Raw genomic sequence first — 56,584 nt, forward strand, 5'->3', positions numbered from 1 at the left:
TCTCTCCTTGGGGCGACTGTAAACTCGCCTGAAATTCCGAAACTTAGCTGTCCTCTGGGGCCGCTAGGGATTGGGATAAAGCCCGCACCCTGCGCGTAGCGCGGGTGTCGGGTAGTTTACTTGGACTGACTCCCTCCACCAAGTTGAGCAGGGATCCCGGCCAAACCGCTTAGACAAGGGGAGCTGGCTTACGCAAAATGGAGGAAGTAGGGGAAAAGCATCTCGTAAATCACTCGGTCGAAGCGTGCCCGTTTACCTGTACTGGGGAGATGACACCTATCGCCTGATGCAGGCGGTGCAGCAGTTGCGCGACCAAGTGCTGGATCCCCACTGGGCAGCTTTTAACTACGATCGCCTGCCGCCGGAATCCACGATTGCCGGGCTCAACCAAGCCATGACCCCGCCGCTGGGATCCACCGCCCGCTTGGTTTGGCTGGAAGAGACAACACTCACCCAACATTGCCCGGAAGATCTGTGGGAAGAAGTGGAGCGAACCTTGGCCCAGTTACCCCCTACCACCCATCTGCTCTTGACCACCAGCAATAAACCCGATGGGCGCCTGAAATCCACCAAAATCCTCAAAAAAACGGCCATTGTCCGCGAGTTTTCGCAACTGGCCCCTTGGGATGAGGAGGGCATTCTCCAGCAGGTGCAGCGGGAAGCTGAACAACGGGATCTGGCCCTCAGCCCGGCAGCCGCCCAGAAATTGGCCGAGGCAGTGGGCAATGACTCCCGTCGCTTGGCGATGGAATTGGAAAAGCTGGCCCTGTTTACGGCAGGTCAACAGGATCCCATTTCTCCTGAACAAGTCGAGGCGTTAGTTCCCGCCAGCGCCTACAACAGCTTTCAATTGGCGGGATCCCTGCGCAAAGGGAATCTGGAACAAGCCCTACGCATCTTGACCCATCTGCTGGATCACAACGAGCCGGCCCTGAGGATTCTGGCGGTGTTGGTAGGCCAATTTCGCACCTGGCTATGGGTGCGGCTGCTGCTGGATCAGGGAGAACGGGATCCCAAAGTCATCGCCCAGAAAGCAGAAATCGGGAATCCCAACCGGGTTTACTTTCTGCAAAAAGAGGTGGGATCCCTGAAGACCACAGCTTTACTGAAAGCAATGCAGCAGCTTTTGCAATTGGAATACAACCTCAAGCAAGGACAGCCGGAACGAGATGCCTTTCAAGAAGCGCTGATCCAAATCGTGGCTATATTGGGTGAAGGCCGAGCTCAGAGCAAGTAGAGCAGAATAAACAACACGATCCAAACCCCATCCACAAAGTGCCAGTAGATCTCGGCAGCTTCGACGCCAAAATGATGTTGAGCGCTGTAGTGGCCGGGTTTAAAGGAGCGCCAGAGCACTGCCAGAATAAACAGCAACCCTGCCATCACGTGGAGACCATGAAACCCCGTTAAAACATAGAAGGTGCTGGCAAACAAATTGGTGGTGAGGCCAAACTCCAGGTTGCTGTACTCATAGAGTTGCCCTGCCAGGAAAACCGCCCCCATCAGCGCTGTGAGGGCAAACCACAGCCGCAGACCCCTGACATCATCGGCCTTGATGGCCGACCCAGCTTTGTGAATGACGAAGCTGCTGGAGAGCAAAATCACCGTGTTGATCCCGGGCAAGAGCAATTCCCGCTCTGGGGTTCCCTCCGGCGGCCACACCGGGGCGGTGAGGCTATAGGCCAGGTAGGCCATGAACAGCCCTAGGAAAAGACAGCCTTCTGCCACCAAAAACATCAAGATGCCAAAGACGCGATGATCTGGGTGCTCAGCATGGGCAGTGTGGGCCCTTGAGTGGCCAACCATCAGCGTTTCAGAGGCAAGGGATCCTTGCATATTCCTTTCCACCTAAATTCCTGAATTCCTGAGACTTCTTGAGGCTGTACAAGCAGCCCAGCCAAGACTGGAATACCCAGTGAGCAGGGGATCAGCCGCCCACCGGGCATCCGGCCTGCTAAGAAGAAGTAGGCTCCGCTTCTGCCAGCGCCAGCTCCCGCAAGGTTTGCAACTGAGCAGCAAAGTAGTCCAGCGTCTCCTTGCTGTGCAAACCGTAGTCATAGGGGCCGGTCAGCAAAATGGGATCCCCATAAAAGTTGTGATGGGGCGGGGGAGAAGAAGTTGTCCACTCCAGTGTCAGGGCCTGCCAAGGATTATCCCCAGCTTTTGGCCCGGCCACCCAGGAGTAGATGGCGTTAACCAAAAAGGGCAGGGTGGAAATGGCCAGAACAAAGGCCCCCACCGAGCTGATCCAGTTGAGGTCGGCAAATTGGGGATCGTACTGGGCCACCCGGCGGGGCATCCCCATCAGGCCCAGCTTGTGCATCGGCAGAAAGCAGATGTTGAAGCCGACGAAGGTCAGCACAAAATGTACCCGCCCCCAAAACTCATTCAACATGCGCCCCGTCATCTTGGGGAACCAGTGGTAGATGCCGGCATAGATCCCAAAGACGCTGCCGCCAAACAACACGTAGTGTAGGTGGGCCACCACAAAGTAGGTGTCGTGAACGTGGATATCCAGAGGCACCGAGGCGAGGATAATCCCGCTCAAGCCGCCGATCACGAACATCGAGACAAAACCCATGCCAAACAGCATGGCCGAGCGGAAGTGGATTTTGCCGCCCCACAAAGTGGCCAGCCAGCTAAACACCTTGATCCCAGTGGGAACGGCAATGGCCATGGTGGCGATCATGAAGAACACCCGCATCCAGTCAGGGGTGCCACTGGTGAACATGTGGTGCGCCCAGACGATCAACCCCAAAAAGCAGATGGCCAAGCTGGAGTAGGCGATGGCCTTGTAGGCAAAGATGGGCTTGCGGGCATGCACCGGCAAAATCTCGGAGATCATGCCAAAGACCGGCAAGATCATGATGTACACCGCCGGGTGGGAGTAGAACCAGAACATGTGCTGGTACACCACCGGATCCCCGCCGCCGCTGGGGTTGAAAAAGGCCGTGCCTGCCAAGAGGTCAAAGCTAAGCAAAATCAATGCACCGGCCAAAACCGGTGTTGCAATGAGGGTAAGAATAGATGCTGCCAGCATGGCCCAGCAAAACAGCGGCATGTCTTCCATCTTCATGCCGGGCATGCGCATCTTCAGAATGGTGGTGATGAAGTTAACCGCCGCCAGGATGGAAGAGGTTCCTGCCAACAAAATGCTCAGGATCCAGAGTTCTTCCCCCACCTTGCCGCTGATCAAGCTGAGGGGGGGGTAGGAAGTCCAGCCGGCAGCCGGAGCCTCTATGAACAGGCTGGCCAAAAGCAGGATCCCTGTGGGCGGAACCAGCCAAAAGGCCACTGCATTCAGCTTGGGGAAGGCCATATCCCGCGCCCCGATCATCAGCGGTACTAGGTAGTTGCCAAAGCCCCCCACCAAAGCAGGCACGATCCACAAAAAGATCATGATCGTGGCGTGCAGGGTAAAGGCACCGTTGTACCGCTCAAAGCCGAGAAAGTCGGCCTCTGGAGTAGCCAGCTCTGCCCGTACTGCCGTCGCCAGCGCCCCTCCCACCAAGTAGAAGAAAAAGGTGGTCACCAAGTACTGGATCCCGATGACCTTGTGATCGGTGGAGAAGGTAAAGAAGCGCCACCAAGGCTCAGCAGGAAGTTCAAGTTCAACCTTCGGTGCAGCAACAAGTCTTGAGCTGTCTTGCAGCTGGGTCATTGCACAAAAGCTCCTATATCGCGTTGGCAGAATGTTGTTCCCACAAGCGCAGGCCAAAGGGGCGTCAGGGATCCCGGCTAGCCTGCGGAAGGAAGGGATCCAGAATGGGACTGGAGAGACTTCAAATCTGAGGGGGAGACGCCCAAACGCTGGTGGTGGACATGGGCAAAGGCAGACTCGGCCTCAGGGGAGCCTGGCCGAGGAGAGGGATGGACTGGCGAGAAATCTGAAACGAGGGCCAAGGTGCTGCCCTCGCCACGGGCGGCCAAAACTTGCTCCTGCTGCCAGCGCTCGAAGTCTTCCGGCGTATCCACAAACAATTGCCCTGCCATCACCCCATGATAGGGGCCGCACAGCTCTGCGCAGATGATAGGGTACTGCCCCAGTTGAGTGGGCACAAACTCCAGGTGGGTCTCTCGGCCCGGGATCACATCCTGCTTGAGGCGAAATTGCGGCACCCAGAAGGCATGGTTCACATCCAGAGCCGTCATATCCAAGCGCACCCGCTTGTTCAGAGGAAGGTGCAGCTCGCTGGCCACCAGGCCGGAATCCGGGTAGGTGAACATCCAAGCATATTGCATGCCCTGCACTTGAACGACCAGATCCGGCTGGCCCATTTCCTTCCCGGGTAGCACCGCAGGCGTGTAGGCGTAGCCGGGATCCCCCGCCTCAGCTTCGTGGGAAGACTCCATCGCCATGGCCGCGTGGATATGGCCGCCGACGTGAGCACCCCCGTAAACAGCTTGATAGACATCTAGGCTGGCCAAGCCCAACCAAAGAATGATCACCGCCGGCACCGCCGTCCACACGATCTCCAGCAGCACATTGCCGTGGCTGGGATCCCCGTCGCCTTTGTCGCCTCGCCGCTTGCGGTAGCGGACAATACAGTAGAGAAGCACTCCCTGTACCACCAAAAAGATCCCTGTGGCAATGGTTATGGTGCTGTTAAAGAGGCTGTCGAACAAGGGGGCTGATTCGGCAGCAGATTCGGGAAGCAGATGGTGGTTTTGCCCGTACCAAAGGCTGGCAAGGGTCAGGAGGATCCCCATACCCACCAAGATGATGTTGCTAATCGCACTCACGACTGCTTTTCCCCAATACAGAGAGCATCTACCCTAGCAGACAATCCGCCCACAGCGTTTGCAGACTACGTTTTCTACTGTTGCCGTTTTTTGTTTTTGTTTACATTGCTTACAGGGCTTACAAAATTTTTGCCTATGGAGCCCGATCCGCTGTGCACGGACTTCCCACCGCTATCAAATACTAGTTTGCGGGGGAAAGAAAGTTGTGTAGACTTATGGATCTCTTCAGGATCTTTCAGGGTGAGCAGTGACGAGGCGGAGCTTTGGTTCCGAGATTTTCGGCAAACCTGTGTAAGGGCGGTACCACATTGAAGGCTGGCTCTGGTTGAGGGTCATCTCTCCAAGCTGAGATTTTTGCTGGCTGTAGACTGAGGTAGGGTGGGATAACCCCGCAATTGGGCTGGTTTGGACAGGTTTTCTCTCTTTAATCTCTGCTTCTGTTTAATCTCTGCTTCGCTTTCCCCAATGTCTTCTCCCCATTCACTGGCGACCTTGCTATCTGATCCAGGGGATCCCTTGCCGATCCAGACTCCATCAACGGTCTCGGAATTGGCCGGAATCTTAAAGGAGTGCCAAGGGCGGAAAGTGCTGCCGCTGGGGCAGGGGAGCAAGTGGGGCTGGGCCCACTCTGTGGAGCCGGTGGATTTGGTTCTCAGCACGCGCGGCTTACGCCGGCTCATCGACCATGCGGCTGCTGATCTCACCGTCACGGTGGAAGCTGGCATGACTTTGGCGGAACTGCAACACATCTTGGCCGAGCGGGGGCAATGGTGGCCGGTGGATCCCCTCTATCCGGAGCGGGCTACCCTGGGGGGCATTATTGCCACTGCCGATACAGGTTCTCTGCGCTGGCGTTACGGTGGGATCCGCGACTTGCTACTGGGCATGACCTGGGTGCGGGCGGATGGGGAGGTGGCCAAAGCGGGCGGGCGGGTTGTTAAGAATGTTGCCGGCTATGACCTGATGAAGCTGTTCACTGGATCCCTGGGCAGCCTAGGAATTTTGACCCAGGTGAGCCTACGGCTTTACCCGTTGCCGGCAGCTCAGTCTGCTTTGCTGGCCATAGGATCTTTGCCGGAGCTGGAGGTCCTGTGTCAGCAGGTGCTGACCGGCCCGGTTAACCCTGTGGGGGTGGATCTCTGGCTAAGGGCAGAGGGATCCCAGGTTTGGCTCAGCTTTCATGGATCGGAGCGAGCAATCGCCCAACAGATGGCCCAAACGCGGCGGCTGGCCCCTGCAGGGCTGACTTTGCAGGAAGTGAATCCCGGCTCTCTGCCCCTGCCTCAACCCGGCTCAGGGGCGGTGCTGGCCAAGTTCGGGTGCCTGCCCAGTCAGAGCTTGGCAACATTGGAGCAGTTTCAAACCCTATTCCCTGGGGCTCAGGTGCAACTGCACCGAGGCTGTGGGCTAGGGCGGGCTTGGCTGGTTCAGCCAGAAGTGGGATCCCTAATGCAACTGCAACGCTACCTCAAGTCCGCAGGCGGATTTCTCCTGCTTCTGGAGGCGCCGCCGGCTCTGAAGAAGGCTCTTGCCCATGACTTTGGCCCGGTTGCCAGCCTAATGCGCAAGCTGAAGCAGCAATTTGACCCTGCCGGCACCTTCAGCCCCAGCTTGATATAAACATCGCCCTCGCCACCGCTGCTTCCTCGGGATCCCTCTGGCCAAACGTCTTGTTCCGGTGCATGATAGATCTATAAGAAATTGAAATATTTCTTAACATCATTTCTCAGTATCTCAGCGTCAAAGCTAAGAGAGGGATCAGCATGAGCATCGAGTGGCAACGGATACTCCGCGTTGGGGTGGGCTTTTGCCTTGGGCTGTTGATTGCGGTGGGTGGGGGATCCCTGACCTGGGCGCAACCTGCCCTGCCGGTGGTGCCGATGGAGCTGCCTCAGCCGCCCGTGCCGGTCTTGGACTTGGCGGATCAGTTGACCAGCAATCAGGAAGCTCAACTGGCCCAGCATCTGAACAAGTTAGAGCAAGACACCGGCTGGAAGCTGCGGGTGCTGACTCAGTTCGACCAAACACCGGGTCGTCAGGTGAAAGAGTACTGGGGCTTGAATGAGCGCAGCGTTCTGATGGTGGCGGATCCCAGGGGGGGCAACTTGCTGGCGTTTAATGTGGGGGATGCTGTGCGCGAGATCTTGCCACGTACCTTTTGGATTGAGCTGCAATCTCGCTTTGGCAATCAATTCTACGTGCGGGAGCACGGCACCCACCGCGCCATCTTAGAGACCGTTGATGTTTTGGATCGCTGCTTTCATCAGGGGGGCTGCCGTGTGGTGCCCGGCCTGCCTCAAGAGCAGTGGATCCTAACGCTGGTGACCTCGATTTTGGGCGGGATTGTCTTCGGGTTTGCCGGCAAGCCCCGCCATGCGGAGGAGCTGTTTAACTGGCGTTGGGCCTTGCTCATTTCTCCCCTGTGGTTCATTCTGTTCGGGGCCTTCGGTATCGGGCCGGTGGTCACACGCACGCAGGATTGGATCCCGGTGTTGCGCAACGTCTTGGGGTTTCTGGCAGGGGCTTTGGTGATCTACCTGGCTCCCATTGCTCGCCCGGCAGTGGATCAGCAGTAGCTGACTCGTGAAGTCGGCTGGGCGTCCTTCCCTGCGAGCCCCAGTTCGCAGGGGACAAATGCTAGAATCGGTGAGCAGAAATTGCTGGTGTAGCTCAGTTGGTAGAGCACTCGACTTGTAATCGAGCGGTCGTCAGTTCGAATCTGACCATCAGCTTCTGGTGCCATGGAACTTGGCTCTGCTGTCTCCTCTCGCTGAAGCCGAACTCAGCTTCTACACTGGTGGTTAGATTGGCATTAGCGGGATCCCTGGGTCTTGTTGACAGGAGGCCAAGGCCGATCCCTGCTCAGTTTGGCATACCTACTCAGCCGATTGGGTTGTTCTGATACATTTACGCTGAACACTGCTGAACATCACTGTTCAACTATGCAGCGATAGCATTCTGTTTGTTTCCAACCAGAATGGCGGTATCCCGCAAAGCTTTGAGTAGAATACCCAAAGCGCAGTTTCCGTGTCGTCTTACTACCAATTTTCTGCTTTGCTTTGGCTACCATGTTGGCAGACTCGAAAGTAAACAGAAAGATCAACTGGTAGTAATCCGTACTGAACATATTATACATTATTTTCAGTATAGTTGAGCTTATTATTGACTAGAGTCATGCTCCTGATTCTCCTTGGATGTCTATGTCCGGTCTCCCAGCCGCTACGGTTCGTCGATTGCAAAAGCTGCCCCAGGTGCCCTCGGTGTGGGAAGGGGATCGCCACAAGCTCTCAGGATCGTCACCCATGGGATCCCAAACGGAGGGGGAGTGCATTCTTTGGGTAGATGGCGTTCAGGGCGTGGTACGGGCCATGGAAGTGGTGCCCGCCGATTCTGGCTTTGAGCCGATGGTGCGAACCTTGATTGTGGCCATGGAGCGGCCCCATGCTGCCTCACCTGCTCGCCCCCAGAAGATCATCGTGCGGGATCGAGAGGTGCAATTTTTCTTGCGCGGCATTCTGCACCAGCTGGACATTAAGGTGGAATGCCAGCCGGAATTGCCTCTGATCGACGAGATCCTGCAGAGCTTTGAAGAGGCCAACGAACGGATCCCTCCCCCTCTGCCGGAACACTATGTTGAGTTGCTGGCCGGCAAAGCCCTCACCCTCTGGCGAGATGCTCCCTGGGATTACCTAGAGGATCACCAAATCTTGGCCATCGACCTAGATCACTGGGACATCCAAACCCTTTATGTCTCGGTGATGGGGCGGTTGGGCATGGAGTATGGGGTACTTTTCTATCGCTCGCTGCCCTCCCTCAAACAGTTTCGCCAGGATGCGGGCCAGCCGGATACTCCCGAAGAGATGGAGGAAGCCTTCCTCAGACAAGATTGTCTCTATCTCACATTCCAAGCTGGTAATCCTGAACTTAACGAACTGCCGGATCTGGACTTGGCAGAGTTGGATCCTGAGGAAGTTGAGCCGAACTTCGGCACCATTCACCCCCTGGAAGGCTTGCGCGTGACTTTGCAGGAGGACGAGGCGGCGGCCTTATCGGTGGCCTTGGAAGCCTTGCATCGCTTCTTCAAGCAGTACCACCGCAAGCTGGAAGATGACTTTCGCTCCTATCAAGGCCGGTACCGCATTCCCAATCCCCAAGAGAAGGGAGCAACCCTTTCGGTGCAGGTGCGCACCCTGCCGGACGTGGCTGAAGAGCTGCTGCAGCTGGAAGGGGAGGCGGAAGAACCTGCCCAAACCCTGCTGCGGGATGATTTGGTGCCCGAGGGCGCGCAGATAGGCCTGGGGGTCTTGCCGTGGACAACGGTGGAAATGCTGCGTCGCACGGGGCAATGGCATCCCCTCCCCCAAAGCAAGCTGGTGAAAAATGGAGAAGGGCTGCCGGTGGTGATTGTGCGCACCTCTCGATCAAAAGCAAAGCAGCTCATCGAGAATTTGCGTGGGGAAGGCGGGCCCCAGGGCGTTTGTTTCAACACAGGGGTGGATCCCTTCGATGGCGATCGCTACGACTTGGAAATTGTGCAAACGGGCAATCGCGATCTGCACCTGTTTGGAGAGTTTCCCGAAGATGATCCCGTTCACTCCATGGCTCGCAAGCGCTGGGAGCGGCGTTGCCGGGATACGGGTGGCTATTGCGGCTTGGTGGTGGCGATGGGGGTGAATTCTACGCGCCCAGAGCTGCAAGTGCGCCACATTCTGGCCTTGTTTGAGATGCAGGCTTTGAACCCAACGGGACTGGGACTGGGGCCGATGGTGCGGATTAGCCGACAATTGCACTTGCCTTGACCGTCCAGATGGAGGCAGGTTAGGTGCTGCTGGTAACCTGAGCAACTTTCTCCCAGCCGGGATCCCTTCTTTCTATCTCTGGCAGGTTTACCGGGCGGTGATTCGGTTTTTCCAGGGATCCACGCTATCTTGGCTCTGGTTCTCTCCTGGGTGCTGACCGGCAAAATAGCTCGACAAAGCATCTCGACAAAGCATACAGTGGCCCTATCATCTGGGGGCTCTGGTATTGACCCTCAGTTTGTGGCAAGTGCTTGGAGTTTAGGGCAAGGGATCCCAAGTATCCTGCCGCCGCAGGGTAGCTTGTCGCAGCCGAGCCAAGTTGGCCGATCCAGTGCAAAAGGCAACAATGCGCAGCTCCTCGATCACGGCGCGAAAGGTGTCCACCACTGCCTGCATCTGTCCTTGGGAGACGGCGTGTAAAGCGGGGGCGGCCATACCCACCACATCGGCTCCCAGACGGATAGCTTTGGCCGCGTCGATGCCATTGCGGATGCCGCCGCTGGCCACCAGGGGTAAGTCCGGCAGCAGGCGACGAATTTCCAGCAGGGACAAAGCCGTTGGGATCCCCCAGTCCCTGAAGCTGTGGGCGATGCGTTTCTTGAGAGCATCTGGTTGGCGATGGGCCTCCACCTCGCTCCAACTGGTGCCGCCCGCCCCCGCCACATCCAGGGCTGCCACGCCGCATTCGGCCAGCTGCTGGGCTACTTTGGCACTGAGGCCATTGCCCACTTCCTTCACCACCACCGGCACCGGTAACTGCGCCACCAACCGTTCGATGCGGCCATACAATCCACGCCAGTCGGGATCCCCTTGGGGTTGAACCGCCTCCTGGAGAGGATTGAGGTGCAGAATCAATGCATCCGCCTCGATCATCTCCACCGCCCGTCGCGCCTGCTCCAACCCATAGCCGTAGTTGAGCTGAACGGCACCCAGGTTGGCCAGCAGCAGAATATTCGGGGCCACTTGGCGCACCTGGTAAGTCCGGGCCAGCTCTGGATGTTCCAAGGCTGCCCGCTGGGATCCCACCCCCATGGCAATGCCCAACTGTTGGGCAGCGGCGGCCAGTTGTCGGTTTAGCTCATGGGCAGCCTCTGTCCCCCCCGTCATGCTGCTGATGAGCAGGGGTCCCTGTAGGCGTTTTCCCAAGAACTCGCAGCTCAGGTCGATCTCCGACAACAGCAGCTCCGGCAACGCCACGTGCTCAAAGAAAAACCGCTCAAAGCCGGTGCGGATCCCTTTGGCAGCCACATCCTGCTGCAGAACAATGTCCAGGTGATCCTGTTTGCGCTCGGAAATGGGGGGGAGAGAATTGGCCATCGCGTCAGCAGTGCAGAGCCCTTTGGTCTTGGTAGAGATTGTCAGTCTATAACGCCGCGCGCTGCCAAAGGCGAACAGCATTGCCCGTTCGCGCTAGCGGGACGGAGTCCAAGGTGACTCGCTATCTACTGGGACAGCAGTGCGGTTCCCGGTAGGGTGCCGGAGGCATAGCACTGTCGCGTCAGCGGTGCGGAGCACTATGATGTGGGCGGGATCCCAACCGGACAGCCATGCAACCCTTGCACATCTTGCTGGCAGAAGGCAACCCTCATCTGCGCAGCTTGCTGTGTTGGCATTTGCAACAGGCCGGACACCAAGTTTGGGCAGCAGAGACCCTTCGCCAGGCAAAGACCCTGCTGCAACACCAGCCCATTCACCTGCTGATTTTGGATGCGGAGCTGTCCAACCGCGGCGGGCTGCAATTGTGCCGGTGGGCCCATCGCCAATGTGATCTGTTAATTCTGCTACTCTCCCACCGGGGATCCGAGGCGGATATCATCGCCGGCCTGGAGGCAGGAGCGGACGATTACCTCACCAAGCCCTTCAGTATGCAACTGCTGGATGCCCACCTTCTAGCCTTGGCTCGGCGACGACAGCGTCATATCCCCCCTACCTTTCTGCAGTACGGGGATCTCAAAATTGACCTGGTGCAACGGCGCGTTGCCCTGGCCGGGGAAGGGATCGACCTCACGCCCCAGGAGTTTAGCCTGCTGATGGTGCTGGTGCAGGCGGATGGGGATCCCGTCTCTCGTCTAGAGCTACTAGAGCGAGCATGGCCGGATTCCACCGATAACCCTCGCACCGTCGATACCCATATCCTCTCGTTGCGCAAAAAGCTGGAACGGGATCCGCGCCAGCCCAGCTTGATCCACACAGTGCGCAATGTCGGCTACTGCTTTGGCCTCAGCCCCCCGCTGCTTCAGGAACAGAAAACTCTGTCAGCCGCTGCAGGCGATTCAGGATCTGGGCCTCAGCGGCAGCGTCGTGGAGTCGCAGCGTCAGGCAAAGCACCTACTAAGGAATAGCTAGTTAACGTCAATTCCGCTAGGCAGAATCGGGATTGCTAAGTTGCAGCAGAGACCGGCGTACCCGCTGCTCCAAGGCCAGGTTGTGATGTCGGCGGCTGACCTGCAAAGCTGCCTGCAAATCCGAAAAAGCTGTTGCTTTATCTCCCATATTCCAGTAGGCCAGCCCTCGTCCGTACAAGCCATACTCGTCGGAGAGGTCAATCCGGTTCATATCCGCTTCCAGGCGAAAGGCCCGCTCGTAGTCGTCCAAAGCAGCTTTGATCTCCCCCAGCGCATAGAGAAGGTTGCCCCTGATGTAGAGAACGTTGGGCTGCTGGGGTTCTCTTTCTAAGCTGCGGCTGAGGTCGGCAATGGCCTCGTCAAAGTAATCACCACAGGCGTAGGTCACCCCCCGCTGGTAGTAGTGGGCTGGGCTGGGATCCCAGTCAATAGCCTGCGACCAATCGGACAAAGCCGCCTCCCAGGTGCCCAGGTAGCTGTGTAAACGGGCCCGCTGGGAATGGGCAAGCGCTGAGGTGGGATCCAGGCGGATGGCTTCATCCAGGTGGGCTAGGGCCAAAGGCAGGGATCCCTGTTGCATGAGCAGGTTGGCCAAGCTGAGGTGGTGGGGGACATTGGGGTGTAGGCGCACCAGCTCAGCAAACTCCGCCGTTGCTCCCTGGAGATCCCCCTGAGATTGACGAATCAGCCCGCGGTAAAAATAGGGTTCTGGACGGCGTGGGGCCAACCGGGTCGCCTGGCCGAAATCCTCCAAGGCTTGGGGAACTTGGCCGAGGGCAAAGTAGGCTTCTCCCCGCAAAATGTAGGCGTTGGCCAGGCAGGGATCCCGCTGCAGAGCCAAGCTGAGCTGTTCAATAGCCCCCGGCAAATCCCGGTTCAGCCACCGTTCTCGACCACGGTTGTAGGCCAAGATGGCCGGACGGGTGAAGGCAGAAATGGCCGCTGCACCTGCCAGACCCATCACTGCCAAAAGGCGATCCTGCCGCCAACTCGCCATGCTCCCCAGCAACAGGGCAACCGCAATCAAAAGGCGCAAACCGGCAGAGTCGTGGGCTCTGAACATACTGCTCTGCACCGCTGTTACGAACGTATCCTGTTTTTTTAATCTGCTCGCGAGCTTCTCTCTGATTCTGCCCGATTTGGCAGCGAAAAACGCCGAACAGCTCAAGCCCAAAAAGCTCCCGTAGCTCACTTGGATCAAGAGTAGAAAGGGGATCCCCGTGCTCCTCCCAACCCTTTAGGTGTGAGCAGTTGCCCTCCCTCCTGGCCTGCTAACGCGAGAGTGCTCTGGATCCCGGCTCCCCCTTAGGCCCAGAGCATCAACCGCAGCTCATAGGGATCGTGCATATCGGGGTGAAAGGGCAGCAAGCGGATGGCCAACCCTTGCAAGCCGCTGGCCTCATAGCAAATCTGGCCGGAAAAGATGGCCCGATCCTCCAGCGTCTCCACATAGCGCAGGGGGGTCGCCTGTCCCTTCTGAATCTGGCCCTCATCATTGACCGGCCCCTGGTAAGCTTGCACGATCACATCCTGAGGTCGCAGGGATCCCAGCCGCACTTCCACCGTCACGGTGAGGGGATCCCTGGCCATCACCACTTGGTCATCCTGTGCCAAGGCAAGGCCGGCAGCGGCAGCTTTCTTCGGGGTTTCGATCTGGACGTTGAGAACCTGGATGTTGTACCAATGCTCCTGCAGGTGGTTTTGCCAACGAACGAACTGGCGGGCCGACTCGAAGTGGTCACGGCGCATGCGGTCGAAGTAGTTGCTGAGAGGAATGTAGGCTCGCTGGACGTACTCCAACACCATGCGCTGCGTGCTGAACTGGGGGCAATTGAGGCGAATCGCCTGCTTCATGCGCTGGATCCACTGATGGGGTAGGCCATCGCTGCCGCGCTGGTAGAAGAGAGGGGCAACCTCTTGTTCCAGCAGGTCGTAGAGGGCATTCGACTCCACCTCATCTTGATAGGCGCGATCCTCATACTCCTCGCCGCGGCCAATGGGCCAGCCGGTCTGGTAATAATCGGCCTCATCCCACCAGCCATCCAAAATACTGAGGTTCTGTCCGCCGTTGGCCGCTGCCTTCATGCCGCTGGTGCCGCTGGCTTCACGGGGGCGCAAGGGGTTGTTCAGCCACACATCCACCCCGGCCACCATCAAGCTGGTGACATACATGTCGTAGTCCTCAATGAAAACCAAGCGCTGGCGAAACTCCGGCTGCCGCGACACCTGCACGATCTGGCGGATCAGCTCTTTGCCGGGTATGTCGCGGGGGTGGGCCTTGCCGGCAAAGATAAACTGCATCGGGTACTGAGGATGGTTGAGCAAAGCCTTGAGCCGTTCCAGGTTGTGGAACAAAAGGGTGGCCCGCTTGTAGGTGGCAAAGCGGCGGGCAAACCCAATGGTAAGCACCTCCGGGTTGAGGGCCTCAGAGGCCCGTTGGATCTCAGCCGCTGAGGCAGCCCGTTTCTGGAGCTGTTCCATCAAGCGCTCGCGGGTAAAGTTAATCAGGCGGGAGCGGCTGCGCTCGTGGGCCCGCCACAGTTCCCCATCCGGAATCCGATCCACCTTTTGCCAGAGGGGATCCGAAGGAGGAGCCTCTGCCCAATCCGGCCCCAGGTAGCGGTCGTAGAGGGCTTGGTTCTCCTCCCCCACCCAGGTGCGGACATGTACCCCGTTGGTGATGGAAGTAATCGGCACTTCTTCCAGCGGGATCCCAGGCCACAGCCGGCTGAACATCTTGCGGGAAACCGCCCCATGCAGCTTGCTCACACCGTTCACAAAAGAGGCCATGTTGATGGCCAGCACTGCCATGCTGAAGGGAGATTGGAAGTCGCCGGTATTTTCCCGTCCCAAAGCCAAAAAGCGCTCCCGGCTCAGGCCCATCTGGCTGTAGTAGAAGCCGAGGTAGTAATCGATCTTGTCGGGCGGGAATAGGTCGATCCCGGCGGGCACCGGCGTGTGGGTGGTAAACATCTGGCTGGACTTGGCCACTTGCCAAGCCTCTTCAAAGCTCAGCCCCTGCTCGACCATCAACAGGCGAATCCGCTCCACCGCCAAAAAGGCCGAGTGCCCTTCGTTCATGTGGTAGACGGTGGGATGGATCCCAAGGGCGCGCAAAGCCCGCACGCCGCCGATCCCCAGCATGATCTCCTGGTGGATGCGCAGATCTTGGTCGCCACCGTACAGCTCATCGGTGATGTCTTGGTCGTACTGGCTGTTGGGCTCGATGTTGGTGTCCAGAAGATAGAGGGGCACCCTCCCCACCGTCACCTTCCAAATGCGGGCGAACACCTTGCGGTTGGGATAATCCACCTCAATCCGAATTTCGCGGCCCTCCGCATCTCTCTGCAGCTCCAGGGGCATGTTAAAGAAATCGTTAACTGGGTAGCGTTCCTGCTGCCAGCCGTCGGGGTTGAGGTACTGGCGGAAATACCCCTTTTGGTAGAGCAAGCCCACACCCACCAGGGGCAAGCCCAGGTCGCTGGCCGCCTTGAGGTGATCCCCGGCCAAAACCCCCAAGCCGCCTGAGTAGAGGGGTAGACAATCCGCCAAACCAAACTCTGCCGAAAAATAGGCGTAGCACTCCCCTTCCACCGCTTGGGCCGAACGATACTTGCGATACCAAGTGTCCTCCTGCAGGTAGCTCTGCAGTTGTTGGCTGGCCCGTTCCAACTGGGCCAAAAAGCCGGGATCCTCCGCCAACTCATCCAGCCGTTCCTGCCGAATCCGGCCCAGAAGAGCCACCGGGTTGTGGGCACAGGCATCCCACAGATCGGGATCCATGCGCCGGAATAGACTGCGGGTTTCTACGTTCCAACTAAAATGCAGGTTGTAAGCCAACAAGCGCAGACTTTCCAGCGGAGTAGGCAGGTAGGGAGTGACCTTAAACGTGCGTAGCGGCTTCATAAAGACTGGGAGGAGCGTTGTTTCCACTGTCAGGCTACCTTGCCCTCAGCCTGAGGGCGTGGCTTTTTAACTTGAATGTCGATTTGTAATCCAGTGGATGCCGAGCTGTAATCCAACGGCTGCTCGAACTCCCTCAGGGCTCTATTTGGGATGGATCCGACTGCGCCCCTGGCCGATACGATCGCTGCCATTGCCACTGCGGTGGTGCCTGAACAGGGCAGCGTGGGGATTGTGCGCCTTTCCGGGTCACGAGCCCTTCCCATTGTCCAAGCCATCTTTACCCCTGCCCGCCGCAACGCAGTCTGGGAGAGCCATCGGCTCCTCTACGGCTGGATCCGCGACGAGAAAGGCCAAATCCTAGACGAAGCGCTGGCCGTTTGGATGCAGGCCCCCCGTTCTTACACCCGCGAAGATGTGGCAGAGCTGCATTGCCACGGTGGCATCATGGTGGTTCAGGCCACGTTGCAACAATGCCTGCGGCAGGGGGCGCGGCTGGCTCAGCCGGGGGAGTTTAGCCTGCGCGCTTTTCTGAATGGCCGCATTGACCTCACCCAGGCCGAGAGTGTGGCCGATCTGGTGGCGGCCCGCTCCCCTCAGGCGGCCCGGATGGCCCTAGCAGGCTTGCAGGGTAAGTTAGGGGGATCCATTCGCGCCCTGCGCCAGGAGCTGCTGGGTTTGTTGGCAGAAATTGAGGCTCGCCTCGACTTTGAAGAGGATCTGCCCCCCTTGGATGTTGCCGCTTGGCAGGCCCGGCTCCAAGCTATACAAACCCAGATCCAAGCTCTGCTGGCCACGGCAGAACGGGGACAACTGCTGCGCACCGGGGTGAAGGTGGCCATTGTCGGGAGGCCCAATGTGGGCAAGTCCAGCCTGCTCAATGCTTGGTCAGGACAGGATCGGGCCATCGTCACCGATCTGCCCGGCACCACCCGCGACGTGGTGGAATCCCACCTGGTGGTAAAAGGGATCCCCGTTCAACTGCTGGACACTGCCGGCATCCGCGCCACCGAAGATCCGGTGGAACGGCTGGGGGTGGAGCGCTCCCAACGCCTAGCCCAGGCTGCCGATGTGCTGGTGCTGGTCATCGACGCCCAAGCGGGCTGGACGGCTGCCGACGCCGCCATCTACGAGTCGATCCGCCATCGCCCCCTCATCCTGGTGATCAACAAAACCGACCTCGCCCCGCCAGAGGGGATCCCTCTCCCCCCCGAGATTGCCCACCGCGTCCCCGCCGTTGCTGCCCAAGGGAAAGGGATCCCGGAGCTGGAAAAAGCCCTGGAGCAGCTTGTCACCCAGGGACGTCCCCAGCCCAATCTGGAGATAAGCCTGAACCAGCGGCAGGCCGCTGCCCTCCAACAAGCCCAAGCCAGCCTGGAACAGGTGGGGCAGGCCATCCAAGCTCAGCTCCCCCTGGACTTTTGGAGCATCGACCTGCGGGGCGCCCTACATGCCCTTGGCCAGATCACCGGCGAGGAGATCTCGGAATCGGTGCTGGATCAGATTTTCAGCCGCTTCTGCATCGGTAAGTAGCCCCCTAACTCATACTCATTTTGAGTTTGTGTTACTATGGGCTCAGTTGGGAAGCCGAAGCGGATCCCCGATAATGGAAACACAGTTAGGAGGTTGGCCATGGTTACCGCCGAGAAAACCCGTCTCTACCCCACCCAGATCGATTTGCCAGCAGAGGCTCGCGCGCAACTGGTGGAGCTGCTCAACCAGTCCTTGGCAGACACGTTGGATCTGAAGACGCAGGTGAAACAGGCCCACTGGAACGTTAAAGGCATGCACTTCATCGCCTTGCACGAGATGTTCGACACTTTTGCCAGCACCCTGGAAAACTACGTGGACATGCTGGCGGAACGGGTTACGGCTTTGGGGGGCATTGCCCGCGGCACGGCTCGCATCGTTGCCCAAACCTCCACCTTGCCGGAGTACGATCTGGCCGCTGAAGAGGGTCGGGATCACCTGCAGGCTTTGGCAGCCCGTTACGCTCAATATGCAGCTTCCGTCCGCCGCAACATTGACCGCACCACCGAACTGGGGGATGCCGACACAGCAGACCTGTTCACCGAGATCTCGCGCCAGATTGACAAAGATCTTTGGTTTATCGAGGCTCACCTGCAGGCGTGACGCCAGCGAGGCCAGTCACAGGCAAGTGGATCAAGCAAAATGGGCGTTAACGTTCCCCTCCTGTATTTGGTGGCTCTGGCCGGTATCCTCGGCGTGGCGGGCTTCTTTGTCCTGCGGGAGGTGCTGCGGGTACGGGCCCAGGAAAAGGTCATCCGTGAGCTGCAGCCCCGCCTGAGCAAAGGCAAGGGATCCCCGCAGGAGCACTACGAGTTGGGCAGCGTCTATTTGCAAAAAGGCCTCTACGACCAGGCGGTTGCCCAGCTCAAAAAAGCCCTAGAAGTGGCCGGGGAGAACATTCCCCCCGTCTGCAACGCCCTCGGTTTTGCCTACTTCAGCCAGGGGCAGTACGACTTGGCCATCCGTTACTACAAGGATGCCGTGGCTGCGGATCCCGGTTATGTAACTGCTTGGAACAATCTGGCCCATGCCTATGAGAAGAAAAATCTCTATGGCCCAAGCTTGGAAGCTTACGAAACTGCCCTGAAGTTGGATCCCCGAAATGCCATTGCTAAGCGGCGCTCGGAGTCTCTGCGCAAACGGTTGCAGCCCAGCCCCTGAGGATCCCATCTGCAATTTCATCCGCAGAAATACTCTTGACCGCAGCACAGTTGTCCATAGGAGTTGGCTCTAAAGACTCCATCCTGCCTGTGCAGGCACTTCCTTATCCTCTCAAAAGAAGATTGATAATATTGAAATCTTGAGTGCAAATGTAAGATCCGGTATCGTGTTGCCTGGGCTGGTATTATGTCTTAAATAAAACGAGAGGCCATTTCATGGATTCGCAATCGGTAGCACCTGTGGTTTTGGTGATCCTGGATGGCTGGGGTTATCGGGATGCTCTCGATGGCAACGCGGTGCTGGCTGCGGAAACCCCTGTCCTGGATAGCCTTTGGGCTGCCTATCCCCACACCCTGCTGCAAGCTTCGGGTCGGGCCGTGGGCCTGCCGGCAGGACAGATGGGCAACTCTGAAGTCGGGCACCTGACCTTGGGGGCAGGGCGGGTGGTGCCGCAGGAATTGGTGCGCATCAGCGACGCGATAGAGACGGGATCCCTTTTCCAGGATCCCTTGTTGATGCAAGTTTGTCGCCAGCTCAGAGAGCGAGGGGGCCGTTTTCACTTCGTTGGCCTTTGCTCCGAGGGGGGGGTTCACTCCCACATCGACCATCTCTATGGGTTGCTCAAGCTGGCGGCCCAGGCTGAGATTCCGGCCTATGTCCACGCCATCACCGATGGCCGCGACACCTTGCCCCGCGATGGTGCCAGGGTTCTGGCCGCCCTGGAAAAAGAGCTGCAATGGCTGGGCAATGGCGTCATCGCCACCCTGAGCGGACGCTACTACGCCATGGATCGGGATCGCCGTTGGGAGCGCACCCAAAAGGCCTACGAGATCATGACCCAAGACGGCCCTGGCCGTGGACAAAGCGCCGCGGAGGTGATGGAAGCTTTCTATGCCCAGGATCTCACAGATGAGTTCATCCCGCCCACCCGCCTGGCTCCGGGGGCTGTGCAGCCGGGAGATGCGGTGCTTTTCTTCAACTTCCGCCCAGATCGCGCCCGCCAACTTACCCAAGCCTTTGTCTGCCCAGATTTCTCAGGCTTTCAGCGCCCCTTGCTGCCGGATCTCACCTTCATCACCATGACTCAGTACGAGGCGGAGCTGCCGGTGCAGGTGCTGTTCAAGCCCCAGAACCTGGATCACCTGCTGGGCCAAGTGGTGAGCGAGGCCGGCCTCAAGCAATTGCGCATTGCCGAGACGGAAAAATACGCCCATGTCACCTACTTCTTCAACGGCGGCATCGAGCAGCCCTTCCCCGGTGAGGATCGCATCCTGGTGCAAAGCCCGCTGGTGACCACCTACGACCAGGCGCCGGAGATGTCGGCAGTGGAAGTGACCGACAAAGCGATAGAGGCCATCGCCCGCCGCGAATACAGCCTGGTGGTGCTCAACTATGCCAATCCCGACATGGTAGGTCACACTGGCAACTACGAAGCCACCATCCGCGCTTTGGAGACGGTAGATCGCTGTTTGGGCAGGTTGCTGGCGGCAGTGGTGGATGCAGGAGGCACCACTTTGATCCTGGCGGATCACGGCAATGCCGAGCTGATGTGGGATGAGAACGGCAACCCCTGGACGGCCCACACCACCAACCCCGTTCCCTGCATTTTGGTGGAGGGGGAAAGGCGCAAAATCCCCGGCTGTGGCGGCGATGTCAAGTTGCGCTCCAACGGCACTTTGGCTGATGTGGCCCCCACCCTGCTGGAGATCTTGGGCCTGCCTCAGCCCCCCGAAATGACAGGACGTTCGCTTTTGCAGCCGGCAGAATACACCATCCTCCAGCGGCAACCCAGTCCTGTGGGGCGGTAGGTGCCAGGGATCCCTTACTCCGTCACTGGGATCCCTTCTTGGGCCAGCCATGCTGTTAGCTCTCCCCAGTTGCGATAGACAGCCAGAACCCGTGAGCGATCGGGGTGATAGGGGGCAGCCAAGCGCTCCAACTGCAAAAAGCGGGCCTGGGGAGGGATCACCGCCGCTTCGGGATCGGGGGGAGTGGGTCGGCGCAAGGAGCTGCTGTAGCCGCGGTAGATCAGCACCAGATCAGACTCTCCCTCGCTTTCCACCTCCACCCGCAGCACCTCCTGCGGGTGGTCTTGGCTATAGCGCTCCAAGGCCAAGGGCCAAGGCAGGGCCCTCATGCTTCCAGTTCCCCCTTATCAGTTCCGGGTCGCAGCCGCCAGACAAAGTAGAGGCTGTAGAGCAGGTAGGCCACCAGCCCCCAGGCCCCCACGCTCCCCAGCAGCTCCGGCGATACATTGGGATGGAAGATCTCCCGAAACCCCAGCGGTGGCCCAAACCAAGCCCGGCACTCCTCTGGCAGAGAAGTGCGGAAAGCACAGGGCACAAAGGCCCCCGAAAAGAGGATCCCGGCCCCCATATAACCAGTCAGGCCCCACCGCCAGAGCAAAAAGGCTCGCGCCGCCCAGGTTCTCGACTGCTCGAGAGCAGCACTCCAGTCCCGCCAAAACCAAAGACAAACCAAGATCAACAGCCGCGCCATTGCTCCACTGAGAAAGCTGACGGGCAGGCCCCCAATCATCAGGTACACCGTCACCGCCAAGAGGCTCGATACCCGCCAATAAACGATCAATAGCTGAATCAAGGGCCGCAACCCCACCGCAAAAGCCCAAATCAGCAGCAGCAATGGCATCACCACCGTCAGCGCCACTGCCAAGCGGTAGTCCAGCCAGATTGCATCCACCAGCCAACTCTGGGGAGTCATCCTCACCCTCTGCCACTCCTGCCCCTTAGTATATGAAACCTGGGGGATCCAGGACGGGACACAGAGAGTTACGGAATGTTAACGCCTGCTGACCATCCCCAGCAAAACTTTACACCAGACAGCTTTCAGAAAGTTTTCCATTTTGCCGCTACCGATCCCCGAAAGTGGTAGATTCTTAGCTAGCTCCTCAGAGGAGCATGACTCTAGTCAATAATAAGCTCAACTATACTGAAAATAATGTATAATATGTTCAGTACAGATTACTACCAGTTGATCTTTCTGTTTACTTTCGAGTCTGCCAACATGGTAGCCAAAGCAAAGCAGAAAATTGGTAGTAAGACGACACGGAAACTGCGCTTTGGGTATTCTACTCAAAGCTTTGCGGGATACCGCCATTCTGTTTGGACTCCGTCCCGCTAACGCGAATGGAAACAAACAGAATGCTATCGCTGCATAGTTGAACAGTGATGTTCAGCAGTGTTCAGCGTAAATGTATCAGTATCCCTGTCGTTCGGAAGGCCAGCTGCCTGTCTGAGCGACCAGCGGAGTCTCCTTCAGACCTTGGCCCAACTTAATCTCATTAAGTATTGTTACTTAATCGTGTTATCTTGGGTTAAGGTCAAACCTTGAGAGGCATGACCTCGAAACCATGGCCCGTTCTTCCAGACTCCTCTCTCACAGTTCTACCCGTTGGAAGGCGACCCAGTGGAAGCCCAGACCACTGCCTCCCTTGGAGAATGCACCTCCTTTTCCGAAGCGGGAGGAAGAGACAGGGGATCCAGTTGCGTCAGAGCCACCCCTTGCCCTGGGGAAGCCCGATTTGGCGAGGAAGGTGAAGGGTGGAGCTAGGGGGGCAGCAGTTGCTGGCAGCGGGAGCTATGAAGCGCTGCAGCTGTGGCTGGTGCTGGTTACCTTGGGGGTAAGTCTGGCCATTGCCGTGGGAGTGGCCCTGGTTTACTCTCTGGGGGTAGCTGCCAACTACTTGCTGGGGGCGGTTGTTGGCGTGGTTTATCTGCGCATGCTGGGCCGCGGCGTAGCGGAGCTGGGCAAAAGCCGCAACCGTTTGGGGGTGACGCGTTTGGCTCTGTTTGTCGGGCTGATCGTTTTAGCCACTCAGGTGAAGTCTTTACAGATATTGCCCATTTTCCTGGGGTTCATGACCTACAAGGTCACCCTGCTCATTCATCTTGTCCAGACCTTGACCCGTTCATCTTCTTCTGTGTGATGCCCATGAACCTGTCCTTCTCCTCTCCTCCTCTTTTGGCAGAACTCGAGGTCGGCCATCACCTTTACTGGCACCTGGGCAAATTCACGGTTCACGGGCAGGTTTTGATCGCCAGCTGGATCGCCATTGCCCTGATCTTGACGGTGGTTATCTTGGGCACCCGTCAACTGCAGCGGGAGCCGGCTGGTCTGCAAAACTTTGTCGAGTATGCCCTGGAATTTGTGCAGAGCATTGCCCGTGCCCAGATTGGCGAGAAAAACTTCCGGCCCTGGGTACCCTATGTCGGCACCTTGTTCCTGTTCATCTTCGTCTCCAACTGGATGGGCAACCTCTTCCCCTGGAAGTTAATTCCCCTGCCGGAAGGGGAGTTGGCCTCCCCCACCAACGACATCAACACCACTGCCGGGTTGGCGCTGCTCACCAGCATCATGTATTTCGTGGCCGGCATCAGCAAGCGGGGGCTGTCTTACTTCAAAAAGTACATCGAGCCTACCCCGATTCTGCTGCCCATCAACGTTTTAGAAGATTTCACCAAGCCCCTCTCCCTGAGTTTCCGTCTATTCGGCAACATCCTGGCAGAAGAGCTGGTGATTGCGGTGTTGGTGTTGCTGGTGCCCTTGTTTATCCCCGTGCCGGTGATGATTTTGTTTCTGTTTACGGGGGCGATTCAGGCTTTGATCTTCTCAACCCTCTCGGCAGCTTACATTGGAGAGGCGCTGGAAGGTCATGGAGGAGGGGATCACCACGATTGAGCCCGCTGTTTGGCCGATCACCTTGGCCTTTTCACGGAGGATCATCTCAAGTGGGCCAGCGCAAGGGATCCCTTCTTTTGGTAAGGTTTGTTGGGGCTGACAGATTGGTTCTGAAAGCCGCCGACAAGGGAGTGATTTGAGGCTGTAGTGTATCAGACCCGATCACCTCTGAAGCTCAAGAGACGTTGTTGTTGTGTCAATCACCAAGGAGCATCTCACTATGGATCCGTTAACCTCTGCTGCTTCTGTTCTGGCTGCTGCTCTGGCCATTGGTCTGGGATCCCTGGGTCCTGGGATCGGACAGGGGAACGCCGCTGCTGCTGCGATGGAAGGGGTGGCCCGCCAACCGGAGGCGGAAGACAAGATCCGCGGCAACCTGCTGGTTAGCCTGGCCTTCATGGAAGCTCTGACCATCTACGGCTTGGTGGTGGCTTTGGTGCTCTTGTTTGCCAACCCCTTCGCCTAGTGTCCTACGGGGGCGGGCCGCAGCGATGGCCGAGGTGAGCCATATCCGCCCCCCAACTCGGCCTGACGGTAGACCTAAGTTTCTGTTGGGGTCATAACACCCATGCTCTTCCAAACTCTATTGGCTGTTGAAGCGGCTGAAAAAGGTGGTCTTTTCGATCTGGATGCCACCCTGCCCCTGATTGCCATTCAGTTTTTGCTGTTGGTGGCAGTGCTCAACTCTCTCTTCTATGAGCCGGTTACGCGGGCTATCGACAGCCGCAGCGACTACATCCGCACCACTCAAGCGGAAGCCCAAGAGCGGTTGGACAAGGCGGTGTCGTTGACCCGACAGTATGAGTCTGAGATCAGCCAGGCCCGCTTGCAAGCCCAGCAGGTGATCGCTGAGGCAGAGGCTGCAGCTGCTCGCATTCGTTCCGAGAAACTGGCTGCTGTGCAGGCAGAGATCCAGCAGAAGCTGGAGGCGGCGCGGCTACAGGTCGAGCAAGAGAAGCAGGCAGCCCTCGAACAGCTGCAGCAGCAGGTGGATGCCATTGCCGCCCAGATTACCCAGAAACTGTTGGGCAGTGCTCGTTAGATCGCTGGTTGGAAGTACTTTTGGAGGAGCTTGCGATGCCTGTGTGGAGTTGGGTGGCCGGTTGGATCTTGGCTGTGGCCGAGACCACGGAGCTACTCCCAGAAGCCAAGGCAGGAGAGGGGGATCTCTTGGCCAAGATTCTCGAGAGCAACCTGATCAACATCGCGATCATTCTCACCTTGCTGTTTATCTTGGGTCGCAAAGTGGTGGGAGAAGCCCTGGCCAAGCGGCGGGAGGGGATCCTAGAAGAACTGCGGCAGGCGGAGCAGCGCAAACAGGAAGCCATCGAGAAGCTGGCGGAGGAGCAGCAAAAGCTGGCCCAGGCTCAGCAGGAGGCTGAACGTATCCGCAAGCAGGCGGAAGCCAACGCCGAAGCCCGTCGGCAAGAGTTGTTGGAGCAGGCGGAGCGGGAAGTGGAGCGGCTGCGGGCCAATGCCGAGAAAGAGTTGTCCAGCGAGCAGGAGCGGATTCTTCAAGAGTTGCGTCGGCAGATCGTTCGCCAAGCCCTGAGCAAGGTGGAGCAGGAGTTGCCGCAGCACCTCAACGAAGAGACCCACCGCAGCCTGATCGAGAGAGGGATCCAAATGATTGCCCGCTAACTCTCAAGGAGGAGAAAGGTATGATCAGCAGCACAATGGCTGAGAAGGTGGTGGATCCCTATGCCGAGGCTCTCATTGCTCTTGGGTCAGGCCAGGGATTGCTGGACACTTTTGCCGCCGATATGCGCTTTATTGCCGAGGTTTTGCGGGCTACGCCGGAGCTGGGCCAGTTTCTCGCCAACCCGGTGATCAAGGCCGAGGCCAAAAAGAACCTGCTGCAGCAAGTATTTGCCGATCAGATCCACCCTCTGCTGCTGAATGCGCTGAAGTTGTTGACCGACCGCCGCCGTATCATGTTTCTCGGGACTGTTTGCCGGCGCTTTTTGGATCTGCAGCGGAAGCTCCAGAACATCGTCCTGGCCGAAGTGACGACGGCGATACCCTTGACGGAAGCTCAGCAGCAATCGATTCGCGAGCGGGTGATGGACTTCACCCAGGCCAGCGGTGTGGAGTTGCAAGCCACTCAGGATCCGGAGCTGCTGGGAGGGGTGGTCATCAGGATTGGATCCCAGGTGATCGACCTCAGCTTGCGTGGACAGTTGCGCCGGCTGGCCTTGCAGTTGGCCTAAGTTGGTTTTTGAGGATCCCTTCCCATTACTTGAGAGGACTGCTATGCCTACCATTCGCCCAGACGAGATTAGCACCATCATCAAACAGCAGATTGAGCAGTACAACCAGGAGATGCAGGTCTCCAACGTGGGGACAGTTCTGCAGGTGGGGGATGGCATTGCCCGCATCTACGGTTTGGATAAGGTGATGGCCAGCGAGCTGCTGGAATTTGAGGATGGCACCACCGGTATTGCCCTCAACCTGGAAGAAGACAACATCGGTGCCGTGCTGATCGGCTCCGGGCGGAATATCCAAGAGGGATCCACTGTCAAATCCACGGGCAAGATTGCCAGCATCCCGGTGGGAGAAGCCCTCTTGGGCCGCGTGGTGGATCCCCTGTGCAACCCCCTCGACGGCAAAGGCCCGATCCAGTGTACGGAGTCCCGCCTGATCGAATCTCCGGCACCTGGCATTGTCGATCGCCGCTCTGTGTACGAGCCCCTGCAAACCGGCATTACCGCCATCGATGCCCTGATCCCCATCGGGCGGGGGCAGCGGGAGCTGATCATCGGCGACCGCCAAACCGGCAAGACCACCGTTGCTGTGGACACAATCCTGAACCAAAAAGGGCAGGATGTGATCTGCATTTACGTGGCCATTGGTCAGAAGCAGAGCACCATCGCCCAGGTGGTGGGCATCCTGACCGAGCGAGGGGCCATGGACTACAGCATTGTGGTGGCTGCCGGCGCCGATAGTCCAGCTCCGTTGCAGTGGCTGGCCCCCTACTGTGGCGCCACCATTGCCGAATACTTCATGTACCAGGGCAAACACACCCTGGTGGTCTATGACGATCTCTCCAAGCAGGCGGTGGCCTATCGGCAAATGTCACTGCTGCTGCGCCGTCCACCCGGTCGAGAAGCCTATCCTGGGGATGTGTTCTACCTGCACTCGCGGCTATTGGAGCGAGCCGCCAAGCTGAGCAGCCAACTGGGAGAGGGATCCATGACGGCACTGCCGATCGTGGAAACCCAGGCCAATGACGTGTCGGCCTACATTCCCACCAATGTTATCTCCATCACCGATGGGCAGATCTTCTTGGAATCGGATCTGTTTAATGCCGGCATCCGCCCGGCCATCAACGTCGGGATTTCCGTCAGCCGCGTCGGCTCGGCAGCTCAGACCAAGGCGATGAAAAAGGTGGCTGGCTCCATCAAGGTGGAACTGGCGCAATACCGCGATCTGGAGGCCTTTGCCCAATTTGCCTCTGACCTGGATGAGGCCACCCAAAAGCAGTTGGCCCGCGGCCAACGGCTGCAGGAGTTGCTGAAGCAGCCACAGTACTCTCCCCTGTCTCTGGATCAGCAGGTGGCCATTATCTATGCGGGGACGCGAGGCTATTTGGATGACATTCCGGTGGAGAAGGTCTCCAGCTTCAAACAGGGCCTTTTGGCTTACCTGGGCACCACCCATCCCAAGTATGGCGAGATTGTCCTCTCCACCAAGCAACTCACCGACGAGGCAGAAGAAATCTTGAAAACGGCCATCACAGAGTTCAAGCAGAGCTTCGTGGCCAAGGCGGCCTAGGGTGACGCGGATCTCTCCTGGCCCGGATCCCTGTCGACCACCAAAATAGAGGGAGTAGGTTATGGCAAACCTCAAGCGCATCCGCGATCGCATCAAGGCGGTGAAAAACACCCGCAAAATCACCGAGGCCATGCGGCTGGTGGCAGCAGCCCGAGTGCGCCGCGCCCAAGAGCAAGTGATGGCCACCCGTCCCTTTGCCGACCGACTGGCCCAGGTTTTCTATCGGCTGCAAACTCGGCTGCGGCTGGAAGATGTCAACTTGCCTCTGCTGAAGCAGCGCCCCATCCAGACGGTGGGGCTGTTGGTGGTGGCCGGGGATCGGGGCTTGTGCGGAGCCTACAACGCCAACGTGATTAAGCGCACCGAGGAGCGGGTTCGCGAGCTGCAGGAGACAGGGCAGCAGGTGCAGCTTTACCTGGTGGGCCGCAAGGCGGTGCAGTATTTCCAGCGGCGCTCCGCTCCCATCGCCAAGACCTACGTGAATTTGTCGCAGATCCCCACGGCGGCTGAGGCTGCCCAGATTGGGGATCAGCTCCTCTCGGCCTTCTTGTCGGAGAAGGTGGACAAGGTAGAGCTGCTCTATACCCGCTTTGTCTCTTTGATCAGCTCCCGTCCGGTGGTGCAATCCCTGTTGCCCCTCGATCCGTCGCGGTTGGCCACTCAAGACGATGAAATTTTTCGTCTTTTGGTGCGGGGCGGAGAGTTTACTGTCGAGCGCAGCAAAGTCATCGCAGCGGTCTCGGCCCCACCTCAGGACATGATCTTTGAGCAGGATCCCGTGCAGATTTTGGATGCACTGCTGCCGCTGTACCTGAACAACCAGTTGCTACGGGCCTTGCAGGAGGCGGCGGCCAGCGAATTGGCAGCTCGCATGACGGCCATGAACAACGCCAGCGACAATGCCAGCGAGCTCATTCGCACGCTGGGTCTTGCCTACAACAAAGCTCGCCAGGCGGCTATTACCCAGGAGATCCTGGAGGTGGTGGCCGGAGCGGAGGCCTTGTAGGGTTCTCAAAGGAGATCCCCTGAGGAGCCGAGGTTGCGTTGCCGCGCCATCTGGGAGTTGAGCAGAACCACCGGCAAAATCCCCACTAAGACAATGGCCAAAGCCGGTGCCCCTGCCTCCGCGAGACGCTCATCGGCTGCCAAGCGGTAGGTTTGCACCGCCAAGGTGTCGAAGTTGAAGGGCCGCAGCACCATCGTGGCCGGCAGCTCCTTCATCACATCCACAAATACCAGCAGCATAGCCCCCAAGAGGCCACCCCTCATCAAGGGCAAATGCACCTGCCACAGGGTGCCCAGGGATCCCTGTCCCAGGCTGCGGGCCGCTTCATCCAAACTGGGGGGAATGCGCAGCAGCGTGGCCTCGACGGTGGCCAAAGCCACGGCCAAAAACCGCACCAGGTAGCCGAACACCAAAGCCGTGAGGGTGCCACTGATCACCAGGCCAGGTGGCTGTTGCAGCACCACCTGCCGCAGGTAGCTCAGCAGTTGATCCAACCACCCTAGGGGAATCAGAACCCCCACTGCAATCACCACCCCAGGCAGCGCATAGCCCAGAGAAGACAACTGCACTGCCAGCCGCAGGCCCCACGGGGATCCCGCCCGTCCTAGCCCCTGCATGCGCAGCCCGTACAGCACCACCACCGACACGGAAACAGCAATGATAGCCGTGATGGTGGATAGCCAAAAGCTGTTCTGGGCGTAGCTCCAAAAGCGGCGACCCAACTCCCCCTGCCGCAGGGTCATGTGGAGCAGGATCAAGGCCGGCACGACGAAGCCCAGCCCAATTGGGATCCCACAGGCTAGCCAAGCCCCCACCGCCCGGATCCCTTGTAGGCGGTAACGGGTTGGGGTGGGTTTGAACCCTTGGCGATAGTAGCGCGCCCGCCGGCGGGAGACCTGCTCCATCGTTATCAGCAGCAACACCAGCAGCAACAGCAGCGCCGAAAGCTGAGCCGCCGCCACCGGATTGCCCAGGGCCGTCCAGGTGCGGTAGATGCCGGTTGTAAAGGTATCTACCCCGAAATAGCTGACGGTGCCGAAATCGTTGAGGGTTTCCATCAAGGCCAGCAGACAGCCGGCCACGATCCCCGGTCGGGCCAGCGGCAAAGCCACCTTGAAAAAGCTGGCCCAAGGCCCGTAGCCCAAGGAGCGGCTTACCTCTAAGCAGGCCACCGATTGCTCCTGAAAGGCCAGCCGGGCCGAGAGGTAAACATAGGGATAGAGGGTGAGGATCAGCAGCAGGATCGCCCCCCACAACGAGCGAATGTTAGGGAACCAGTAGTCGCCGATCCCCCAACCTGTTACCCGCCGCAGCCAGATCTGGAAACCGCCGGTTACCTGCAAAAAATCGGTGTAGGCGTAGGCCAACACATAGGTGGGGGCCGCCAGGGGCAGCACCAACATCCACTCCAGCCAGGCCCGCCCCCAAAACTGACACATGGTCACCAGCCAGGCAGTGCCACTGCCCACCAGGATGACCCCCGCCGCCACCCCTGCCATCATCACCAGGCTATTGCGCACATAAAGCCCCAAGACCGTATCGGCCAGGTGCTCCCAAACCTGCCGCTCGTCCGCAAAAAGGCTGAGCAACACCGTAAGGACAGGAACGAGAATGAGACCGCTGAGGGTCAGAGTCAGAAGCGCCCAGCCGTTCAGAGGAAAGAAGCCACTTCCCGGCAGAGATTTGCTCAACAACTTCAACCTCATCTCTTTGTCCATCTCAACAGGCGGGAGCTACCTCTTGAGCAACTCCTGGGGAAGAAAAGGGGATCCTCCAGGGATCCCCAACCAAGTTTTCTCTCAAAACAAGCTCTTGGGCAGCTTAACGAAATAAACGATGTTCTCGTCTTGCTTGTTACCAAGGTAAGGCATAGTTTTTTCTTGAACCGCGCCCTTTTCCGAGACGATGCCAAAGTCGTCGTCGTTAACTATCGCTAGGGTAGTTGAGTTGAGAATGGCCAACCCCTCGGGCTTGTCGTGGGGATAATTGGGGATCGACATAATGTCAAATACTTCTTCTTTGGAAACGGGCTTGATCCCCGCTGCAATGATTTCCTCTTGGGTTAACTGCTCCAGAGTCTTGCCGTTAACCAGCAGGCCATTTGGACCAGGATCAAAGACATCCGTGGCAGCGGCAGTATCGATTTTGTAGATCTTCTTCGTAGCCTCTTTGTCCTCTCCCGGCGTTTTGCCATCCCGTTCGAGAACCAGGAAGGTTGTGTCGGTAATGGCGACAATTTCGCTAACAGCGGTGCCAGTTCCCTCTAAAGGATAGAGGTATTCTTTGAACTTGCCCGTGGCCAGTTCATAGAAGAGTATCCTGCAAACAGTTGCGGTCTTTTGAACATCTTTGTTGGGGTTCAAAAGCGGAGACTGCATGATGCCGACCAAGTATTTCTGATCGGGCGTCAGAGTTAGCCCCTCCATGCCGCGATTGGGGCGCCGATTTTTGTAAACTTCTGGAAGCTTTTTGCCGCCAACTCCACTTCCAAAAGGATTTAGCCACTCGATGGCCTTGCCATTGGAATCAAAATGGATCAAGTGAGGTCCGTATTCGTCGGCAACCCAAAAGCTTCCATCTTTGGCCACCGCGATCCCCTCTGGATCGATACCTTTGGGATCCGGCGCAAGCTGCTTGCCGCTGAGATCGTAGGCATTCTCTCCCGTTCCCCCCGAGTCAGATGGATTGGGGATCCCGGTGAGATTTTTGCCTGTCTCGTCTTGCAGCAGGATGACCCTGTCCAACTTGAAGCCCTTGCCGTCCAAAGACAATCTGGCAACTTGAGGGGTAAAGTCTGGCTTAGGGAAAATCTTGTCGTTTGACTCAGCTCCATCAATATTGGGACCGCGATCGGTGAGCACATAAAAATATTGGCCATCAAAGGCAAGGCCAGAGCCAAACCCACCATTGTAGATTTTGACGCCGTTTTCTGTGGTCAAAAGCAGATCCCGCTTTGGAACAGGAGCCTTTTCGGGAAGGTTTTCAATTGCCTTTGCCGGGCTATTGGTGTAGAAAGAAGTTAAAGAAAGCAGGAGCAAGAACAAGCCTGCTGTTCGCAGTTGTTTCATTTGGCAAACCTCCAGAAGCTTTTGAAAAAGAAAGACAGGACGCCTGAGCGGCCTCGAACGGAAGCAACGCCGTCCTAGAGTATCGACGCTTGGCCAAGAACCGTCAAGCTGCTTAACGTTCACGGCGTCAAGCAATGAAAGGCTGCACTCAGGGCCTGTCCTGGAGGCCTGATCTACTTCCAACCGGCCCGATCCATTACCTTCAGGGCATCAGGGGTGACGCGGCCAATGCTGGCGGCGTTGATCGTATCTTCCTTAAAGGTGCCAAAGCTGGCCACCACCGAGTCGATCTCAGCCCCGGGCAGTACCGGGTACTCATTGTTGCTCTGGGCAAAAATGGCCTGCGCCTCTGGCCCGGAGAGAAACTCCAAAAATTGGATGGCCGCGTCTTTGTTGGGAGCTGTTTTCAGAATGCCGGCCCCGCTGATGTTGACGTGGGTGCCACGATCCTGCTGGTTGGGGAAGAAGACGCCGATTTTCTCGGCTACGGCGCGCTCTTCTGGATTGTCGGATTTGATCAAACGCGGCAAATAGTAGGTGTTGGCCAAAGCCACGTCTCCCACCCCGGCGGCCACGGCCTTGATCTGATCCGTGTCTCCCCCTTCCGGCGGACGGGCAAAGTTGGCCACCAAGCCCCGGGCCCATTGCTCCGTTTCCGGGATCCCGTGGGCCAAGATGATCGAGGCCGTCAAGGATTGGCTGTAAACGTTGCTGGAGGAGCGGGTGAGCACCTTGCCCCGCCATTTGGGGTTTGCCAAGTCCTCATAGGTGGACAACTCCTTGGGATCCACCTTGTCTTTGTTGTACATGATCACCCGCGCCCGCTTGGTGAGGCCAAACCAGTACCCCTCTGGATCCCGCAGATACTCGGGAATATTTTTGGAGAGCGTCTCGGACTGGATGGGCTGAAACAGGCCCTCGTTCTGAGCGCGCCACAACCGGGCAATATCCACTGTCATGAAGATGTCGGCGGGGCTGTTGGATCCCTCGCTGCGGATGCGCTGGACGATCTCATCGGCGTTGCCCTGCACCCAATTCACGGTAATGCCCGTTTTCTGCTTGAAAAGTTCGTACAATTTCTCGTCTGTGCCGTAGTGCCGCGAGGTGTAGAGGTTCACTTCCCGATTGGCGCCATGGGCCGGACGCAGAAGAGACCCTGCTGCCAGAGCCGCAGAACCTAGCGTGGCTCCACTGACAAATTGCCGTCGCGATAAGCGCATACCCAACTCCTAAGTTCAAAAACATCTCAAGAGACACAGCTCCACCGGCCAGGCTCTCTCTGAGAAAGCACCGGAAAGCCAAGCCCAAAGGACAAAGACAGTCCCCGCAAGCCTCACTCTGTTGGCTCTTATCTTGGGCCAACCTTATTGAGACTTTTATTCAAGAACTTTGCCTTGAGGAAATGATAGGAGATCTCAAGTACCAGGTCAAGCTCTTGGGAGTTGTTCTCACTTCTCACCCTTTGGGATGAAACTGGGTGGCTTCCCCTTGTCCTCGACAGCGCCTGAGATGGCCAGCAACGCAGCCGGTCTTGTTGAGCAACGGGTCTCTACCCAGGGCTTTGCGGTCAGCGGTATTGACAGCACTCGCGAAAGCTGAAGAGGCTTCGGGTATAAAGGGAGCAGGGTAGATGACAGAGCTATGGTGAGCTCCCTTTCGAGATCGCCTCATGCACAGGTGCAAGAGAATAGCAGGGATCCAGGTGTCTCTATCCTGGTCTGCGGCTACAACGATTTGGTGGAGCTCACTCTCCAAGCCCTAGAAGCTTTTGGACATCGCGCTGTAGTAGTTGCTCCCGATCTGCCCCCTCATTTGGAAGAGCAGTGGCAATACCTACAGGCGGATCCCCGCCAGCCGGGGGTGTTGCAGCGGGCTGGGATCGAGCGGATTAGGGTGGCGCTGCTCCTGGAGGACAGCGACCAAGCCAATTTCGAGCTGGCTTTGCTGATTCGAGATCTCAATCCACAGGTGCGTGTCGTCTCCCGTCTGTTCAACCACAGCCTTGCCCGCTATCTCGACTCGGCTTTGCCGCAGCATTTTTCCCTATCGGTGGCGGCTTTGGCTGCCCCGGCTTTTGCCCTTAAGGCCGTTTCCGACGAATTTGTTGGCTACTTTGAGCTGCCCCAGCTGGAAGCCCAGCCGGCCACGCTTCCGCCAGAGCTGGCAGATCCGGCTTACTTTGTCTCAGACCGAGAGACCACCCTCTGGAACGTGGTAGAGCTGACCATCGGATACAACTCCCGCCTGCTGCATATGCCCCTCTCGGAGCTGGAGGAAACTTTTGGGGCGCGGGTGCTGTTTCATTACCCGGTGGATGGGCTTTCTAACTTTTCCAAACAGCGAGTTTTCGACGACTTTGACCACGAGGCAGAGCTGCTGGAGGGGGATCGCGTTTTGGTCATTTGCGATCCCAGAGCCTACCTGCAACTGTTGGAACGCAACGGGCGACGGGGCTCCTCACGGGCACAGCGCTGGGCCAGCGGCCAGATGCAGGACAAGCGACAACAACGGCAAGGCAGGTCGTTGGGGCGGGGATCCCTTGGGTCTTGGCTGCGCAGAGGAGTGCAGGGACTCCTACAGGTCAAGCCCATCGTGCGCACCCTCACCTTCACCTTGGGGGTCATGCTGGTGCTGGGGGTGATCAACTTCAGGATGATCGGCAAACCCCTCATCGAGGGGCTTTTGCTGACGATCGTGGTGCTGACAGGGGGCTACGGGGATATTGAGGCTTTTCAACAGCCGGAAACACCGCTGGGGGTGAAGGTGCTGGCGGTGATGATGACCTTGGTGGGGGCTGCCCTGGTGGGGTTGATTTACGGCTTGGTGACCGACAAATTGGTGAGCAGTCGCTTTGGCTTGGGTCGGGCTGCCCGTATGCCCAAAGAGGATCATGTGGTGATCGCAGGGTTGGGGCGGCTGAGCTATTTGGTGCTGCAGTTGTTGCGGCAGATGGGCTACGAGGTGGTGGTGGTGGATCCCAATAGCGAGAACCCTCTCTTGGAGGCAGCGGAACGGGAGGGAGCGGTGGTGGTTCGTGGGGATTATGCCCTGGCAAGCACGCTGCAGCAGGCTCGCATTCAAGGCAGCCGCTGCCTGATCTGCACCACCCCTGACGATCTCACCAACCTGGAGACGGCCCTGACGGCCCACAGCCTGCAGCCGGGGATCCGCACCATTTTGCGGGTTACCGATCCCGAATTGGCGGCTCGCATGCAGCGCCACATGCAGACCCTGGGGATCAGCTACAGCGCTACCGGGTTGGGGGCACGGGCTTTTGCCACAGCAGCACTGGTGGGATCCGTCTACGGCACTCTGGCTTGGCAAGGGGAAACTCTGCTGGTGACGCTGCTGGAGGTCTCGGCCGATTGCCACTACCTGGGGCTATCCTTGCGCCAACTGGCCCAGGACTATGACCTGGTGATCTTGCTGCATCGCTCCCGACCGGGGAAACCCTGTGTTTTTCCCAAGATCTGGCAAAAAGAGGGCAAGACCCTGTTGAAAGAAGGCGATCAACTCTATGTGATGGGAACGGTGGAATCCCTGATTCGCTTAACCCAAGGACGGCCTCTTCCCCCAGAGCTGTATCAGGTGCGCCTCCTAGAGTATCGCAACCCCTATTTTGAAGAGGAGATCCTCTCGGCTTTATCGTTCTACGCACGCCTGCCCAAAACGGCCCTGAAACCCCTATTGGGCTGTCTGCCGGCGGTGGTGAGCCCACCCCTTCCCCGCGACAAGGCAATCAAGTTAGCCCGCCAACTGCGCAAGATGAGCACTGAAGTGCAGGTGTTTGCCCAGGCGCAGCCTGCCCATTGGATCCCTGCAGCCATGAACGAAAACAGCGAGAGTAATCTGAATTGATTTGGACACTGTTCTGTTTATTGGTCTATTCTGCACTCCGTAGTCCAAAACATCTCGTTATGGGCAGTTGGACATTCAGCTAGAAATCGCAGGAGCCCCGCACTGTACCCGTAGGGTCAGTGTCGGGAGGAATGCGGAAGTTATGATAGAACCATGACCCAAGTCCTGACCGTCTCCTGCAAGCTCAAGGTAGCCCAGTCGCAAGCCGCAAAGTTGGATGCGACAATGGATGCCTTTGTGCAGGCGTTGAACTGGGTCAACCAAAACACACCAGAAAAAGTAGTCAACGCAGTCAAACTCCAGTCCCTTTGCTATTACCAGATTCGCGCTCGGTTTGGCTTGTCCAGTAACTTGGCAAGGACTACGTCCCGCTTACGCGACCAGCAGGTCTGCAGACGGCTGGCCGGCGCCCGTAAAGTTGCCCAACAGAAAAACCGCCCCGTCAAAGCGTTCAAAGGGGGCTTCGCTACCTACGACGCTCGTATCTTTTCGTTCCGCGAGAAAGACTGGACGGTGTCGCTGACCACGGTGGAGGGTCGGGAGCGCTTTGAGCTGGCGATTGGCCGCTACCAGAGAGAACGGCTGGCGGGCTCCAATCCCAAATCTGCCACTCTGGTCAAGCGTAAAGACGGCTCCTACTCTATTCAGATCTGTGTGGAAGCGGAGCCATCCCCACCGCAACGCACGGGTAGAGTGCTGGGGGTGGACTTGGGGAGGACGGATATTGCCCATACGTCAGACGGGGACAATTGGAATGGACAGCAGTTGAACAGAGTCCGCGACCACTACTCCCGGTTGAGGGCGGTACTCCAACGCAAAGCCAGTAAGGGCACACGCAGTTCGCGGCGCAGATGCAGAGAACTGTTGCAACGGCTGTCTGGCAAGGAAAGACGCTTTCAGTCGCGTCAGCGTTGCGTAGCAAAAACGTGGGTCAATCATCGCATCTCCAAAGCTATTGTCTCTAGGGCAAAAGCTACCAACAGCGCTATCGCTCTGGAAGACCTGACAGGGATCCGAGAAAGGGTCAATCAACAGCCACGCAGCAAAGCCGAGCGGCGCAGGGCCAACAGTTGGGCGTTCTACCAGCTACGCCAGTTTCTGGAATACAAGGCGAGAGTTGCAGGGGTTTCTCTGGTTCTTGTGCCGCCTGCTTACACGTCACAGACCTGCCACAAATGCCTGCACGTCCATCCCGACCCTGCGCAATCCTACCGCAGTGGAAAGAAGTTTAAGTGTGGGCACTGTGGATGGGAAGGGGATGCGGATTTGAATGGTGCGAATGTGATTGCGCTCTTGGGGGCTGTCGTAAACCAGCCTAGAGGTTCGGGCCTGTTTTGTTCTCTGGTAGGGCAGAGCAGGCTCAGGGCTACTGAAAGCCCGCTCCGTACCGCTTAGCGGTCGGAGCCGGGTAGTTTACGAGATAGGCTTTTCGGCTGCAAGTCGCACAAAGCGATTTTGGTTGTAGAGCTGCTGAGCCACCACTGCGAAACCCACCTTCTCCAGCAACCACACCAGGTCTTCGGCGCTGAAGCGATTGTGCTCGTAGAAGTGGGTAAACTGATCCAGCAGCGTTTCCAAAGGCGTGTCCGACTGGAAGAGTTGGGCCTCTGTATCGGCATCGAAGTAGAGGCTGAGCGGGGCGCGCACCCAATCCACCAGCAAAAATCGCCCCCCCGGCTTGAGTAGACGCAACACCTCCTGCAACAAGCGCAAGGGCTGCACCATCTCGTGCAACACCACCACTGCCTGAGCTGCATCGATGCTGTTGGCCGCAAGCGGCAAGTGAGGGTCGTGCAGGTCGGCCTGCAGCAGCTGGATTCCAGGGATCCCCTTCAAATCTGCCGCCGCTCGCTCCAACATGTAGGGCATCACATCCACCCCGATGAAGTGTCCTCCGGGATAGCGTTGCGCCCACTGACCCAGAGCAAACCCCGGCCCGGTTCCCAGATCCAACAAGCGCGGTGCAGGAGGCAGACAGGGCTCGATGTGCATCTGCCAGAACTGCCAAAACGCCTCGTTAAAGCGCCCAGGAGCCGTCGCCACCATGCGCTCGCAGAAGCTGGGGCCACGGTGGTGCTGGTAGAGAAGCTGAAAGGTATCGAGGCCGGTCTGGGGCATGGCTGAAGATTGTTGAGAAAATTGCTAGAGGGATCACCAGAATTCGCTGATGGGCTGAAAAGAGCATCGGGGGATCCCCAAAAGTAAGGCCTAATGTCGGCCTAACGAGCAGTGGGAGCGCTGGAAAAGTTGGCAATGCCGGTCTCCAGGTCGCTAAAGCAGGTCAATACCTTTTCCATAGAGGTGAGGTTGAGGACGAGGGCCACATTTTCCGGCACGCAACAGAGGCTGAGGTTGCCCCCAGCAGTACGGCACTTGCGCAAAGCCGAGATCAACACCCCCAGCCCAGAGCTGTCCATAAAAGTGACCGACGACATATCGATCAACATATTGGTGTAACCGAAATCTAAAACCTGCTGGAGCAATTGCCGAACTTCTGAGGCGGCCTTGGCATCAAAACGACCCTCCAGCGGCACAATCGCCAGTTTTTGCCCTTGTGGAGTCTCAGCAGTACGGATGCGCAGCTTGAAATCCATCGTTTCCAGTGAAGACCTCATGCCCCACCTTAACACCATCCGCTACCGCCCACCAGGAAATCTTGTGAAGATCCCCAGGGACAGCGCGGCTCCCTCCAAAAACATCTGCCCTCTCGCCCCCAGCTCCTCTCCCAACAAGCCAGAGGGAAGCCGTGTAAACCCATGAAGTAAGAGCCGCCCCAGAGCTTAGCAGGAACTCCATCCCCCGCAGGGAAGGGATCCCGCCTCGGCCACAAATTCCGCATCTTAGGCGGATCTACCTACAGCATAGGTTGCAGGGTTAAAGCCTCCGAGTCTATGGAGGGAAGGGACATGTGCAAACGGGGACGGTGCATAGAGAGCAACTGGGCCAGCCGCTTGCGCAGCTCAGTACGGGGCACAATCGCGTCGATGAGCCCTTGGGCCAGCAGGTACTCGGCGGTTTGGAAGCCTTCTGGCAGCTTGCCCTTGCCGATGGTTTGCTCGATTACGTTGGGCCCGGCAAACCCCACCTGCGCGCCCGGCTCGGCCAGGATCAAATCTCCCAGCATGGCAAAGCTGGCAGTTACCCCGCCATAGGTGGGATGGGTGAGCACGGAGATGAACAATTGTCCGGCGTCGCGGTGCCTTTGTAGGGCGGCTGAGGTCTTGGCCATCTGCATGAGGCTGAGGATCCCTTCCTGCATGCGGGCTCCCCCCGAAGCCGAAAAGAGGATCAAGGGCAGGTGATCGCAGGTGGCCCGTTCCGTGAGGCGGGCGATCTTCTCTCCCACCACCGAGCCCATGCTGCCGCCCATAAAGCGAAAGTCCATCACCCCAATCGCCACCGGGATCCCTTCCAGACTCCCCAGCCCTGTGGCGATGGCATCCTTGAGCTGAGTGCGCTCCTGATAAGAGGCCAGGCGCTCGGAGTAGGGCTTTTGGTCGAAAAAGTGCAGGGGATCCGTGGGAGCCAGGTGTTCGTCCAGGGGCTGCCAGGATCCGGGATCCAAAAGCTGTTCCAGCCGCTCTGGAGCTGTAATGCGATGGTGATGCCCACAGCTAGGGCAGACTTGCCAGTTTTGCTGCAGATCCTTGGTGTAGGTCAGAGTGTCACAGGCAGGACACTTTTGCCAGAGGCCGTCGGCAATCTCTCTTACCTGACGCTCTTTGTCGAAGGGGCTGCTACCTGTCAGGTTTAGAGAGGTTTGTCTGCGCCGCTCCGCAAACCAATCCAGTAGAGACATAGCTGTTGAAATATCCTCCCCACTCAGGGATGTCGAGAGCCCTGCCGGTGAGCTGCGAAACACATCTCAACGTTCTCAAGCTATCAAAGAATCGCCCGACTGAAAATAGAGACAACAGCAGGCAATGGAGACTCGGTGGCAGGTGCTGACCACAGGGGATGGATCCCTGACCTTTTTCTCGGAAGAGTTTGGACAGGCTTTTCACAACGTCAGTGGTGCCGCTCAGGAGGCTCTGGAGAAGTTTGTCCGCCCTTGCCGGCTGGATCGGCTGCCTTTGGAGCGGGATCCCGACCAGCCCATTCGCCTTTTGGATATTTGCTTTGGCTTGGGCTACAACTCCGGCCTTGCCCTAGAAACCATTTGGCAAATCCGGCCCCACTGTTCTGTAGAAGTAATCGGCCTAGAGCGATCCCCGGAAGTGCCTCGCCAGGCTTGGCAGGCGGGGGTGGGATCCGACTGGAGCTTTGGGCAAGAATGGCAACACTGGATTGAACAGGGATCCTGGCAATCGGAGCGCTGGCGCGGAACGCTGCTGTGGGGCGATGCCCGGCAAACGGTGTTGCAGGTGCCGCTGGGGTGGGCAGATGCGGTGTTTTTGGATCCCTTCTCGCCTTCTGTTTGCCCAGAGCTGTGGACGGTGGATTTCCTGCGGGCCGTGGCTGAACGGATGCGACCAACCGGCATTTTGGCCACCTATTCCTGTGCAGCGGCGGTGCGAGCGGCTCTGTTGGAAGCAGGGCTTTTCATCGGCTCTACCCCCCCGGTAGGTCGTCCTTGGCCGGGGACAGTGGCCTCGCCCCAACCTGACCACCTGCCGCCTCTTTCCCCCATGGAGTGGGAGCACCTGAAAACTCGCGCTGCCGTGCCCTACCGGGATCCCACCTTGAAAGGAGATAGAGCGCAAATCCGTCTGCAACGCCAACGGGAACAGCAGGGATCCCCTTTGGAGCCCACTTCTGCTTGGAAACGCCGCTGGCCTGTGCAAGCCTAGAGAGTGGCGTTGCCGGAGTTCAGATCTGGACAACTTTTCCCAGGATTGCTGCCCGAGTGTATCCAAGACACCTGCGCTATTCCCGTACCCTTACGCAGGCCATCATTTCTTGACAAAGTTAAGCTGAGATGAAACTTCTCTGCTGTCAACTGCCATGTCTTCTGAGGAGTCCCTCCCGCTGACGCGAGCAACCTCTGCCGGTACGCTGGTTGCCCTTTGTGCTGAACAGCACCGCGTCATCCTGCAGTTTTTGACTCGCCTGTCTCGAGCGCCGGATCTGGATCTGGAGCAGCGACGCCTCTGTGTACAAAGGTTGCGGCAGCGCCTCTCCCGCCACATTCAACTGGAGCGCCATGTTCTCTACCCCCTGCTCAGGTCGGCTCTCCAGGCGGATCCCCACCTTAGCGCCCAAACTGAGCGGCTGGAGCAACATCTGCGGGATCAGATTCCAGAGCTGACGCGCTTTTTGCACCAATCAGAGCGCACCCCGCAGCAGGTGGATCCTTCTGCTGCCCTTCACTTCTATCGGCAATTGCGGGCTCAGTTTGATCAGGAGGAGAAAATCTTGCATCCCCTCTTTGCCCAGCATGTCTCTCCCGCCGCGGAGCAGCAGCAGTTGCGCCTATTCCGCAAACGCCTGCAAGCCAGCGCTGCTTCCAATCGCTCTGCACATAGCCGTCGCGTCGCTCTGGAGGAGCTGGAACGGCAAGCGGTAACCCGTCCTGTCTTGCCCAACGAGCGCTTCTGGTCGCTGCAGGGCAACGCTGTGCAGATGTCCGCTCCCTAGTTGACGACGGTCTTGTTGTTGGAGGCTAGTGGTGGTATTTTTGCTGCAATCGGCTCCCTGACCCCAAAACCATGCAGCCCTGGGATCCCGAAACCTACGTCGATCAAATGGCCCAACTGCTGCAACTGCCCCTGCATCCTCAACACCGAGCAGGGGTGATCGAAAACTTTGCCCGCTTTCTGCCCATTGCTCAACAGGTGCTGGAGTTCCCGTTGCCGCCGATAGTTGAGCCAGATCCCACCTTTGACCCTCAGCCATGACCGGGGATCCCCACCTTCTCGGCAGCGCTGACGCGTTCTCTATTGCCAGGGCTGTCCGCCAGGGATCCGTGAGCGCCCAAGCGGTGGTGGCCGCCTGTCTGGAGCGGATTCGCCGGCGGGATCCCCAGCTCAATGCCTTTACAGCTGTCTTGGAGGAATCGGCCTTACAAGCGGCGGAGCAGGTGGATCGACAGGTGGCTCAAGGGATCCCTGTAGGCCCGTTGGCAGGGGTGCCCTTTGCCGTCAAGAACTTATTTGACGTGGCCGGCCTCACCACCCTGGCTGGCTCGGCGATCAACCGCGAGAATCCCCCGGCCATCCAAGATGCAACGGTGGTGGCTCGTCTCAAGCAGGCAGGGGCAATCTTGGTGGGCACCCTCAATATGGACGAGTATGCCTATGGCTTCGTCACCGAAAACAGCCACTACGGCCCCACCCACAACCCCCACGATCTCAGCCGCAGTGCGGGGGGATCCTCCGGCGGCTCGGCAGCTGCAGTAGCAGGAGGTTTGGTGCCCCTTGCCCTGGGCAGCGACACCAACGGCTCGATTCGGGTACCGGCCTCTTTGTGTGGCGTCTACGGCCTCAAGCCCACCTATGGCCGTCTATCGCGGGCAGGAGCGGCTCTGTTTGCCGCCAGCTTTGACCACGTGGGCCCCTTGGCCCGTTCGGTGGCCGATATTGCCCTCAGCTTCGATGTCATGCAAGGGCCGGATCCCCAAGATCCCGTCTGTACCCGGCGTCCTGTAGATCCCACCTTTGGGCAATTGGGGCAGGGGATCGAGGGCTTGCGCATCGCGGTGGCGGATGATTACTTTGCCCGAGGGGCAGAGCCCCCCATCTTGGCCGGGGTAGAAAAGGTGGCCCAAGCCCTGGGGGCCCGCCAGACTGTGCGGATCCCGGAAGCCCAGCGCGCCCGTGCCGCCGCCTTCCTGATCACGGCTGCTGAGGGAGCCAACCTGCACTTGCCCAACCTGCGAACTCGCCCCCACGACTTTGACCCGGCCACCCGGGATCGCTTTTTGGCCGGAGCCCTGTTGCCTGCCAGTTGGATCTTGCAGGCGCAGCGCTTTCGCCGCTGGTATCGCCAGCAGGTGCAGGCCATTTTTCAGGAGATCGATCTGTTCATCGCCCCCACCACCCCCTGCTTTGCCCCCTTGCTCGGCCAAGAGAAGATGGTGATCGATGGGGTAGAGGTTCTCACTCGGCCCAACCTCGGCCTCTACACTCAGCCCCTCTCGTTTATCGGCCTGCCGGTGCTTTCAGTGCCGTTGCGCGAGAGCGGATCCCTGCCCTTTGGCGTACAACTGGTGGCCGCCCCCTATCAAGAAGCCAAACTGCTGCGGGCAGCCGCCTATTTGGAGAAGCTAGGGATCCCCAATGCCCAGCCGGTCTGAGCCATGAAGAGCCCTGCTTTTGCAGCGTATCTAGCGTTAGGACTCGCGGGCATCCTCTTGTAGACACTAAATGTGTAGATAAACATTTTGCGGTCAAGAGAATGATTGCCTTGGGGGAGAAGCTCTAGTCTCCGTATGGCCCGTGGGCAATGTCTGAAGCTGGATTTGGGCAGACTCTTTGGCCTTGGCTCGCAAGAGAGATTGGGGCACCGGATATTAAAGTAAAATTAAGCCCCCAGTTGTTGTATCGAATGCCTCCTTTTCCGGGCTTGGCCAATAGAATGAACAGCATAAAATAGACACGGCACCCCCACCTGGACTCTATAACCCTATGGATCATCCTGATTCTGTGGCTCGGCGCTACACGAAACTCTGCGAGGCTTATCTCTCTCTCAATGAAGCCTTCGCCAAATTGGATCAGTCCCACAGCCGCCTACAGCGCTACATCAAACGACTCTTTCCGCTCAAGCCGATTTTGCAAGAGCAGCTTAAGCAGAGCGACCGCTGGATGAACTCCTTACGAGAAGAACTGCAAGCCAAAGAGGCCCGGCTTGGCGAGCTAATCGCCAACTACGACCAAGTCTGCGGCGAGCTGGACTCTACCAAAGCAGAACTGTTGAGCGCTCAAGCGCTGATTGAGAAACTGGAAGCCGAAAATGCTCAGGTTTTGGAACGCTTGAGTCGGCTCACCAACATGGAAGAGGAAATGGCAAACTTGGCGGAACAGCTGGCCCAAGCGAACGAAGCTTGTCAGCAGATGGAGGCTCGAAATCGCGAGCTGGAGCGAGCTTTGGGAGACCGGGATCAGCACATTTACAGCCTGCAAGAGCGATTGGCACAATTGGAGCAAGAGATGGCCTTCCTGAAAGCTCAGCGGGATGAGGCCCAGCAAGCTGCACAACTGGCTGTATCTCGCGCTGAGCAGGCGGAAGCTAGGCTGAAGGTGCAAACCGAACAAGTTCAGACTTTGCAAAATAAGCTCCATCAAGCCGAGGAGCAGCTGGCCATGGTAACCCTGAACGAGCTGGAGCTCCTGCTCAGCCATAACTCGATGAACCTCTTGCGAGAAGCGGGGCAGGCTGCAGAAGTAGATGCCCAGGTGCTGGCAACCGTACCGACCTCTCTGGCCGAGGCGGAACACATTCTGCTGGAGATCGACCAGTTCATTCAGTTCATTTTGGCCTACTCGGAGCCCATGAAGTCGCAGGCTGCGTGACATACTCCCGACGCTGTAGCTAGCTTCCCGCAGGGTTGCTACGCACACAGCGCGGGCTTCTCAGTGACCCCTGCTATCGCTTCAGACATTTCCTGAGCTTAAGGACTACGTCCCGCTGACGCGAAAAGGACGGGATGCCCCACCGCCCTGTAGAGTAGTGCGTAGTGACTAGTCACTAGTCACTAGCCTTTTTATTGCTTCATGGAGTGGGGTGACGGCTTCGGTTTTGCGTGGGTATGTTGACCCTGCGCATACAGCGCGGGGCTTCTCGGCGGTTTAGCTAAAATAGGCTAGAGAGCAGCTGCAAGACTCCGCAGGGTTGCAAAGCAACACCCCAATGGGGAGATGCCCATCTTCTCATCACCAGAACAAACTCTACCCTGCATCCTTTGAGCGGGCCAACCCAACTGAAGCTGACAACTTGAGCGCATGAAAGCCGTAGTCATGAGTGTGCCCGGCGGGCCAGAGGTTCTGCAGCTCCGAGAAGTACCTGAGCCCCAAATTCGCGGCGAGCGGGAGCTGCGCATCCGTCTGAGGGCAGCCGGCGTCAACCCCATCGACACCAAACTGCGGCAACGGGGCACCTTCTATCCAGAGGAGATGCCCGCCATTTTGGGGTGTGACGGTGCCGGCATTGTGGAAGCCGTGGGATCCGGAGTTAGGCACTTTACAGTGGGAGACGAGGTGTACTTCTGCCACGGGGGTCTGGGCAGGCAGGCGGGGAATTACGCCGAGCTGATCGTGGTGGACGAGCGTTTTGTGGCTCCCAAGCCCAGAACTCTGAGCTTTGCGGAGGCTGCTGCTGCCCCGCTGGTGCTGATCACCGCCTGGGAAGCGCTTTACGACCGGGGACGTCTCCAGGCCGGCCAAAGTGTGCTCATCCACGGGGGAGCGGGTGGAGTTGGCCATGTGGCCATTCAACTGGCCCGTCTACGGGGATCCAAAGTGGCCACCACCGTGAGCACCCCGGAAAAGGCGGAGTTTGTCCGTTCCCTAGGCGCCGGCTTGCCCATCTTCTACCGGCAGACAGACTTTGTGCGCGCCGTTTTGGACTGGACAGGGGGAGAGGGGGTGGATCTTGCCCTAGATACCTTGGGCGGCAAGCTATTGGAGCAGACCTTCCCCGCAGTGCGCGTGTACGGAGATATCGTCACCCTGCTGGCCCCGGCCCCAGAGATCGACTGGCGGGTGGCTCGCGACCGCAACTTGCGGGTGGGATTTGAGCTGATGCTCACCCCGATGCTGAAAAGCCTGACCAACGCCCAACAAAATCAGGCGGAAATCCTCAGGCAATGTGCCCGCCTCATCGACCAAGGCCAACTGCGGATCCAGCTCAGCCACACCTTTCCTCTGGCCGAAGCGGCTGCCGCCCACCGGTTGCTGGAGCAGGGATCCGTTCTGGGCAAAATTGCCTTAACCATCCCCGAGTAGGCATGCTGGAGAAAGCCCGTTGAGGATCTGCCCATGGTTGCTCCTCTCACCCCCCACCTGCTGGAGAACGAGAGCTTCTACGAAAATGCCCTCTGCTGGCTAGGGCGACCCCAGACGGCCTATCGACTGTTGAGCGAAGCAGTTTTTCCTGCCATCTCCTCTTGGGTGCGGGGGGAGGTAGATAGCCACTCTTTTAACCACTGGCAACTGGAGGATGTGCGCACCTTTCTGTATCCGGTGGTGGCTCTGGGGGATCAAGAAACCCTTGTTCTCTCCAGTGAAGCCCTGCTCCTCTGCGGCATCGGCAACTATTACAACCCCTGTGACTTGGCCATTGTGGTGTTCGTGCAGCAGCCCCAAGAGCTGTTCAGCCAACTGATGCAGCGCATTCGCCGGGCCGAAGCCACTATCAGCCGCGGGCCAGACGTGCGCATGCTCTCGGAACAGGTAAACCTGGCCAAGCGCGGACAAGACTACATCAACACCAAATATCTGGTCTGGCCCTACGCTCTTTCCGGTGCTGCTCAAGATACGCTAATTCAGCAGGGGATCAGCCTCATCCGTCTTTCCCCTCAAGAAGCCGCCTTGCCCTTTAAGGAATAGGTGGAGGACAATCTGCTCTGTCGGCGGAAGATAGGGATCCCCGTCCAAGCCCTTTTTCCATCTCTATCGTTTTTCATGGTCGATACCCACCTGCCCCCCTTGATCCAAGCGATGCTGGATCCCGCCTTCTACCCTCATCCGGTACAGGATCCCATTCGGCTTATTCAAACCCACATTTCCTATATTCTGCTGACAGGCGACTATGCCTATAAAGTGAAAAAGCCTTTGGACTTTGGCTTTTTGAACTTCACCACCCTGGAGAGGCGGCGCCACTTTTGCCAAGAAGAGCTGCGCATGAACCAGCGCGGTGCTCCCGGCCTTTATCTGCAAGTGTTGCCCATTGTCCAGACCGATGGCCGATTTCAGTTCAACAGCAGCGGCGAGCCCATAGAATACGCTCTGCAAATGCGGCAATTTCCCCAAGAGCAACTGTTCAGCAACCTGTTTGAGCGGGGAGAGCTAACGCCGTCCTTGATGGAGGAGCTGGGGCGGGTGGTGGCGACGTTTCATGCCCAAACCGAGACCAACGACTACATCCGCAGCTTTGGCCGGCCAGAACGGGTGCGAGAAGCCTTTGACGAGAATTACGCCCAAACCCAGCGCTACGTCGGCGGCCCACAAACAGCTCAGCAATATCGAGAAACCCAAGCCTACACCGATCGCTTTTTTGCTGAGCGGCAGGAGCTGTTTCAACAAAGAATAGAACAAAACCGCATTCGTGAATGCCACGGAGACCTGCACCTAGGCAACATCTGTTTTTGGGAAGGGAAGATCCTGCTTTTTGATTGCATCGAGTTTAATGAAGCCTTCCGCTTTGTGGATGTCATGTACGACATATCCTATGGGGTGATGGATCTGGATGCCCGCCATCGCCCCGATCTGGGAAACGCCTATTTGAACACCTACCTGGAAGAAACCGGAGATTGGGAAGGGTTGAAGATCTTGCCTATTTACCTCAATCGGCAGGCCTACGTGCGGGCCAAGGTCACCTCTTTTTTGCTGGAGGATCCCACTGCAGCAGAGGAAGCCAAGGCCACAGCCTTTAGCACCGCCGCCCGCTATTACCGTCTTGCCTGGGAATACACCCTCCCCAAGCAGGGGCAATTGTTCCTGATGTCAGGATTGTCGGGATCCGGCAAAAGCACGGTAGCCCGCCACTTGGCCCGTCAGCGGGGAGCCATTCACATTCGCTCCGATGCGGTGCGCAAGCATTTGGCCGGGATCCCTCTGCGGCAACGGGGGGGGCCGGAGGTTTATACCCCGGAGATGACCGATAAAACCTACCGCCGCTTGGTGCAGTTGGGAGTAGAGCTGGCCCAGGAAGGCTACACCGTGATTCTGGACGCCAAGTTTGACCGGCAAGCCCTGCGGGGGATGGCCATTGATCAGGCCCAACGCCAAGGGATCCCACTGCGCATCCTCCACTGCTACGCCCCTGAACCTGTTTTGCGGGAGCGCCTGCAACGCCGCAGCCCAGCTCCTCAACCCCTCTTGGCCCCAGCTGGTTCCAGCGATGGAGATCAGCAGCACTCTGCCGACATTGCTGATGCCACCGCCGAGATGCTCTCCCAACAGCAGGCCCACTGGCAGGATTTTTCCGAGTCGGAACGGCCTTTTTTAAAGGTTTTGGATACCAGCCAAGATTGGCAATCTCAACTTCAGCAGGTCTAGATCTCGACTCAAACTGCACAAACTCGAGAAAATTGCTATCAGCAAGATGGATTTTGCCGTTTCTGGGCTAGAGGATGGCAGCAGCTTTTGTTGTGCAGGGATCCCTTTCCAAAGTAGAGGTCAAAATTGGGTCTAAAGCTCTGTCCTGTTGGTACGCAGTTCGCCTCGGCGGGCCATAGACCTGAGAGAGACGGTAGGCTGAGGGGCATGTTGACGTGTCTGTGCAGGCCCACCCTTTTCCCATCCCACTCGACCAGAACTGACCACGTGCAGGAGGATCCCACGGTGAGCGATGTAACTCCAGATGACCTACGCCTGATGCTCCTGTTTGAGGGCTTTCCTCCTGAGAGGCTAGAGCCTCTGGCCGGGCAAATGTCGTTGCGCTCCCACCCGGTCAACCAGGCCATCTTGTTACAAAATGACTGGGGTAACGCCGTTTATTTCATCCTGGAAGGGTGGGTCAAGATTCGCACCCATGATCTCGAAGGCCGGGAGATCACCCTCACCATTCTTGGTCCAGGGGAAATCTTCGGGGAGATGGCTGCTTTGGATGAAGCACCTCGCTCTACCGACGTTGTAGCCCTAACAGCCACCAAAGTCAGTTGTCTGTCGGCCCAACACTTCCTGGCTTTTTTGGCTTCTGATCCTCAGGCCGGCATCCGCCTTGCTCAGCTCATGTCGCGCCGCTTGCGGCAGATCAACCGTCGTCTGCAGTTGCGCGAGGCCAGCAGTACGGCCCGTGTTGCCGATATCCTGCTGTTCTTGGCCGAATCTCGTGGCCGGGTTAGCCGGAGTGGTGTAGAGATCCCCAACTTGCCCCATCGGGAGCTGAGCAGCCTCAGTGGCCTGGCTCGGGAAACGGTCACTCGCGTTCTGTCTAAGCTGGAGCAAGAGGAGCTGATCCGCCGGGATCGCAACCGAGATGTTCTCTGCATCCCCCAGATGGAGGCTTTGGAGAAACTGATTGGCTAAATTGGGGGCGCCACCAGTTGTCAAAACCCCCCTCGACATCGTAAGATAGTAGGTCCGGAGCCGGGATAGCTCAGTTGGTAGAGCAGAGGACTGAAAATCCTCGTGTCACCAGTTCAAGTCTGGTTCCTGGCATCTGGTATGAGTATGCTGAGGCGGGCTTGGGTCAACGACCTAAGCCTTTTTGCTATGTCGGTCTGGGGAGTTCTGCTCTTCTCTCTTCACGTGTATGCACATATAGCCACACAGCTCCGGGACTGAAGAAAATTGTTGTAGGAATCCTCACCTCAAGCATAGGCAAGTTATAATCCCGGCAGCCTCTGTGGAGATTGCTCTCTTATGTCTGTAAAGCTCCTGCCTCAGTGTGAGAACTTGAAAGAGCAGGTTGAAGCTATCCTGCAACTCTGGCATCAGGATTCCACTTTTTCGGGCAAGCAAGATACCACTCGGATTCAAGCTTCCCTCAGCAAAGCTATTTCTCCAACCTTCGAGATTGTCTTTGCCGGTGCTTTCAGTGCTGGCAAGTCTATGCTAATCAATGCCCTCTTAGAAAGAGAGCTTCTCTACAGCGCCGAGGGGCACGCCACAGGGACAGAGTGCTACATCGCCTACGCAGAGCCAAATGCGGAGAGGGTAGTGCTCACTTTTCTTAGCGAGCAGGAAGTGCAAGAACAGATGACCGCCTTCTGCGCTTTCCTAAACTTGGCTCCGTCACTCAGCAGGCTGGAAGACACTGCACTGAATCCCCTGAAGGAGCGTGCTGAGGCTATTATTCAGCAGGAGGGAGGCAAAAGCAAGTCAGAGCGGGCGAAGCAGGCGGATGCACTTCGCTTGTTGATTACAGGTTTCCAGCAGAACCGGGACAAAATTCACCCTACCGAGAACAAAGTTTTCTCAATGGAGCAGCTCAACTTCGGCAACCTAAGGGAAGCTGCGGGTTTTGCCCGGCGCGGCGCCAATAGCGCAGTTTTGCGAAAGGTGGAATACTATTGCCACCACCCCTTGCTGGAAGATGGAAACGTTATTGTCGATACTCCTGGGATCGATGCTCCAGTCAAAGCGGATGCAGAGCGCACCTATCGAAAAATTGCCGATCCGGATACGTCCGCAGTTGTTTGCGTCCTCAAGTGTGCTGCAACAGGCGAACTAACCAAGGAAGAGACAGAACTTATTGAACACATTCAAGGTAATGACAGCATCAGGGATCGGGTCTTCTATGTGTTTAACCGGATTGATGAGACTTGGTACAACGCACAACTAAAGCATAGACTAGAAAACATTATCGACCAGCAGTTTCGTCAACTCCGCGTATTTAAGACAAGCGGCCTTCTCGGCTTCTATGGTTCCCAGATCAAGACAACTACCCCTGAGGATCGATTTGGACTGGATACAATCTTTTCAGAAAGCATCAAAGAATTGGGTGGTGAGGAAGAAACGCCCCAGTTTGTCAGCGAGTTTAACAAGTACTGCACGTCAGGTAGGTTGGTTGGATCCCCGTTCCGCCCTTCTGTACATGGGTACGACACACCCATAAATAACTACGTTCGGATTCTGAGGGAGTGGGGAAAACCTTTGATTGAGTATATGATTAAAGATAGCGGTATTGAAGACTTTCGGGCTGGGATCACTCGTTATTTAACGGAAGAAAAGCGGCCACAGCTATTTTCCGCGCTGGCCGATGATTTGCAACCTCTCTGCATCGAGATGAGGAAGTCCTATCTAGATCTCTACCGAGACATTGATAGCCAGCCCAAAGAGATTGACAGCATGATTTCCTATGAGCTGACGCTGATCAATCAGCAGCTAGCCAGTATTGGCCGAGAGTTTGACGAGCATATCCAGACAGTAGTCAATAAAGTTATTAACGGAGAAAACAAAGAATTTGAGAACGATTTCCGTAAATTGCAGGCTAGGATGGTACGGAGGCTAGATGAGCTTTTGGATACTTTTTCGTTGGACAATGTTTACAGTCAAGCCGTTCGCATTCGTCCCCGCAACTCCACAGCTCCATTCTTAGCTGTATTGGTCGAAGCCTTTTATTATTTGTCCAACCATCTAGAGGACATCCTGGTAGAATCAGCCAGCACGCTTGTAGAGAACTTCTTTCGTCGCCTTGTTGATGAAGTTCGCAGCTCGAGCTACTACAGGCAGTTGTTTCGCCTACTGGGATCCGATGGGGACTTGGAGAAAAAGCTTCTTTTGGTTAAGGAGGTAACTTTGAGTTCTCTTGTCAATGGTGCCCGAAAAGAGTGCGACCGCTACCTCAGAGAAAGTCCCCGCTTCTATGAGGAAGGAACATTCTCGATCTACCAGTTTCGAGAAGTCCTAAAACAAACCAGCCAATCATACGACATCTCTGCCATTCAAGACGCAGAGCCTGGAATCCGACAATTACTCAAGCTTGACTTCGAGCCGAAAATTAACCAGACAGTGCGTTCTAGCTTCCGACAAGAGACCAACAACACTCTAAAAACTCAACTATTGCCGGTTGCCAAGCAAGTAGCCGACGAGATTTTACAAAAGTATCCAGAAGCAAAGCAGTTCATGGAAGCAACTCTCAGAAAAGAGGCCGAAGAAAAAATTGCGCTTAACCAACAGCGGCTGAAAGAACTGGAGGCAAGCATAGACAAGTACAACCAAGCTGTTTCTGGGATCAACCTCTGCCTGCAGGCTTTGGGCCTCAATCGCGAGATGCTGCCCTTGATTACTCGTCCTGAACCTTCCTCTGTTGGTGAGTCAGTTCAAATTTTGGCAAGTCTTCCTGAACAGCAAGTAGGTGACAGCAATGCAAGCGAAGCAGTCGCTCTTGGTCGTTCTACACCCATAGACGAGAGTTTTCCAGAGTTGGATAGCATTCTCGATGATTTGAGATAGAGCGGCTTGTCTTTGTTTTTGGCCTTTCACTTGATCCAGATAAAGTCATGGGATCCAAATCGATACCTCTACAGCAGCACCCAGAAGGGATCCTCTCTGTAAGGGAGAAAACTTTCAAGGTTGCCAACTTGGTCAAAGCAGCCCAAGAGGACTTGACCAAGAAAGAAGAGCTGCATCGCTTGTTCATTGCGGCCTTGAGATCCTCAGGGATCCTGCCGCCGGAAGACTTGCTCAACATTGCCAGTAGCCTTCTTGCTCCCAAGCCAGAAGAAAAATTGTTGCAAGAAGCGAAGTGGTTTGGGCAGGGACTTGCTTGTCAGCTCTTGGTGCCGGGCAAGAAAGATTGGGAAAAAGGCAGAGTCAGATTGCGGATCACTGTAGAGTTTGAGCCAGAGGATACAGGCTCAGAGAGCAGCAGCGGATCCCCTCTGGATGACCTTCGCGAAAGTGAGAGCTAGCCTAAGCCAGAGAGACATAGAGGGGGTTGGGCAAGTGTCAAGTAATGATCAATCTCAGGAGTGCTTTGTTGAGCTAGATATTTTCCAAAATACTGTCATTGATATAGGAGGACGCCTAATCTACTCGCAAGAGTTTGCTCAGGTGTACTCAGAGATTGTTTATGAGAGTATCAGATCCTACTTATCCAGCAAACTTAGCGAAAAGGGAGTCTCGATTCTATGGAGCAACTTGAACGGAATAACTAACGTGAAAGGAATTCCTGCTAAACTCTTACGTCCTGGCTCACCGTGGATTGTTGTCTCTATGTCTTGAGGTCGATAAGATGACAAAAACATCCATTAATCTTAGCCAACTGGGAGACGGAGTTATCACTTTTATCAACAAGAACAATAAGCAGAAAGTCTACATGATTTCCAAGCTTTGCGATTCTATCAATTCTTATTTCCTGAGGTTTGACCGAATGGGAAGCGGACTAGACAGTCACTTGAGTTCGTCTGAGATACAAACAGGTATTCCCTATGAAGATCAGGTTCATTTTTTCCATAAAGGAGTTCCATGCTCGATTCTTTCTCCTAAAACTAACGGTTGGCAGACCGGTAGAGTAAAAGTAAGAGTAGAAGTTACGATTGACTTTTATCCTGACAATCCTGAATTTCTGATAAAAGAACCCGACCAAGAGATATTAGAACCTCTAGATGAAAAGTCTCCACTGGACGATCTTCGCAGTATGGATGAATAACGATGAAAGAAAGAAAATCCGGCGAAAGGATTCTAATTCCAGCAGCCGTGCGGGAGTATGTTTTCCAAAGAGACGGCTTCCGTTGTCGCGGTTGCGGAAAGTCGCCCCCAGAGGTTCAGCTTCAGATCGATCACATCATCCCCATTGCCCAAGGGGGCAGTAACGATATCAGCAATCTGCAAACGTTGTGCAAAACCTGCAACCGACGCAAAAAGGATCGACGGGATCCCCGCTTTCGCCGCCACTTTGACTGGTAAGTTCTTAATCCTTTGCCCATTTTCTCTCTACAAAGCAGGAGAGCTTTCTGCCGCAAAAATAATGCTAGACAATAGGCGGGAAGCTGGAAAACGGCATTCGGGTCAGGACTCCCGGCGCTGAGCCGACTTCAACTTCCAGCCCCTCGGCAGGATTGAATTTAGTGCGCACGTATCCCAATCCCAGGTACCCTTGCGAAGTCAAGCCCGCGCTGGTCAGTAAACCAATCTTTTCCCCCTGCCGCAAAATCTCTGTGCCAGGATGAGCTTCTCCTTGGAGGCGGATCCCCCACAGGGTTTGCCGAATGCGCCGGTAGGTTACTTGCTTGGCCAAGACTTCCTGGCCAACGTAGCAACCTTTGTCAAGGGAAACAGCTCGCCACAGGCCGGCTTCTAGGGGGTTGTAGTCTGAGGTCAGCTCTCGGTCGGCGGCGGGGCGACCCGCTTCTAGGCGGAGGACTTCCCACAGCTCAGGTGGGGCCAGCTTGGCTCCGGCTTGGAGCAAGCATTCTTCAAGAGCTGCTTTCTGGTCAATGGTGCCCCAGAGGGTAAACCCCGGCTGGGCAAGACCCGTGCCACAAGCCAGATGGACAGGGATCCCCTGGATCTCCACGGCGCAGTGCTCATTGAGCCTGGTCGGAATCTCTTCTGAGCTCACCACTTGCTCCAGGAGAGCCTGACTCTGGGATCCGAGCAATCCAAAACCAAAGGTCTGATCTGTCTCATCTTTCAACTGTGCTCCCCGCACCAAAGGCAGCATACGCCCCAAACTCTGCATCAGCAGGCTGCGCCGCTGGGGCGAAGTCCAGATCCAGCAGTCTTCTTCTCCCACGTACACCGTGGCCAGATCCAGGATGCCGGCGGTGGGGGTCACGAAAACCGTGTCGGCCCCCTGCCCTGGCTGGAGGGCCTTCAGATTTTGGGTGCTTCGGTTGTGCAGATAGTCCAAGCCTGGGGATCCCTTCATGCGCAAACGGCCCCACCCGGAGCGATCCAGAAGCAGGGATCCCGTCTGTGCAACGGGTTGGCCCTCTGTGGAAACAGCAGCTAGAAGAGACATCGCTCACCCCAGAGATGGGCTTTGGTTTTCTTCTCTACCCTAGAATAGGCTAGTTCACTCCACCGTCTGTGGCAGACCCCCGGCGTACTGAACTGTGATTGAGGTTGAAGTCCACCAACAGTTGCGGCAGCTTTTGCGGCAGTCTCCCGAAGCCCTGTGGCCCCACCAGTTGACGATGGCTCGCATGGTGGCGCGAGGGTTGCGGTTGGGTCGCAGCACCTTGATCCAGGTGCCTGCTGGGGGTCAGCACCGCCTCAGTTATCTGCTGCCGGCCCTGATGTGGCCCAACCCCACCTTGCTCTGCGCTACAGCTCCTGTGCAGGCGCAAATTTTGGGGGAAGAGATCCCCTGGCTACAGCACACCCTGCAGTTGCATAAGCCTGTCCTGCAAAAAGACCGTTGGCCGGATCCCGATTTCCAGGGGTTGCTGTTGGTGGATCCCCTGGATTGGCTGCAAGCTCGCTTGAGAAAGGGATCCTCGCAAGTGCCGACAGGGATCCCTTTGATCCTGGATGGAGCCGAAGACCTGGAAGATTGGGCCTACCAGGCGCTAACGGTGACCCTGGAAGCCAGCCATTGGCAACAGCTCCGGCAAATCTTCCCTGCCGAGGCGGAGCAGCTCTCCCAGGTTCAGGTCAATTTGTCCCTGCAGCTTTTGCGGCGGCCTCTTTCCCGCTGTCTGCTTCATGCGGATGAACAGGTTCACCTGGATGCTGTGCTGTCTTTGGTGACAGGCTACCCCGGCTGGCTGCCGGATCCCTGGGATCAAATCCGCCGGCGGCTCAGCTCTGAGGGGGATCCCGTCTCCAAATGGATTTGGTGGGCCGAAACCGACCGAGAAACCGGTCGCCTCACCCTTCACCACAGCCCGGCGGCTCTGCAGGATTGGTTGGCCCCCATTTGGGCCACACAGCCGGTGGTGATTATTGGGGAAGCGCTGGATCTGGATCGCCAGGCGGAAACCTATCGGCGACGGTTGGGCTTGCCGGATCTGACGCCGCTGCGGTTTGCCTCAGGCGAGGGTTGGCCACGTTCTGGCGGGGCGGAGCTTTCCCTTTACTTGCCGCGCCTGCCCTTGCCCAACAGCCCTCTATTTCAGGATCACCTGCTGCAAGAGCTGAAAAAGCTGATCCCTCAGGCGCAGGGCTTCGTGGTGGTGTTGGTGTCGGATCAACCTCTGCAGGCACAGGTGGGGGCGGCTTTGGCTGCCGAATTCGGCTCGCGGGTGCGGGTAAACAGCCCTTTTCCGGGCGAAAAGGGCATTTTGGTCTGCGACTGGCCCTACTGGCTGCACCACAAGGCCGGCTTGCCGCGCCCTGAGCTGATGGTGATCGCCACTTTGCCTTTCCCTTCTGTGGAAGACCCAAGGGTGGCCGGACGGGTGCAATATCTGCAACGCACCCAGCAGGACTGGTTCCGTCAGTACCTTTTGCCGGTGGCTGCTGCCCAGTTGCAACGGGCTGTTGCGCCTCTGCGGCAAAGCTCTGATTCGGGAGAAGATTCCAGCTCATCCACCCGATGGGTGGCCATTTTGGATAGCCGCATCATTGCCCGCAGCTACGGCGTCTCTCTTCTCAATGCCTTGGGGCCAACTTTGCGGGTCGAGCAGCGCAGCCAATTGTTCGTTTAGGGATCCCTGGGCCTCTTGCTCGAGTTGATGGGATGTATGGTCATTTTAAACAGGAATGAAACATTTCTGTCCCTCTGGGAGAAGGTCTGGGGGTGGCCGCGGAAGCAGCGCGGAACGCCTGGGGAGTGTCTCAATCTAGTTTGGAATGACTATATTGAGGATTTTTTGGCTTGAGCGACTGAGAGAAGGCTTGCTCAGCATAGAGGGGAGATTTGTATCCTAGAGAGCCAAAGTCAACTGAGATCCAAGCTATTCTGAGGGTGAATCACTCCTACTCACCTTCTTCTCATGATCAGTCCTGCTCTCAGCTCCGATACAGCACTGCGCACGCAAGCAGTTTGGAAGCCATTGCGGCAGGCCATTGTGGAAAGCTCGGGTTTTCGGGGATGGCTCCAGGGCCGGGAGTTGCCCACTCAGGAAGCCCGGGAGTTGCCCACTCAGGAAGCAGAGCTGGATCAACTGGTGCATAGCTACCTCGAGCAAACCTTGTCTCACCTGGCCTATTAGGATCCCCAGAGTCCCAGCCAGAGGGGCAAGGTCAGCAAGGCGGCTAAGTACCCGACGGCCAAGGCAGTTACGGTAATTTCCCGATCCAAGTCGTATTCTTCCGTGAGCACCAGGGTGGCGATGGCGGGGGGCATACCACTCTGCAGGACCAGCACCAGCTTGGCCAGAGGCGGGTAGGGGGTGAAGGCAAGGCCGATTCCCACCAAGAGCGGCACGATCACAATCTTGATCAAGAGGGCCACTCCGGCGGCAAGAAAGGATCCCCAGCGCTTCACCTGGGCCAGCCGCATCCCCAGGATCATCAAGCTGAGCGGGATCATGCTCCAGGCAAAAGCCGCCAACCCTTGAGAGAGCCAACCCGGCAGGGGTTCGCGGGTCAGCAGTAGGCCCATAGCAAAAGACCAAAGAGCAGGGGTGCGCAAAATGTGGAGGCCCACCTGCCAAGGTTGGGCATGGGAACTGCCGTGGCGGCTGGCCACCCACACGCCAAACCCGTAGGCCATGAACAGGGTGCCCAGCAGATCATAGAACAGGGCCCAGCCAAAGTAAGCCCTTCCGGCCACAGCCAGACAGATGGGATAGCCCAAATACCCGGTGTTCCCCAGGGTGGCGGTTAGGTGAAAGCTGCCCTGCTGGGCACTGCTCCAACAGTTGTGGCGCTGCCACCACAGCCAAGCGCTGGTCAAGGCAAACCCCAGCCCCACCGACAGCCAGCAGATCAGGGGAGCAACCCAGATTTGGCCCGACAGATCCACTCCCTGCATAAACCCAACAATGCTGAGGGGCACTCCCACCCAAAACATGAATCGCCCCAAGGCGTGGGGATCCAGCCAACGATTCCAGCCGCCGGGCAGCCCCTTCTGGAGTGCAAACCCCAGCAGCGTCCAGCCCAGCAAGGGAGGATAAACCTGAAAAAGGGTGTTGAGCACGCTCAAGAGGGAGAGGGAAGGGATCCCTAGGCAGGGATCCGCCGGGGTTCTTCACGCAGGGCGAAGATGCGTTGAATCACCTCCTCGACAACGCGGTCTGGGGTAGAGGCACCGGAGGTAATG

At 57.4% G+C, this 56,584-nt stretch carries 51 protein-coding genes and 2 tRNA genes (1 of these 53 cut by a window edge); 36 read left to right on the forward strand and 17 right to left on the reverse strand.

What is annotated here, in order from left to right; genetic code table 11:
* Positions 1 to 244 precede the first annotated feature (244 nt).
* Positions 245 to 1,237, forward strand: coding sequence for a DNA polymerase III subunit delta (gene holA, locus ACVWXZ_RS04050; protein ID WP_457482193.1), 993 nt, complete (start codon positions 245 to 247; stop codon positions 1,235 to 1,237).
* Here holA and ACVWXZ_RS04055 read toward each other — a convergent pair.
* From ACVWXZ_RS04055 to ACVWXZ_RS04065, 3 genes are all read right to left on the reverse strand, one after another.
* Positions 1,225 to 1,836 carry a cytochrome c oxidase subunit 3 gene (locus ACVWXZ_RS04055; RefSeq protein WP_011434242.1) on the reverse strand — a complete coding sequence of 204 codons (612 nt, stop codon included), beginning with the start codon at positions 1,834 to 1,836 and terminating at the stop codon, positions 1,225 to 1,227. The two genes, holA and ACVWXZ_RS04055, sit on opposite strands and share 13 nt — an antisense overlap.
* A 118-nt stretch (positions 1,837 to 1,954) precedes the next feature.
* A complete protein-coding gene (gene ctaD, locus ACVWXZ_RS04060) occupies positions 1,955 to 3,661 on the reverse strand; it encodes a cytochrome c oxidase subunit I (protein WP_457482194.1) in 1,707 nt (568 codons plus the stop codon).
* Positions 3,662 to 3,738: 77 nt separating this feature from the next.
* Positions 3,739 to 4,743 carry a cytochrome c oxidase subunit II gene (locus ACVWXZ_RS04065; RefSeq protein ID WP_414399827.1) on the reverse strand — a complete coding sequence of 335 codons (1,005 nt, stop codon included), beginning with the start codon at positions 4,741 to 4,743 and terminating at the stop codon, positions 3,739 to 3,741.
* A 492-nt stretch (positions 4,744 to 5,235) separates the two neighbouring features.
* On the opposite strand from ACVWXZ_RS04065, the gene ACVWXZ_RS04070 reads away from it, so the two are divergent.
* The 4 genes from ACVWXZ_RS04070 to ACVWXZ_RS04085 all read left to right on the forward strand — a co-directional run bounded on the left by ACVWXZ_RS04070 (position 5,236) and on the right by ACVWXZ_RS04085 (position 9,542).
* Positions 5,236 to 6,363, forward strand: coding sequence for an FAD-binding oxidoreductase (locus tag ACVWXZ_RS04070; RefSeq protein WP_457482195.1), 1,128 nt, complete (start codon positions 5,236 to 5,238; stop codon positions 6,361 to 6,363).
* Positions 6,364 to 6,506: 143 nt separating this feature from the next.
* A complete protein-coding gene (locus tag ACVWXZ_RS04075) occupies positions 6,507 to 7,319 on the forward strand; it encodes a TPM domain-containing protein (RefSeq protein WP_457411311.1) in 813 nt (270 codons plus the stop codon).
* Between the two features lie 83 nt (positions 7,320 to 7,402).
* Positions 7,403 to 7,475 (forward strand) — tRNA-Thr (locus ACVWXZ_RS04080).
* A 468-nt stretch (positions 7,476 to 7,943) separates the two neighbouring features.
* Positions 7,944 to 9,542 (forward strand): DUF6930 domain-containing protein, encoded by a 1,599-nt coding sequence (locus ACVWXZ_RS04085; protein WP_457403041.1) that lies wholly within the window; start codon positions 7,944 to 7,946, stop codon positions 9,540 to 9,542.
* A gap of 258 nt (positions 9,543 to 9,800) precedes the next feature.
* On the opposite strand, the gene fni is transcribed toward ACVWXZ_RS04085, so the two are convergent.
* Positions 9,801 to 10,859 carry a type 2 isopentenyl-diphosphate Delta-isomerase gene (gene fni, locus ACVWXZ_RS04090; RefSeq protein ID WP_457441590.1) on the reverse strand — a complete coding sequence of 353 codons (1,059 nt, stop codon included), beginning with the start codon at positions 10,857 to 10,859 and terminating at the stop codon, positions 9,801 to 9,803.
* A gap of 230 nt (positions 10,860 to 11,089) precedes the next feature.
* Between fni and ACVWXZ_RS04095 the strand changes: the two genes are divergently transcribed.
* Entirely contained in the window at positions 11,090 to 11,884 is a 795-nt protein-coding gene (locus tag ACVWXZ_RS04095) for a response regulator transcription factor (RefSeq protein WP_457403039.1), read from the forward strand.
* A 19-nt stretch (positions 11,885 to 11,903) separates the two neighbouring features.
* On the opposite strand, the gene ACVWXZ_RS04100 is transcribed toward ACVWXZ_RS04095, so the two are convergent.
* On the reverse strand, positions 11,904 to 12,950 hold the full coding sequence (locus tag ACVWXZ_RS04100) for a tetratricopeptide repeat protein (RefSeq protein WP_457403038.1): 1,047 nt from the start codon (positions 12,948 to 12,950) through the stop codon (positions 11,904 to 11,906).
* A 242-nt stretch (positions 12,951 to 13,192) separates the two neighbouring features.
* Entirely contained in the window at positions 13,193 to 15,793 is a 2,601-nt protein-coding gene (glgP, locus tag ACVWXZ_RS04105; protein WP_457403037.1) for an alpha-glucan family phosphorylase, read from the reverse strand.
* A gap of 150 nt (positions 15,794 to 15,943) precedes the next feature.
* Between glgP and mnmE the strand changes: the two genes are divergently transcribed.
* The 4 genes from mnmE to gpmI all read left to right on the forward strand — a co-directional run bounded on the left by mnmE (position 15,944) and on the right by gpmI (position 20,289).
* Positions 15,944 to 17,323, forward strand: a complete 1,380-nt coding sequence (gene mnmE, locus ACVWXZ_RS04110) for a tRNA uridine-5-carboxymethylaminomethyl(34) synthesis GTPase MnmE (RefSeq protein ID WP_457403036.1) — start codon at positions 15,944 to 15,946, stop codon at positions 17,321 to 17,323.
* 99 nt (positions 17,324 to 17,422) lie between these two features.
* Entirely contained in the window at positions 17,423 to 17,923 is a 501-nt protein-coding gene (gene dps, locus ACVWXZ_RS04115) for a DNA starvation/stationary phase protection protein Dps (protein ID WP_414344460.1), read from the forward strand.
* Between the two features lie 39 nt (positions 17,924 to 17,962).
* The gene (locus tag ACVWXZ_RS04120) at positions 17,963 to 18,481 is read left to right on the forward strand and encodes a tetratricopeptide repeat protein (RefSeq protein ID WP_414522997.1); all 519 of its coding nucleotides are present in this window, start codon (positions 17,963 to 17,965) and stop codon (positions 18,479 to 18,481) included.
* 215 nt (positions 18,482 to 18,696) lie between these two features.
* Positions 18,697 to 20,289 carry a 2,3-bisphosphoglycerate-independent phosphoglycerate mutase gene (gene gpmI, locus ACVWXZ_RS04125; protein WP_414413735.1) on the forward strand — a complete coding sequence of 531 codons (1,593 nt, stop codon included), beginning with the start codon at positions 18,697 to 18,699 and terminating at the stop codon, positions 20,287 to 20,289.
* Between the two features lie 14 nt (positions 20,290 to 20,303).
* On the opposite strand, the gene ACVWXZ_RS04130 is transcribed toward gpmI, so the two are convergent.
* Together ACVWXZ_RS04130 and ACVWXZ_RS04135 are read right to left on the reverse strand one after the other, a co-directional pair.
* On the reverse strand, positions 20,304 to 20,618 hold the full coding sequence (locus ACVWXZ_RS04130) for a DUF7734 family protein (protein ID WP_414330481.1): 315 nt from the start codon (positions 20,616 to 20,618) through the stop codon (positions 20,304 to 20,306).
* Complete coding sequence (locus tag ACVWXZ_RS04135) at positions 20,615 to 21,202, reverse strand: DUF3177 family protein (RefSeq protein WP_011434226.1); 588 nt, start codon at positions 21,200 to 21,202, stop codon at positions 20,615 to 20,617. The genes ACVWXZ_RS04130 and ACVWXZ_RS04135 overlap by 4 nt, the downstream gene beginning before the upstream one ends.
* A gap of 832 nt (positions 21,203 to 22,034) precedes the next feature.
* Here ACVWXZ_RS04135 and ACVWXZ_RS04140 point away from each other — a divergent pair.
* The 8 genes from ACVWXZ_RS04140 (at position 22,035) to ACVWXZ_RS04175 (ending at position 27,959) form a co-directional block, all read left to right on the forward strand.
* Positions 22,035 to 22,427 carry a hypothetical protein gene (locus tag ACVWXZ_RS04140; RefSeq protein WP_011434224.1) on the forward strand — a complete coding sequence of 131 codons (393 nt, stop codon included), beginning with the start codon at positions 22,035 to 22,037 and terminating at the stop codon, positions 22,425 to 22,427.
* A 5-nt stretch (positions 22,428 to 22,432) separates the two neighbouring features.
* A complete protein-coding gene (gene atpB, locus ACVWXZ_RS04145) occupies positions 22,433 to 23,179 on the forward strand; it encodes a F0F1 ATP synthase subunit A (protein ID WP_414330483.1) in 747 nt (248 codons plus the stop codon).
* A 220-nt stretch (positions 23,180 to 23,399) separates the two neighbouring features.
* Positions 23,400 to 23,645, forward strand: coding sequence for an ATP synthase F0 subunit C (gene atpE / locus ACVWXZ_RS04150; RefSeq protein WP_235280127.1), 246 nt, complete (start codon positions 23,400 to 23,402; stop codon positions 23,643 to 23,645).
* A 102-nt stretch (positions 23,646 to 23,747) separates the two neighbouring features.
* A complete protein-coding gene (locus ACVWXZ_RS04155; RefSeq protein WP_414349846.1) occupies positions 23,748 to 24,221 on the forward strand; it encodes a F0F1 ATP synthase subunit B' in 474 nt (157 codons plus the stop codon).
* A 35-nt stretch (positions 24,222 to 24,256) separates the two neighbouring features.
* Positions 24,257 to 24,820 (forward strand): F0F1 ATP synthase subunit B, encoded by a 564-nt coding sequence (locus ACVWXZ_RS04160; RefSeq protein WP_457403034.1) that lies wholly within the window; start codon positions 24,257 to 24,259, stop codon positions 24,818 to 24,820.
* A 20-nt stretch (positions 24,821 to 24,840) separates the two neighbouring features.
* Positions 24,841 to 25,389, forward strand: coding sequence for an ATP synthase F1 subunit delta (gene atpH / locus ACVWXZ_RS04165; protein ID WP_457403033.1), 549 nt, complete (start codon positions 24,841 to 24,843; stop codon positions 25,387 to 25,389).
* 43 nt (positions 25,390 to 25,432) lie between these two features.
* Positions 25,433 to 26,953, forward strand: a complete 1,521-nt coding sequence (atpA, locus tag ACVWXZ_RS04170) for a F0F1 ATP synthase subunit alpha (protein WP_011434218.1) — start codon at positions 25,433 to 25,435, stop codon at positions 26,951 to 26,953.
* A gap of 61 nt (positions 26,954 to 27,014) precedes the next feature.
* Complete coding sequence (locus tag ACVWXZ_RS04175) at positions 27,015 to 27,959, forward strand: F0F1 ATP synthase subunit gamma (protein ID WP_414330493.1); 945 nt, start codon at positions 27,015 to 27,017, stop codon at positions 27,957 to 27,959.
* 5 nt (positions 27,960 to 27,964) lie between these two features.
* Here ACVWXZ_RS04175 and ACVWXZ_RS04180 read toward each other — a convergent pair whose 3' ends face one another.
* From ACVWXZ_RS04180 to ACVWXZ_RS04190, 3 genes are all read right to left on the reverse strand, one after another.
* A complete protein-coding gene (locus ACVWXZ_RS04180; RefSeq protein ID WP_414416571.1) occupies positions 27,965 to 29,665 on the reverse strand; it encodes an ABC transporter permease in 1,701 nt (566 codons plus the stop codon).
* A 93-nt stretch (positions 29,666 to 29,758) separates the two neighbouring features.
* Positions 29,759 to 31,027, reverse strand: coding sequence for an esterase-like activity of phytase family protein (locus ACVWXZ_RS04185; protein ID WP_457439734.1), 1,269 nt, complete (start codon positions 31,025 to 31,027; stop codon positions 29,759 to 29,761).
* A 173-nt stretch (positions 31,028 to 31,200) separates the two neighbouring features.
* Entirely contained in the window at positions 31,201 to 32,247 is a 1,047-nt protein-coding gene (locus ACVWXZ_RS04190; RefSeq protein WP_457403029.1) for a Fe(3+) ABC transporter substrate-binding protein, read from the reverse strand.
* Between the two features lie 457 nt (positions 32,248 to 32,704).
* Here ACVWXZ_RS04190 and ACVWXZ_RS04195 point away from each other — a divergent pair, with 457 nt between their 5' ends.
* Both ACVWXZ_RS04195 and ACVWXZ_RS04200 read left to right on the forward strand, forming a co-directional pair.
* Positions 32,705 to 34,885 carry an NAD-binding protein gene (locus tag ACVWXZ_RS04195; RefSeq protein ID WP_457403028.1) on the forward strand — a complete coding sequence of 727 codons (2,181 nt, stop codon included), beginning with the start codon at positions 32,705 to 32,707 and terminating at the stop codon, positions 34,883 to 34,885.
* Positions 34,886 to 35,038: 153 nt separating this feature from the next.
* Positions 35,039 to 36,280, forward strand: coding sequence for an RNA-guided endonuclease InsQ/TnpB family protein (locus ACVWXZ_RS04200; RefSeq protein WP_457403027.1), 1,242 nt, complete (start codon positions 35,039 to 35,041; stop codon positions 36,278 to 36,280).
* An 18-nt stretch (positions 36,281 to 36,298) separates the two neighbouring features.
* Here ACVWXZ_RS04200 and ACVWXZ_RS04205 read toward each other — a convergent pair whose 3' ends face one another.
* The 3 genes from ACVWXZ_RS04205 to accD form a co-directional block, all read right to left on the reverse strand.
* Complete coding sequence (locus ACVWXZ_RS04205) at positions 36,299 to 37,003, reverse strand: class I SAM-dependent methyltransferase (RefSeq protein WP_414415895.1); 705 nt, start codon at positions 37,001 to 37,003, stop codon at positions 36,299 to 36,301.
* 101 nt (positions 37,004 to 37,104) lie between these two features.
* Positions 37,105 to 37,500, reverse strand: coding sequence for an STAS domain-containing protein (locus ACVWXZ_RS04210; RefSeq protein ID WP_457403025.1), 396 nt, complete (start codon positions 37,498 to 37,500; stop codon positions 37,105 to 37,107).
* Positions 37,501 to 37,739: 239 nt separating this feature from the next.
* Entirely contained in the window at positions 37,740 to 38,684 is a 945-nt protein-coding gene (accD, locus tag ACVWXZ_RS04215) for an acetyl-CoA carboxylase, carboxyltransferase subunit beta (protein ID WP_457482196.1), read from the reverse strand.
* 124 nt (positions 38,685 to 38,808) lie between these two features.
* Between accD and ACVWXZ_RS04220 the strand changes: the two genes are divergently transcribed.
* From ACVWXZ_RS04220 to ACVWXZ_RS04285, 14 genes are all read left to right on the forward strand, one after another.
* Positions 38,809 to 39,675 (forward strand): tRNA (5-methylaminomethyl-2-thiouridine)(34)-methyltransferase MnmD, encoded by an 867-nt coding sequence (locus ACVWXZ_RS04220; protein WP_457482197.1) that lies wholly within the window; start codon positions 38,809 to 38,811, stop codon positions 39,673 to 39,675.
* A 154-nt stretch (positions 39,676 to 39,829) separates the two neighbouring features.
* On the forward strand, positions 39,830 to 40,462 hold the full coding sequence (locus ACVWXZ_RS04225; protein WP_457482198.1) for a hemerythrin domain-containing protein: 633 nt from the start codon (positions 39,830 to 39,832) through the stop codon (positions 40,460 to 40,462).
* Between the two features lie 71 nt (positions 40,463 to 40,533).
* Complete coding sequence (locus tag ACVWXZ_RS04230) at positions 40,534 to 40,722, forward strand: DUF4089 domain-containing protein (protein ID WP_414427682.1); 189 nt, start codon at positions 40,534 to 40,536, stop codon at positions 40,720 to 40,722.
* Positions 40,719 to 42,119 (forward strand): AtzE family amidohydrolase, encoded by a 1,401-nt coding sequence (locus tag ACVWXZ_RS04235; protein WP_457482199.1) that lies wholly within the window; start codon positions 40,719 to 40,721, stop codon positions 42,117 to 42,119. Before ACVWXZ_RS04230 ends, ACVWXZ_RS04235 begins: the two co-directional genes overlap by 4 nt.
* 331 nt (positions 42,120 to 42,450) lie before the next feature.
* A complete protein-coding gene (locus ACVWXZ_RS04240) occupies positions 42,451 to 43,335 on the forward strand; it encodes a hypothetical protein (protein ID WP_457393121.1) in 885 nt (294 codons plus the stop codon).
* A gap of 429 nt (positions 43,336 to 43,764) precedes the next feature.
* Entirely contained in the window at positions 43,765 to 44,766 is a 1,002-nt protein-coding gene (locus ACVWXZ_RS04245) for a zinc-dependent alcohol dehydrogenase family protein (protein WP_457403019.1), read from the forward strand.
* Positions 44,767 to 44,799: 33 nt separating this feature from the next.
* Entirely contained in the window at positions 44,800 to 45,369 is a 570-nt protein-coding gene (locus ACVWXZ_RS04250) for a hypothetical protein (protein WP_414332236.1), read from the forward strand.
* 75 nt (positions 45,370 to 45,444) lie between these two features.
* The gene (locus tag ACVWXZ_RS04255) at positions 45,445 to 47,040 is read left to right on the forward strand and encodes a bifunctional aminoglycoside phosphotransferase/ATP-binding protein (RefSeq protein WP_457482209.1); all 1,596 of its coding nucleotides are present in this window, start codon (positions 45,445 to 45,447) and stop codon (positions 47,038 to 47,040) included.
* Between the two features lie 318 nt (positions 47,041 to 47,358).
* Positions 47,359 to 48,012, forward strand: coding sequence for a Crp/Fnr family transcriptional regulator (locus ACVWXZ_RS04260; RefSeq protein WP_011434200.1), 654 nt, complete (start codon positions 47,359 to 47,361; stop codon positions 48,010 to 48,012).
* 59 nt (positions 48,013 to 48,071) lie between these two features.
* Positions 48,072 to 48,144 (forward strand) — tRNA-Phe (locus ACVWXZ_RS04265).
* Between the two features lie 204 nt (positions 48,145 to 48,348).
* On the forward strand, positions 48,349 to 50,883 hold the full coding sequence (locus ACVWXZ_RS04270) for a dynamin family protein (RefSeq protein WP_457439716.1): 2,535 nt from the start codon (positions 48,349 to 48,351) through the stop codon (positions 50,881 to 50,883).
* Between the two features lie 47 nt (positions 50,884 to 50,930).
* A complete protein-coding gene (locus ACVWXZ_RS04275) occupies positions 50,931 to 51,341 on the forward strand; it encodes a KGK domain-containing protein (RefSeq protein ID WP_414332234.1) in 411 nt (136 codons plus the stop codon).
* 323 nt (positions 51,342 to 51,664) lie between these two features.
* The gene (locus tag ACVWXZ_RS04280; RefSeq protein WP_457482200.1) at positions 51,665 to 52,081 is read left to right on the forward strand and encodes a KGK domain-containing protein; all 417 of its coding nucleotides are present in this window, start codon (positions 51,665 to 51,667) and stop codon (positions 52,079 to 52,081) included.
* Between the two features lie 2 nt (positions 52,082 to 52,083).
* Positions 52,084 to 52,338 carry an HNH endonuclease gene (locus ACVWXZ_RS04285; RefSeq protein WP_011430012.1) on the forward strand — a complete coding sequence of 85 codons (255 nt, stop codon included), beginning with the start codon at positions 52,084 to 52,086 and terminating at the stop codon, positions 52,336 to 52,338.
* A 64-nt stretch (positions 52,339 to 52,402) separates the two neighbouring features.
* Here ACVWXZ_RS04285 and ygfZ read toward each other — a convergent pair whose 3' ends face one another.
* Positions 52,403 to 53,395 (reverse strand): CAF17-like 4Fe-4S cluster assembly/insertion protein YgfZ, encoded by a 993-nt coding sequence (gene ygfZ / locus ACVWXZ_RS04290; RefSeq protein WP_457482201.1) that lies wholly within the window; start codon positions 53,393 to 53,395, stop codon positions 52,403 to 52,405.
* A 94-nt stretch (positions 53,396 to 53,489) separates the two neighbouring features.
* Here ygfZ and ACVWXZ_RS04295 point away from each other — a divergent pair, with 94 nt between their 5' ends.
* The gene (locus tag ACVWXZ_RS04295) at positions 53,490 to 55,025 is read left to right on the forward strand and encodes a hypothetical protein (RefSeq protein WP_457395202.1); all 1,536 of its coding nucleotides are present in this window, start codon (positions 53,490 to 53,492) and stop codon (positions 55,023 to 55,025) included.
* Positions 55,026 to 55,313: 288 nt separating this feature from the next.
* Positions 55,314 to 55,532 (forward strand): hypothetical protein, encoded by a 219-nt coding sequence (locus tag ACVWXZ_RS04300; protein WP_457482202.1) that lies wholly within the window; start codon positions 55,314 to 55,316, stop codon positions 55,530 to 55,532.
* On the opposite strand, the gene ACVWXZ_RS04305 is transcribed toward ACVWXZ_RS04300, so the two are convergent.
* Positions 55,529 to 56,461: an AEC family transporter gene (locus ACVWXZ_RS04305; protein WP_414328971.1), complete on the reverse strand. Its 933-nt coding sequence runs from the start codon at positions 56,459 to 56,461 to the stop codon at positions 55,529 to 55,531. The genes ACVWXZ_RS04300 and ACVWXZ_RS04305 overlap by 4 nt on opposite strands.
* Positions 56,462 to 56,487: 26 nt before the next feature.
* A protein-coding gene (locus tag ACVWXZ_RS04310) for a 4-hydroxy-3-methylbut-2-enyl diphosphate reductase (RefSeq protein WP_414388748.1) crosses the window boundary here: on the reverse strand, positions 56,488 to 56,584 show its 3' end. 1,163 nt of this gene lie beyond the right edge of the window; only the last 97 of its 1,260 coding nucleotides appear in the window; its start codon lies beyond the right edge, outside the window — the gene reads right to left on this strand; the stop codon is at positions 56,488 to 56,490.

The sequence above is a fragment of the Thermostichus sp. MS-CIW-38 genome, from assembly GCF_054058415.1.

Bases quoted from the DNA above. Each gene is read 5' to 3' on its own strand.
- ACVWXZ_RS04055 (WP_011434242.1), bottom strand. From the start codon at position 1,836: ATGCAAGGATCCCTTGCCTCTGAAACGCTGATGGTTGGCCACTCAAGG.
- ctaD (WP_457482194.1), bottom strand. From the start codon at position 3,661: ATGACCCAGCTGCAAGACAGCTCAAGACTTGTTGCTGCACCGAAGGTT.
- ACVWXZ_RS04075 (WP_457411311.1), top strand. From the start codon at position 6,507: ATGAGCATCGAGTGGCAACGGATACTCCGCGTTGGGGTGGGCTTTTGC.
- ACVWXZ_RS04085 (WP_457403041.1), top strand. From the start codon at position 7,944: ATGTCCGGTCTCCCAGCCGCTACGGTTCGTCGATTGCAAAAGCTGCCC.
- fni (WP_457441590.1), bottom strand. From the start codon at position 10,859: ATGGCCAATTCTCTCCCCCCCATTTCCGAGCGCAAACAGGATCACCTG.
- ACVWXZ_RS04095 (WP_457403039.1), top strand. From the start codon at position 11,090: ATGCAACCCTTGCACATCTTGCTGGCAGAAGGCAACCCTCATCTGCGC.
- ACVWXZ_RS04100 (WP_457403038.1), bottom strand. From the start codon at position 12,950: ATGTTCAGAGCCCACGACTCTGCCGGTTTGCGCCTTTTGATTGCGGTT.
- glgP (WP_457403037.1), bottom strand. From the start codon at position 15,793: ATGAAGCCGCTACGCACGTTTAAGGTCACTCCCTACCTGCCTACTCCG.
- mnmE (WP_457403036.1), top strand. From the start codon at position 15,944: ATGGATCCGACTGCGCCCCTGGCCGATACGATCGCTGCCATTGCCACT.
- dps (WP_414344460.1), top strand. From the start codon at position 17,423: ATGGTTACCGCCGAGAAAACCCGTCTCTACCCCACCCAGATCGATTTG.
- ACVWXZ_RS04120 (WP_414522997.1), top strand. From the start codon at position 17,963: ATGGGCGTTAACGTTCCCCTCCTGTATTTGGTGGCTCTGGCCGGTATC.
- gpmI (WP_414413735.1), top strand. From the start codon at position 18,697: ATGGATTCGCAATCGGTAGCACCTGTGGTTTTGGTGATCCTGGATGGC.
- ACVWXZ_RS04130 (WP_414330481.1), bottom strand. From the start codon at position 20,618: ATGAGGGCCCTGCCTTGGCCCTTGGCCTTGGAGCGCTATAGCCAAGAC.
- ACVWXZ_RS04135 (WP_011434226.1), bottom strand. From the start codon at position 21,202: ATGACTCCCCAGAGTTGGCTGGTGGATGCAATCTGGCTGGACTACCGC.
- atpB (WP_414330483.1), top strand. From the start codon at position 22,433: ATGAACCTGTCCTTCTCCTCTCCTCCTCTTTTGGCAGAACTCGAGGTC.
- atpE (WP_235280127.1), top strand. From the start codon at position 23,400: ATGGATCCGTTAACCTCTGCTGCTTCTGTTCTGGCTGCTGCTCTGGCC.
- ACVWXZ_RS04155 (WP_414349846.1), top strand. From the start codon at position 23,748: ATGCTCTTCCAAACTCTATTGGCTGTTGAAGCGGCTGAAAAAGGTGGT.
- ACVWXZ_RS04160 (WP_457403034.1), top strand. From the start codon at position 24,257: ATGCCTGTGTGGAGTTGGGTGGCCGGTTGGATCTTGGCTGTGGCCGAG.
- atpH (WP_457403033.1), top strand. From the start codon at position 24,841: ATGATCAGCAGCACAATGGCTGAGAAGGTGGTGGATCCCTATGCCGAG.
- atpA (WP_011434218.1), top strand. From the start codon at position 25,433: ATGCCTACCATTCGCCCAGACGAGATTAGCACCATCATCAAACAGCAG.
- ACVWXZ_RS04175 (WP_414330493.1), top strand. From the start codon at position 27,015: ATGGCAAACCTCAAGCGCATCCGCGATCGCATCAAGGCGGTGAAAAAC.
- ACVWXZ_RS04180 (WP_414416571.1), bottom strand. From the start codon at position 29,665: ATGAGGTTGAAGTTGTTGAGCAAATCTCTGCCGGGAAGTGGCTTCTTT.
- ACVWXZ_RS04185 (WP_457439734.1), bottom strand. From the start codon at position 31,027: ATGAAACAACTGCGAACAGCAGGCTTGTTCTTGCTCCTGCTTTCTTTA.
- ACVWXZ_RS04190 (WP_457403029.1), bottom strand. From the start codon at position 32,247: ATGCGCTTATCGCGACGGCAATTTGTCAGTGGAGCCACGCTAGGTTCT.
- ACVWXZ_RS04200 (WP_457403027.1), top strand. From the start codon at position 35,039: ATGACCCAAGTCCTGACCGTCTCCTGCAAGCTCAAGGTAGCCCAGTCG.
- ACVWXZ_RS04205 (WP_414415895.1), bottom strand. From the start codon at position 37,003: ATGCCCCAGACCGGCCTCGATACCTTTCAGCTTCTCTACCAGCACCAC.
- ACVWXZ_RS04210 (WP_457403025.1), bottom strand. From the start codon at position 37,500: ATGAGGTCTTCACTGGAAACGATGGATTTCAAGCTGCGCATCCGTACT.
- accD (WP_457482196.1), bottom strand. From the start codon at position 38,684: ATGTCTCTACTGGATTGGTTTGCGGAGCGGCGCAGACAAACCTCTCTA.
- ACVWXZ_RS04220 (WP_457482197.1), top strand. From the start codon at position 38,809: ATGGAGACTCGGTGGCAGGTGCTGACCACAGGGGATGGATCCCTGACC.
- ACVWXZ_RS04225 (WP_457482198.1), top strand. From the start codon at position 39,830: ATGTCTTCTGAGGAGTCCCTCCCGCTGACGCGAGCAACCTCTGCCGGT.
- ACVWXZ_RS04230 (WP_414427682.1), top strand. From the start codon at position 40,534: ATGCAGCCCTGGGATCCCGAAACCTACGTCGATCAAATGGCCCAACTG.
- ACVWXZ_RS04235 (WP_457482199.1), top strand. From the start codon at position 40,719: ATGACCGGGGATCCCCACCTTCTCGGCAGCGCTGACGCGTTCTCTATT.
- ACVWXZ_RS04240 (WP_457393121.1), top strand. From the start codon at position 42,451: ATGGATCATCCTGATTCTGTGGCTCGGCGCTACACGAAACTCTGCGAG.
- ACVWXZ_RS04245 (WP_457403019.1), top strand. From the start codon at position 43,765: ATGAAAGCCGTAGTCATGAGTGTGCCCGGCGGGCCAGAGGTTCTGCAG.
- ACVWXZ_RS04250 (WP_414332236.1), top strand. From the start codon at position 44,800: ATGGTTGCTCCTCTCACCCCCCACCTGCTGGAGAACGAGAGCTTCTAC.
- ACVWXZ_RS04255 (WP_457482209.1), top strand. From the start codon at position 45,445: ATGGTCGATACCCACCTGCCCCCCTTGATCCAAGCGATGCTGGATCCC.
- ACVWXZ_RS04260 (WP_011434200.1), top strand. From the start codon at position 47,359: ATGCTCCTGTTTGAGGGCTTTCCTCCTGAGAGGCTAGAGCCTCTGGCC.
- ACVWXZ_RS04270 (WP_457439716.1), top strand. From the start codon at position 48,349: ATGTCTGTAAAGCTCCTGCCTCAGTGTGAGAACTTGAAAGAGCAGGTT.
- ACVWXZ_RS04275 (WP_414332234.1), top strand. From the start codon at position 50,931: ATGGGATCCAAATCGATACCTCTACAGCAGCACCCAGAAGGGATCCTC.
- ACVWXZ_RS04280 (WP_457482200.1), top strand. From the start codon at position 51,665: ATGACAAAAACATCCATTAATCTTAGCCAACTGGGAGACGGAGTTATC.
- ACVWXZ_RS04285 (WP_011430012.1), top strand. From the start codon at position 52,084: ATGAAAGAAAGAAAATCCGGCGAAAGGATTCTAATTCCAGCAGCCGTG.
- ygfZ (WP_457482201.1), bottom strand. From the start codon at position 53,395: ATGTCTCTTCTAGCTGCTGTTTCCACAGAGGGCCAACCCGTTGCACAG.
- ACVWXZ_RS04300 (WP_457482202.1), top strand. From the start codon at position 55,314: ATGATCAGTCCTGCTCTCAGCTCCGATACAGCACTGCGCACGCAAGCA.